At 58.7% G+C, this 57,671-nt stretch carries 48 protein-coding genes (1 of these 48 running past the window's edge); 15 read left to right on the forward strand and 33 right to left on the reverse strand.

Translation table 11 applies throughout. The features are described from left to right. Positions 1-90: 90 nt before the first annotated feature. The 8 genes from K5D32_RS14080 to K5D32_RS14115 all read right to left on the reverse strand — a co-directional run bounded on the left by K5D32_RS14080 (position 91) and on the right by K5D32_RS14115 (position 9,681). Positions 91-1,098, reverse strand: a complete 1,008-nt coding sequence (locus K5D32_RS14080; protein WP_221576731.1) for a PleD family two-component system response regulator — start codon at positions 1,096-1,098, stop codon at positions 91-93. A 45-nt stretch (positions 1,099-1,143) separates the two neighbouring features. Continuing rightward, entirely contained in the window at positions 1,144-2,154 is a 1,011-nt protein-coding gene (locus K5D32_RS14085; protein ID WP_198724855.1) for a chemotaxis response regulator protein-glutamate methylesterase, read from the reverse strand. Continuing rightward, complete coding sequence (locus tag K5D32_RS14090; RefSeq protein WP_221600668.1) at positions 2,151-4,553, reverse strand: hybrid sensor histidine kinase/response regulator; 2,403 nt, start codon at positions 4,551-4,553, stop codon at positions 2,151-2,153. Before K5D32_RS14090 ends, K5D32_RS14085 begins: the two co-directional genes overlap by 4 nt. After that, positions 4,550-5,239, reverse strand: coding sequence for a chemotaxis protein CheW (locus K5D32_RS14095; RefSeq protein ID WP_221593783.1), 690 nt, complete (start codon positions 5,237-5,239; stop codon positions 4,550-4,552). Before K5D32_RS14095 ends, K5D32_RS14090 begins: the two co-directional genes overlap by 4 nt. Continuing rightward, complete coding sequence (locus K5D32_RS14100) at positions 5,236-6,516, reverse strand: protein-glutamate O-methyltransferase CheR (RefSeq protein ID WP_221600670.1); 1,281 nt, start codon at positions 6,514-6,516, stop codon at positions 5,236-5,238. Before K5D32_RS14100 ends, K5D32_RS14095 begins: the two co-directional genes overlap by 4 nt. Beyond that, complete coding sequence (locus tag K5D32_RS14105; protein ID WP_221576728.1) at positions 6,513-7,049, reverse strand: chemotaxis protein CheW; 537 nt, start codon at positions 7,047-7,049, stop codon at positions 6,513-6,515. Before K5D32_RS14105 ends, K5D32_RS14100 begins: the two co-directional genes overlap by 4 nt. Before the next feature lie 9 nt (positions 7,050-7,058). Beyond that, entirely contained in the window at positions 7,059-8,681 is a 1,623-nt protein-coding gene (locus K5D32_RS14110) for a methyl-accepting chemotaxis protein (RefSeq protein ID WP_221576727.1), read from the reverse strand. A 259-nt stretch (positions 8,682-8,940) separates the two neighbouring features. Continuing rightward, entirely contained in the window at positions 8,941-9,681 is a 741-nt protein-coding gene (locus tag K5D32_RS14115) for a tellurite resistance TerB family protein (protein WP_200985819.1), read from the reverse strand. A gap of 284 nt (positions 9,682-9,965) precedes the next feature. Between K5D32_RS14115 and K5D32_RS14120 the strand changes: the two genes are divergently transcribed. Continuing rightward, positions 9,966-12,065 carry a PAS domain-containing sensor histidine kinase gene (locus tag K5D32_RS14120; RefSeq protein WP_221600673.1) on the forward strand — a complete coding sequence of 700 codons (2,100 nt, stop codon included), beginning with the start codon at positions 9,966-9,968 and terminating at the stop codon, positions 12,063-12,065. An 18-nt stretch (positions 12,066-12,083) separates the two neighbouring features. Here the strand turns inward: K5D32_RS14120 and K5D32_RS14125 are convergent, their stop codons facing one another. The 3 genes from K5D32_RS14125 to K5D32_RS14135 all read right to left on the reverse strand — a co-directional run bounded on the left by K5D32_RS14125 (position 12,084) and on the right by K5D32_RS14135 (position 15,600). After that, positions 12,084-13,190 carry an NADH:flavin oxidoreductase/NADH oxidase gene (locus tag K5D32_RS14125; protein WP_221600675.1) on the reverse strand — a complete coding sequence of 369 codons (1,107 nt, stop codon included), beginning with the start codon at positions 13,188-13,190 and terminating at the stop codon, positions 12,084-12,086. Positions 13,191-13,281: 91 nt separating this feature from the next. Continuing rightward, positions 13,282-14,997 carry a single-stranded-DNA-specific exonuclease RecJ gene (gene recJ / locus K5D32_RS14130; protein ID WP_221600677.1) on the reverse strand — a complete coding sequence of 572 codons (1,716 nt, stop codon included), beginning with the start codon at positions 14,995-14,997 and terminating at the stop codon, positions 13,282-13,284. Between the two features lie 60 nt (positions 14,998-15,057). Then, positions 15,058-15,600 (reverse strand): YaeQ family protein, encoded by a 543-nt coding sequence (locus K5D32_RS14135; protein ID WP_025258897.1) that lies wholly within the window; start codon positions 15,598-15,600, stop codon positions 15,058-15,060. 295 nt (positions 15,601-15,895) lie between these two features. Here K5D32_RS14135 and K5D32_RS14140 point away from each other — a divergent pair, with 295 nt between their 5' ends. Continuing rightward, positions 15,896-16,732, forward strand: coding sequence for a TIGR02285 family protein (locus K5D32_RS14140; protein WP_221576843.1), 837 nt, complete (start codon positions 15,896-15,898; stop codon positions 16,730-16,732). Positions 16,733-16,863: 131 nt separating this feature from the next. On the opposite strand, the gene K5D32_RS14145 is transcribed toward K5D32_RS14140, so the two are convergent. Continuing rightward, a complete protein-coding gene (locus K5D32_RS14145) occupies positions 16,864-17,142 on the reverse strand; it encodes a DUF3509 domain-containing protein (RefSeq protein ID WP_221600679.1) in 279 nt (92 codons plus the stop codon). Between the two features lie 283 nt (positions 17,143-17,425). Between K5D32_RS14145 and K5D32_RS14150 the strand changes: the two genes are divergently transcribed. After that, the gene (locus tag K5D32_RS14150; protein ID WP_221600682.1) at positions 17,426-18,088 is read left to right on the forward strand and encodes a response regulator transcription factor; all 663 of its coding nucleotides are present in this window, start codon (positions 17,426-17,428) and stop codon (positions 18,086-18,088) included. Here the strand turns inward: K5D32_RS14150 and K5D32_RS14155 are convergent. The 11 genes from K5D32_RS14155 to ffh all read right to left on the reverse strand — a co-directional run bounded on the left by K5D32_RS14155 (position 18,061) and on the right by ffh (position 31,570). Next, positions 18,061-19,338 (reverse strand): EAL domain-containing protein, encoded by a 1,278-nt coding sequence (locus K5D32_RS14155; RefSeq protein WP_221576721.1) that lies wholly within the window; start codon positions 19,336-19,338, stop codon positions 18,061-18,063. The two genes, K5D32_RS14150 and K5D32_RS14155, sit on opposite strands and share 28 nt — an antisense overlap. 85 nt (positions 19,339-19,423) lie before the next feature. Beyond that, positions 19,424-23,038, reverse strand: a complete 3,615-nt coding sequence (locus K5D32_RS14160) for an ATP-binding protein (protein ID WP_221600732.1) — start codon at positions 23,036-23,038, stop codon at positions 19,424-19,426. Positions 23,039-23,158: 120 nt separating this feature from the next. Further along, positions 23,159-24,568: a threonine synthase gene (gene thrC, locus K5D32_RS14165; protein ID WP_221576720.1), complete on the reverse strand. Its 1,410-nt coding sequence runs from the start codon at positions 24,566-24,568 to the stop codon at positions 23,159-23,161. Positions 24,569-24,675: 107 nt separating this feature from the next. Beyond that, positions 24,676-25,980 (reverse strand): homoserine dehydrogenase, encoded by a 1,305-nt coding sequence (locus tag K5D32_RS14170; protein ID WP_221593789.1) that lies wholly within the window; start codon positions 25,978-25,980, stop codon positions 24,676-24,678. A 137-nt stretch (positions 25,981-26,117) separates the two neighbouring features. After that, complete coding sequence (gene dsbC, locus K5D32_RS14175) at positions 26,118-26,858, reverse strand: bifunctional protein-disulfide isomerase/oxidoreductase DsbC (protein WP_221576718.1); 741 nt, start codon at positions 26,856-26,858, stop codon at positions 26,118-26,120. Positions 26,859-26,990: 132 nt separating this feature from the next. Then, positions 26,991-27,887: a site-specific tyrosine recombinase XerD gene (gene xerD, locus K5D32_RS14180; protein ID WP_221576717.1), complete on the reverse strand. Its 897-nt coding sequence runs from the start codon at positions 27,885-27,887 to the stop codon at positions 26,991-26,993. Positions 27,888-27,989: 102 nt separating this feature from the next. Continuing rightward, positions 27,990-28,340 carry a 50S ribosomal protein L19 gene (gene rplS / locus K5D32_RS14185; RefSeq protein ID WP_025258887.1) on the reverse strand — a complete coding sequence of 117 codons (351 nt, stop codon included), beginning with the start codon at positions 28,338-28,340 and terminating at the stop codon, positions 27,990-27,992. A gap of 44 nt (positions 28,341-28,384) precedes the next feature. Then, positions 28,385-29,137 (reverse strand): tRNA (guanosine(37)-N1)-methyltransferase TrmD, encoded by a 753-nt coding sequence (trmD, locus tag K5D32_RS14190; protein ID WP_025258886.1) that lies wholly within the window; start codon positions 29,135-29,137, stop codon positions 28,385-28,387. Between the two features lie 5 nt (positions 29,138-29,142). Continuing rightward, complete coding sequence (rimM, locus tag K5D32_RS14195) at positions 29,143-29,682, reverse strand: ribosome maturation factor RimM (protein ID WP_025258885.1); 540 nt, start codon at positions 29,680-29,682, stop codon at positions 29,143-29,145. Between the two features lie 5 nt (positions 29,683-29,687). Further along, entirely contained in the window at positions 29,688-29,945 is a 258-nt protein-coding gene (rpsP, locus tag K5D32_RS14200) for a 30S ribosomal protein S16 (protein WP_025258884.1), read from the reverse strand. 248 nt (positions 29,946-30,193) lie between these two features. Continuing rightward, positions 30,194-31,570 carry a signal recognition particle protein gene (gene ffh / locus K5D32_RS14205; RefSeq protein ID WP_198729009.1) on the reverse strand — a complete coding sequence of 459 codons (1,377 nt, stop codon included), beginning with the start codon at positions 31,568-31,570 and terminating at the stop codon, positions 30,194-30,196. Between the two features lie 209 nt (positions 31,571-31,779). On the opposite strand from ffh, the gene K5D32_RS14210 reads away from it, so the two are divergent. The 3 genes from K5D32_RS14210 to K5D32_RS14220 all read left to right on the forward strand — a co-directional run bounded on the left by K5D32_RS14210 (position 31,780) and on the right by K5D32_RS14220 (position 35,446). Continuing rightward, positions 31,780-32,592, forward strand: coding sequence for an inner membrane protein YpjD (locus K5D32_RS14210; RefSeq protein WP_025258882.1), 813 nt, complete (start codon positions 31,780-31,782; stop codon positions 32,590-32,592). A gap of 12 nt (positions 32,593-32,604) precedes the next feature. Next, on the forward strand, positions 32,605-33,849 hold the full coding sequence (locus K5D32_RS14215) for a transporter associated domain-containing protein (RefSeq protein WP_221576716.1): 1,245 nt from the start codon (positions 32,605-32,607) through the stop codon (positions 33,847-33,849). 286 nt (positions 33,850-34,135) lie between these two features. Beyond that, complete coding sequence (locus K5D32_RS14220; protein ID WP_221600684.1) at positions 34,136-35,446, forward strand: MFS transporter; 1,311 nt, start codon at positions 34,136-34,138, stop codon at positions 35,444-35,446. Positions 35,447-35,518: 72 nt separating this feature from the next. Here the strand turns inward: K5D32_RS14220 and purT are convergent, their stop codons facing one another. The 5 genes from purT to K5D32_RS14245 form a co-directional block, all read right to left on the reverse strand. Next, the gene (gene purT, locus K5D32_RS14225; RefSeq protein ID WP_221600686.1) at positions 35,519-36,700 is read right to left on the reverse strand and encodes a formate-dependent phosphoribosylglycinamide formyltransferase; all 1,182 of its coding nucleotides are present in this window, start codon (positions 36,698-36,700) and stop codon (positions 35,519-35,521) included. 102 nt (positions 36,701-36,802) lie between these two features. Further along, on the reverse strand, positions 36,803-37,270 hold the full coding sequence (locus K5D32_RS14230) for a VUT family protein (RefSeq protein ID WP_221576714.1): 468 nt from the start codon (positions 37,268-37,270) through the stop codon (positions 36,803-36,805). Positions 37,271-37,472: 202 nt separating this feature from the next. After that, on the reverse strand, positions 37,473-37,688 hold the full coding sequence (locus K5D32_RS14235; RefSeq protein WP_221576713.1) for a DUF1289 domain-containing protein: 216 nt from the start codon (positions 37,686-37,688) through the stop codon (positions 37,473-37,475). Next, on the reverse strand, positions 37,688-38,212 hold the full coding sequence (locus K5D32_RS14240; RefSeq protein WP_221576712.1) for a gamma carbonic anhydrase family protein: 525 nt from the start codon (positions 38,210-38,212) through the stop codon (positions 37,688-37,690). The genes K5D32_RS14235 and K5D32_RS14240 overlap by 1 nt, the downstream gene beginning before the upstream one ends. Positions 38,213-38,269: 57 nt before the next feature. Beyond that, positions 38,270-38,866 (reverse strand): CoA pyrophosphatase, encoded by a 597-nt coding sequence (locus K5D32_RS14245; protein WP_198729015.1) that lies wholly within the window; start codon positions 38,864-38,866, stop codon positions 38,270-38,272. A 150-nt stretch (positions 38,867-39,016) separates the two neighbouring features. Here K5D32_RS14245 and K5D32_RS14250 point away from each other — a divergent pair, with 150 nt between their 5' ends. Further along, positions 39,017-39,568 carry an NUDIX hydrolase gene (locus K5D32_RS14250; protein ID WP_221576711.1) on the forward strand — a complete coding sequence of 184 codons (552 nt, stop codon included), beginning with the start codon at positions 39,017-39,019 and terminating at the stop codon, positions 39,566-39,568. Positions 39,569-39,604: 36 nt separating this feature from the next. Further along, entirely contained in the window at positions 39,605-40,168 is a 564-nt protein-coding gene (locus K5D32_RS14255; RefSeq protein WP_025258873.1) for a murein L,D-transpeptidase family protein, read from the forward strand. A 130-nt stretch (positions 40,169-40,298) separates the two neighbouring features. Here K5D32_RS14255 and K5D32_RS14260 read toward each other — a convergent pair whose 3' ends face one another. Beyond that, positions 40,299-40,610, reverse strand: coding sequence for a YqfO family protein (locus K5D32_RS14260; RefSeq protein ID WP_221600688.1), 312 nt, complete (start codon positions 40,608-40,610; stop codon positions 40,299-40,301). Positions 40,611-40,616: 6 nt separating this feature from the next. After that, a complete protein-coding gene (gene purL, locus K5D32_RS14265) occupies positions 40,617-44,513 on the reverse strand; it encodes a phosphoribosylformylglycinamidine synthase (RefSeq protein ID WP_221600690.1) in 3,897 nt (1,298 codons plus the stop codon). A gap of 213 nt (positions 44,514-44,726) precedes the next feature. Between purL and mltF the strand changes: the two genes are divergently transcribed. Then, on the forward strand, positions 44,727-46,211 hold the full coding sequence (gene mltF, locus K5D32_RS14270) for a membrane-bound lytic murein transglycosylase MltF (RefSeq protein ID WP_221600692.1): 1,485 nt from the start codon (positions 44,727-44,729) through the stop codon (positions 46,209-46,211). Between the two features lie 6 nt (positions 46,212-46,217). On the opposite strand, the gene tadA is transcribed toward mltF, so the two are convergent. Both tadA and K5D32_RS14280 read right to left on the reverse strand, forming a co-directional pair. Continuing rightward, positions 46,218-46,706: a tRNA adenosine(34) deaminase TadA gene (gene tadA / locus K5D32_RS14275; RefSeq protein ID WP_221600694.1), complete on the reverse strand. Its 489-nt coding sequence runs from the start codon at positions 46,704-46,706 to the stop codon at positions 46,218-46,220. Beyond that, on the reverse strand, positions 46,706-48,079 hold the full coding sequence (locus tag K5D32_RS14280) for a multicopper oxidase family protein (protein WP_025258868.1): 1,374 nt from the start codon (positions 48,077-48,079) through the stop codon (positions 46,706-46,708). Before K5D32_RS14280 ends, tadA begins: the two co-directional genes overlap by 1 nt. Before the next feature lie 177 nt (positions 48,080-48,256). Between K5D32_RS14280 and K5D32_RS14285 the strand changes: the two genes are divergently transcribed. The 4 genes from K5D32_RS14285 to K5D32_RS14300 all read left to right on the forward strand — a co-directional run bounded on the left by K5D32_RS14285 (position 48,257) and on the right by K5D32_RS14300 (position 55,396). Beyond that, positions 48,257-51,151 carry a membrane-targeted effector domain-containing toxin gene (locus tag K5D32_RS14285; RefSeq protein WP_221600696.1) on the forward strand — a complete coding sequence of 965 codons (2,895 nt, stop codon included), beginning with the start codon at positions 48,257-48,259 and terminating at the stop codon, positions 51,149-51,151. A 201-nt stretch (positions 51,152-51,352) separates the two neighbouring features. Further along, entirely contained in the window at positions 51,353-51,850 is a 498-nt protein-coding gene (locus K5D32_RS14290; protein ID WP_221527115.1) for an RNA polymerase sigma factor, read from the forward strand. 47 nt (positions 51,851-51,897) lie between these two features. Next, entirely contained in the window at positions 51,898-52,863 is a 966-nt protein-coding gene (locus K5D32_RS14295) for a FecR domain-containing protein (protein ID WP_221600698.1), read from the forward strand. A gap of 112 nt (positions 52,864-52,975) precedes the next feature. Further along, positions 52,976-55,396 carry a TonB-dependent receptor gene (locus K5D32_RS14300; protein ID WP_221600700.1) on the forward strand — a complete coding sequence of 807 codons (2,421 nt, stop codon included), beginning with the start codon at positions 52,976-52,978 and terminating at the stop codon, positions 55,394-55,396. A gap of 122 nt (positions 55,397-55,518) precedes the next feature. On the opposite strand, the gene K5D32_RS14305 is transcribed toward K5D32_RS14300, so the two are convergent. After that, positions 55,519-56,643: an NADH:flavin oxidoreductase gene (locus tag K5D32_RS14305; protein ID WP_221527118.1), complete on the reverse strand. Its 1,125-nt coding sequence runs from the start codon at positions 56,641-56,643 to the stop codon at positions 55,519-55,521. A gap of 101 nt (positions 56,644-56,744) precedes the next feature. On the opposite strand from K5D32_RS14305, the gene K5D32_RS14310 reads away from it, so the two are divergent. Next, complete coding sequence (locus K5D32_RS14310; protein ID WP_221576702.1) at positions 56,745-57,122, forward strand: helix-turn-helix domain-containing protein; 378 nt, start codon at positions 56,745-56,747, stop codon at positions 57,120-57,122. A 353-nt stretch (positions 57,123-57,475) separates the two neighbouring features. Next, positions 57,476-57,671: the 5' end (the start) of a bifunctional diguanylate cyclase/phosphodiesterase gene (locus tag K5D32_RS14315; protein WP_216705063.1), read on the forward strand. Its footprint extends 1,751 nt past the window's final position; the window shows 196 of its 1,947 coding nt (coding positions 1-196); it begins with the start codon at positions 57,476-57,478; the stop codon falls past the right edge of the window.

Here is a 57,671-nt window from a genome sequence, read left to right on the forward strand (position 1 = left end):
TGGCGGTGAGCTTGAATGATTCTGTGTACTTACTCATAACGTCCCCCAAGGGTTGGATGGGTGTCCAACTTTTTGGGGGCAGTTCAAGTCTTAACCGCCCACCGCCACCTGATTACGACCACTGTGCTTGGCCAGGTACAGGCCCTTGTCGGCATCGAGGATCAGTTGCCGGCTGTTGAGGCCGTTCTGCGGAATCACGGTCGCCACGCCGATGCTCACGGTCAGCGTCGAGCCCGGCGCCGGGGCGATGTGCGGGATATTCATGCCCGCCACGCTCTGACGAAGCTTTTCGGCCAGCAACCGTACGCCACCGGGGGTGGTATTGGGCAGGACCATGGCGAACTCTTCACCGCCATAACGGGCCGGCAAATCGGACGGACGGCTGCAACTGGCGCGAATCGCCTTGGCCACCTGACGCAAGGCTTCGTCGCCTTCGAGGTGACCGAAGTTGTCGTTGTAGGCCTTGAAGTAGTCCACATCGATCATCATCAGCGACAGCTGACTCTGCTCACGGGTCGCCCGGCGCCATTCCAGCTCCAGGTATTCATCGAAATGACGACGATTGGACAGGCCGGTCAAGCCATCGGAGTTCATCAGGCGTTGCAGCACCAGATTGGTGTCGAGCAGTTGCTGCTGGCTGACCCGCAAGGCGCGGTAGGCTTCATCGCGCTGCAACAGGGTCATGTAGGAACGGGAGTGGTAACGGATGCGCGCCACCAGTTCGATGGTGTCAGGCAGCTTGACCAGATAGTCGTTGGCCCCCGCCGCAAACGCCGCACTCTTGATCAGCGGGTCTTCCTTGGTGGAAAGCACGATGATCGGAATGTCCCGGGTCATGGGGTTGTTGCGGTATTCGCGCACCAGTGTCAGCCCGTCCAGCCCCGGCATGACCAGATCCTGCAGGATGACCGTCGGCTTGATCTGCATGGCCTGGGCAATGGCCTGATGGGGGTCGGCGCAGAAGTGGAAGTCGATGGACTCTTCGTTGGCCAGACCACGACGCACGGCTTCACCGATCATCGCCTGATCGTCCACCAGCAGCACCATCGCCGAGTTTTCATCGGCAGTCTTCAATTCTTCGGGCTGCACGTCATGCATGATGCATCTCCTGGTCACCGGCGGCGGGTGAATTCACCTGGACAGTCATTGGGCGAATACCTCGGTCAGGCGAGGCGCGATAGTCTGCAATGGCCGGATTTCAACGGCAGCATCAATTGCAGCGGCAGCCTTGGGCATGCCGTAGACAGCAGAACTGGCCTGATCCTGAGCGATGGTCAGAAAGCCCTGCTCGCGCATCAATTTAAGCCCTTGAGCTCCATCTCGACCCATGCCGGTCAATAAAACACCCACTGCATCACCATTCCAGTAGCGGGCCACACTCTCGAAGAAAACATCGATAGAAGGCCTGTAGATTTCGTTTACAGGTTCAGCCGTATAAGCCAGCGTACCATCCTTCAACAAGCGGATATGGTGGTTGGTCCCTGCCAGAAGCACCTGACCGCGTTGCGGCGGCTCTCCCTCCCGGGCCAGACGCACCGGCAACCCCGACGCTGTACACAGCCAGTCGGCCATACCCGCAGCAAATACCTGGTCCACATGCTGCACCAGGACGATAGCCGCCGGAAAACTCGCCGGCAGCCCTTTCAATAGAATTTCCAGCGCCGCCGGGCCTCCGGCCGACGAGCCGATGGCAACCAGCCCCTGGCGCATGGCAGCCTGACGCAGCGACGGTGGCGCCGTTCGCTCGCGAGGGGCGCGCTGGCCGATCAGCCAGCCGATATTCAATATCTTGCGCAGCAGTGGCGCGGCTGCCTCCCGCGGGTTGCCTGCACCGATAGCAGGAGTATCCACCACATCCAGTGCGCCATGGCCCATGGCCTCGAACACACGGTGGACGTTCTGCTCACGGTCAACAGTCACAAGAACGATAGCGCATGGTGTTTCGGCCATGATCTGGCGGGTGGCCTCGACCCCGTCCATGACCGGCATGATCAGGTCCATCAGGATCAGGTCCGGCGTCTGCTCGGCGCAAAGCCGGACCGCTTCGGCACCATTGCCGGCCACCCAGACAATCTGATGCTCAGGTTCGAATGCCAACGCACGACGCAAGGCTTCTACAGCCATAGGCATGTCATTGACGATGGCGATCTTCATTCTTGCGCCTCCCCTATCAATTCAGCGACGGCATCAAGCAAGGCATCGTCGTGGAAGCTGGCCTTGGCCAGATAATAGTCGGCGCCCGCATCCAGGCCACGGCGCCGGTCTTCTTCACGATCCTTGTAGGAAACCACCATCACTGGCAGAGATTGCAACCGGGTATCCCGACGCACCAGAGTCACCAGTTCGATGCCGTCCATGCGCGGCATATCGATATCAGTGATCAGCAGGTCAAAGTCCTCGGAACGCAAGGCATTCCAACCATCCATGCCATCAACGGCAACGGCCACTTCATAACCACGGCCGACCAGCAACTTGCGCTCCAGCTCACGAACCGTCAACGAGTCATCGACCACCAGTACGCGCTTGCGCGCCACATGGTCAACCTGACGGTTACGCCGGTCTATGCGCTCCAGGCGCCCGGTATTGAGCAGTTTCTCTACCGAACGCAGCAAGTCTTCGACATCGACGATCAGCACCACAGAGCCATCGTCGAGCAAAGCGCCAGCGGACACATCCTGAACCTTGCCCAGGCGGGCATCAAGCGGTATGACCACCAGCGTGCGCTCGCCAATGAACCGCTCCACCGCGACACCGTACACGGCATCACGCTCGCGAATCACCACCACCTTGAGCGCTTCATCGTTGCGCTGTGACTGGGGGCGATTCAGTAACTGGCTGGCAGAAACCAGGCCGACATGACGATCTTCATGCCAGAAATGCTGGCGCCCTTCCAGTTGCACGATATCTTCGGGCTGCAGATCACGCATGCGCTCGATATGCGCCAGCGGGAAGGCATAGGCTTCGCCGCCCACCTCCACCACCAGACTGCGCACGACCGAAAGCGTCAGCGGCATTTCGATGCGGAAGCAACTGCCTTCACCGGCCCACTGCTGCAATTCGACACTGCCGTGCATCTGGCGAACCATATGCTGCACGGCGTCAAGGCCTACGCCGCGACCGGAGATTTGAGTGACCTTGTCCCGCATGCTGAAACCCGGCAGGAACAGAAAACTCAGAAGCTCCTCTTCGCTCAACTGCGCAGCGGTTTCGGCAGGCGACAGTTTGCGCTCGATGATGTTGCTGCGCAGACGTTCGAGATCCACGCCATTGCCATCGTCGCTGAGCTGCACCACCAGCAGGCCAGCTTCATGAGAGGCGCGCAGAAGAATCTGCCCTTCCGGGTCCTTGCCCAGCTCCTTGCGTCGCTCGGGAGACTCGATGCCGTGGTCCACGGCATTACGCAGCAGATGGGTCAGAGGCGCTTCCAGCTTTTCAAGCACATCGCGGTCGACCTGAGTCTTGTCACCCTCGATTTTCAGACGAACCTGCTTGCCAAGCTCACGCCCCAGATCGCGAACCATGCGCGCCTGACCAGTGAGCACGTCGGCAAACGGGCGCATCCGGCAGGCCAGTGCGGTGTCATACAGCAACTGCGCTCGCTGCCCCGACTGCCAGCCGAACTCATCCAGCTCGGCAGCCTGCTGGATCAGCATCTGTTGAGCCTGGGACAGAAAATCGCGGGCATCATCCAGAGCTTTCTGTGCGTCAGGTTCCAGACCCGCATCGCCAAAACATGCCCCAAGCACTTCCAGCGCCCTGTCGCTGCTGACCTGCAGGCGCTTGAGGCGCTGCATGCCGGCCTGCAAGGGTTTCAGGCGCTGGGTTTCCACCAGCGCCTTGCTCGACAGATCCAGCAAGCCATTGAGACGTTCGGCGGTCACCCGCAAGACTCGTTCGCCACCATCGGACACCCGGCGCTCGCGTGTCGCGGCGGGCGCAGGTTCCGGTTCGGCCACCAGAGGCTCGGGGGGCGTCGGCGGCTCAAGACGCAAAGCGGCAGCCAGCGCATCAAGGGAGGCCTGATTGCTGCCAGGCACAGGCACCAGCAGCGGCTCGATCAGGGGTAAATCGCTGGCTGTCAGCAGATCGGATAACGACTCTGACGATGAATCTGGCAACAGGTCAGGCAACGTAACGCTGACCGGGCGCGCAGCGCCGGCTCCGGAAGCCAGCAATGTATTCACGCGCTCGACATAGCTGTCGATATCGCTCTGCCCGATGCTGCTGTCAGTCGGCGTGGCAATGCGCATCAACAGGTCGGTGCCCGAGAGCAAGGCGTCGATGTGTTCGGCCTGGAGCAGCAATCGCCCTTCCTGGGCGCTGACCAGACAATCCTCCATGACATGGGCCACGCTGACGCCGTAATTGACCCCGACAATCCGCGCCGCACCCTTGAGGGAGTGAGCGGCGCGCATGCAGGCTTCCAGCTGATCGGCCAGGGTCGGATTGCGTTCCAGTTCCAGCAGGCCGGCACTCAACACCTGGGTCTGGGCTTCGGCTTCCAGGGTGAACAGCTCGAACAGTGAGGCGTCGCGCATTTGATCGGGGGTCATGTCAGGCTCCGGTTGATCGCCGCCAACAACTCATCTTCATCGAGCAAACGCAGACTGCGACCCTTCCATTGCAGGACACCACGAGTAAATCGTGCATTGGCATGCGTGCCGGAGGCCGACGCCGCATTCAAATGGCGCTCTTCCATGGCGTGAATGCCATCGACTTCATCCACCGGCACCACCACCGGCCCGCCTTGTGCGGCGATGATCAACATGCGCGGCACCACACGCCCGCTGGTGGCCAGCACTGATCCGCTGTCGAGCCCCAGCAGTTCGACCAGAGAAATGCATGCCACCAGGGCGCCACGAACATTGGCCACACCGAGCAGCGCACGGGAACGCTGATGGGGCAACGAATGGATGGCCTGATCGGGCGCGACTTCCGCCAGGCTACGGGTCGCCAGCCCGAGCCACTCATCACCCAGGCGGAAAACCAGGATCGAGCGGGTCTGGACATCACCCTGCAACTGACTGCCCTGAAACTGGTCGCGATGCTCCTGGAGCAGGGAATAGCGATCGAGCAGGCGAGTGGCTGCAGCGGAGTACACCGCACAGTTGCGGCAATGGATGTGCTCCGGCAATACCGGGCAGGAACGGTCACCGTGAATGCCGATGCGGTTCCAGCAATCATCGATGGCCTGGGCGTCGTCGTGAGTCAGACTCGCAAGAGTGGACAGCCCCGTCATCGATTGCTTCCTTGTTTATTGGCGCCACGGGTAGCGCGATCCTGCAGGCGACGGGCACCGGCACTGTCCCCTTGCGAGGCCAGCAAGGCAGCCAGTTGCGCCAGGGATTCAGGATGCTGCGGCTGCAAGTACAGCGCCTTGCGATAGAAACCCTGAGCCTGCGCCACATTACCCTCCACTTCGCTGAGCAGCCCCAGCCAGTAGAACACCTGCGCCACCGGCTCGTGCCGCTGCAGATAACGTTCGCAAGCCGCACGCGCTTCCACGCTTTTGCCCTCGTTGGCCAGGCTGGCGATGGTCGCCAGTTGAGTCGCGATATCATCGCCGCCTGTGGCAGCGGGCGCGGGCCGGGAAGGAACAGGCGCACTGACCGATGCAGGCGCGAAAGGCCGTGGCGCTGGCCGGGCAGGCTCGCGAACCGGTGGCGCAACGCTGCGGGCAATCGGTACAGGCTCCACAGGTACAGACCCACCCGTGTCCTGCCCCGGCGCATGCCTGAAGGCGAACGATTGGGCGATACCGGCAGAACGCATGCCGACCCGGCTCAACAGATTGCCTTCGGCAGGGCCGATAAACAGCACGCCATCTTCACGGGTCAGGCGCTTGAGTACCTTGAATACATGGCGTTGCGTGGCCTGATCGAAATAGATCACCAGATTGCGGCAGAACACGAAGTCGTAAGGTTCCTGAGTCGCCAGAGCCGGGTCCAGCAGATTGCCGGCCTGGAAATTGACCCGCACCCTCACCCTGTCTTCAATCTGATAGCCATCACCCACCGGCTTGAAATGCCGATCACGAAAGCCCAGATCAGTGCCCCGGAACGAGTTCTTGCCATAGATGCCGCGAACGGCCTTTTGAATCGACAAGGGACTGATGTCGATGGCATCGATCTTGAAATGCTGCGCGCCGATATTGGCGTCGAACAGCGCCATGGCAATGGAATAAGGCTCTTCGCCTGTGGAGCACGGCAGGCTGAGAATGCGTAATGGCCTGGCGTCGTTAAGCGTTATCAGGCGCTCCGATGCCAGCTTGCTCAATGTCAGGAAGGACTCGGGGTAACGGAAAAACCAGGTTTCCGGGACGATCACCGCTTCGATCAGCGCTTGCTGCTCTTCGGGCGAACTCAGCAGCAACTGCCAATAGGCCTCGTCATCCACCGAGTGGGTGTTCTGAGAGCGCTGGCGCAACGCACGCACAATAATGGCCTCGCCCACGGAGGTGACATCCAGGCCAATGCGATCCTTGAGAAAACTGAAAAAGCGCGAGTCATCGCTCATGGCGCATCCTCAAGAAGCTCCAGATCAAGCGGAGGAATGGGGTATAGCAGCTCACGCACGGGTTCGGTCAGCAGCTCCTGAACGTGAATCCATTGCAACAGCCCCTGCTCGTCCTCTCGAACCGGCCCCAGATAAGGCGCCAGGCGGTTTTCCAGGCCGTACTCCTTGAACTCCGAAACCGGGCAACGCAAGGTTTCGGTGGCCTGCTCCAGGATAAGCCCGAGCAACTGCGCCGGGTGCGCCGCATCATGACGATAATGCACCAGCACCATGCGGGTACTGGTACGCGCTGGTGCTGACTGCCCGGTGCTCAGGGCGCTGATATCGATGACTGGCACGATTTCACCACGATGGGCGAAGATCCCTGCAACCCAATGGGGCACATGAGCGATGGCCTTGAGTTTCACGCGCGGCAGGATTTCGGAGATCTCGATGGCCTCCAGCGCGTAACGCTCCTCGCCGATACGGAACAACAGAAACAGCTTGTTCGCGACAGGCACAGGGCCCTGGCGTTTGGGTGAGAGATCCATCATGGCCCGGACTCAGACTTTGAATCGCGAGACGCCACTGCGCAGCCCTACCGCGACCTGACTCAACTCGTCGATGGCGAAACTGGCTTGACGCAATGACTCGACAGTCTGGCTGCTGGCATCGGCCAACTGGACCAATGCCTGATTGATCTGCTCGGCGCCCGTGGCCTGGGCCTGCATCCCCTCGTTGACCATCAGCACCCGCGGTGCCAGAGCCTGGACCTGATGAATGATCTGCGAAAGCTGCTCGCCCACCTGGGTGACCTCGAACATGCCACGTCGCACTTCTTCGGAGAATTTGTCCATCCCCATCACGCCAGCGGACACCGCTGACTGGATTTCACGCACCATCTGCTCGATGTCATAAGTGGCGACGGCGGTCTGATCGGCCAGACGACGCACTTCCGTGGCAACCACCGCAAAACCGCGCCCGTATTCACCGGCTTTCTCGGCCTCGATGGCGGCATTGAGCGACAACAGGTTGGTCTGGTCCGCGACCTTGACGATAGTCACCACCACCTGATTGATATTACCGGCCTTCTCGTTGAGGATCGCCAGCTTGGAGTTGACCAGATTGGCCGCGCCCATCACCTGATGCATGGTGTCTTCCATGCGCGCCAGCCCTTGCTGACCGGAACCGGCCAGGACCGAAGCCTGATCGGCAGCAGAGGTTACTTCAGTCATGGTGCGGACCAGATCACGGGAGGTGGCAGCGATTTCACGCGAGGTCGCACCGATTTCAGTGGTCGTGGCGGCAGTTTCAGTGGCGGTGGCCTGCTGCTGACGCGAAGTGGCCGCAATTTCGGTGACGGACGTGGTGACCTGGACCGAGGAACGCTGAGCCTGGGCAACCAGTGCGGTCAGCTCGGTCATCATGTCGTTGAAGCCGGTTTCCACGGCGTTGAACTCATCCTTGCGCGCCAGATTCAGGCGCGAACTCAGATCGCCGGTACGCATGACGTCGAGGATTTTCACGATGAGCTGCATGGGTGCAGTGATAGAGCGCATCAACAGCAGACCGCAGGTACCAGCGGCCATGAGCGCGATCAACAGGGAAAAGACCATGCTGATCTTGGCACCCAAAACGGCAGTCACAATGCTCTCGGTCGCCTTGTCGGCCAGTAGCTTGTTGGCGACGATGATATCGTTGAGCTGTTTGCGGCCCTCACTCCAGACCGGATTCACCTGCTCATAGAATTCGGCACGCGCCTTGGCATAATCGCCCGCGCCATAGGAAGCATGGACTTCCTTGAGCAAGCGGCTATAGCTTTCGCGCCGTTTCTCGAACAGGGCAAAGTTGGCTCTTTCAGCCTCGTCGAAAATGGACTTCTTGTAACCATCTATCTGGGTCTGGAGATAATCGTCGAACCCTTCGAACTGATCCTGCTCCTGCTTGGTCAGCGGTCGCGCCCGGCCTTCGCCGATCAGCTCCAGAGTGCGAATGTAACTCTCGCCCCAGGAGCTGCGCACCAGAGTGCTGTAATAGACGCCTGGAAGCGCATCGAGGCGAACCTGTTCCTCGCTGGACTCAATCGACAACAAGCGCGAGTAAGACACAACCACCATCAACAGCATGATCGCGATGATGACGGCAAAACTCGCCAAAATCCTTTGGCGCAGAGTCCAGTTCTTCACAGTCAGTCCTCAAGAGTTCAACAACGGCATCTGGCCGTGTTCAAGAAGCGGACCGACAGACGGTCCAAGCGGCCTGAGTATAGCCCAGCCTTTTGTGTATTAGCGTTTTGCAGGAAAAGGAAATTGAAAGTGTCGATATTGGCGGGTTAGTTCAGAAAACAGAACGGGCGGGAGATGTGAAGGGTATTGCCGGGACAAGTAAGCGTTGTAATCCGGAGGGCTATCGACAATGACATAGCCCTCGCCTCTGTTCAGCCATTTACTGGGCCTGACGCACCTGCTCTTCCAGCTCGGACTTGAGGCCCGGAGCCAGCTTCAACTGACGCGCCAGTTCGTCAAGGTAGGCCCTTTCCATGAAGTGTTCCTGATCCACCAGAATCACGCTGGCGATATACATCTCGGCCGCCATTTCCGGTGTTTTCGCAGCACGTGCCACTTCCGAAGGATCAAGCGGTTTGTGCAGTTCGGCGTGCAGCCAGTGTTGCAGTTCATGGTCGTTGCTCAGCTTGCTGAACTCGCCCTCGATCAGTTCGCGCTCACGCTCGTCGACATGACCGTCAGCCTTGGCTGCCGCCACCAGAGCCCGCAGGATGGCCTGGCTGTGTTCTTCAGCCTGAGACTCGGGCAAGCGGTCGATGGTCTGGGGCTCACGCTGAGCCGTAATACCCTGGCTGGCCTGCCAGTTGTTGTAAGCCTTGTAAGCCAGCACGCCCAGCGCGGCCAGACCGCCATAGGTCAACACTTTGCCGCCCATCCCGGAGCGCTTGCCCTTGAGCAGGCTCATAGCCCCGGCCGCCAGCGCACCGCCGCCCGCACCGGACAGCAAACTCCCCAGTCCACCGCTCTTGCCGCCGGATTTCGAACCGGAAAGCAGACTACCCAGGCCATTTACCAGCGCGTCGCTGCCGGATGAACGCTTGCCGGATTTGCCGCTTACCTTGTCTTGCAACATGTTTTGTCCAGACTTGAGCAACTGGTCAAGCAAACCACGCGTATTCATGAGAAACCTCCACAGGTCTAGTCAGATGATTCATTGACACGCAGGTTAATGGGAAGTCTCACAAGGATGATTTATGGTGTGCATCTGAATGTTGCAGATGATGCGTCCCGGGCAATCACTTCATGCCCGAAAAAGTTAACCCGCAACCTGTGCAACCCTGACCCGTTTCAAAGGTCAATTCCCCCAGAGACATCACGCGCCCATCCGGGTGCATCGATAATAGATTTCAGACACCTCATGAATACGCCATCCCATCCGTGCTGCTTTACCGGAGCTTGCCTGAAGTGACGTCAAGCATTGGTTTTCCAGCGGGCATGAGCGAAACGGCCCGGACGATAAGAAACAAGGACTGGAGCCAGACGTCTCTGGGGCCGGTAGAACAGTGGCCTGCCTCACTGAAAACCGCGCTGAATCTGATCCTGAACTCACCGGAGTCGATGTATCTGCTCTGGGGACCGGAGTTGGTCTTCTTCCATAACGACACCTACACACCCATTCTCGGACCGCGCAAGGACAATGCCATCGGTGCTCTGGCCCCCGAGTTATGGGCCGATGTATGGGATCAGGTGTTGCCCATGGTTGAAGGCGCACTGGCCGGCAAACCTTACCAGTGCAAAGACATGCCACTGACCATGGCTCGCTATGGCGAGAACGAACAGACCTGGTGGTCGTTTTCCTTTTCTCCGCTGATCGATGAGCATGGCGTCACCGTCGGCATGTTCTGCATCACCAAGGAAACCACCCGTTATGTCCTGGACAAACAGGCACTGGAATCCAGCGAGCAGAAACGACAGCAACTGATCAGCGACTTGATCGAACTGGAAAAGCAGCAGACGGCCAAGCTGGAACAGAGGACCGCCGAGCTGAATACCTTCTGGGATATTTCCCCGGACCTGCTGGCGATGGTCGATTTCAAGGGACATTTCCTGCGCGTGAACCCGGCGTGGTGTGCAGTGCTGGGACGGGAGGCAGGGGAACTGATCGGGAACTCGATTCTGGATCTGGTTCATCCTGACGACATATCCAGAACCCAGGACGCCCTGCGGCACGCCATCGGCAACGTGCTGCCATTGTTTGAAAACCGCTACATGCACAAGGACGGCAGTTATCGCTGGATCGGCTGGACCTCTGCGCCGGGCGGCGGCCTGGTTTTCGCGCTGGGCAAGCACATTACCCATGAGAAACTGCACTCCGAAGCCCTGCGCATTGCCGAAGAGGCCCTGCGCCAGTCACAGAAGATGGAGGCTGTCGGGCAACTTACCGGAGGCCTGGCCCATGACTTCAATAACCTGTTGATGGGCATCACCGGCAATATAGAACTGCTCCAGTCACGGGTGAATCAGGGCCGCACAGACCTGGGCCGCTATATCTCCAGCGCCCTTGAAGGTTCGAGACGGGCCGCAGCCCTCACCCATCGGCTGCTGGCATTCTCACGCCGCCAGACCCTGGCGCCGAAAGCCACCCATATCGATCAACTGGTCGCGGGCATGGAAGAACTGATCAACCGCACCGTCGGGCCGGCCATCGACATGCAGGTCCTGCGCACCCACGACCTGTGGTCGACCATGGTCGACCCCCATCAACTGGAAAACTCGCTGCTCAACCTGTGCATCAATGCCAGGGATGCCATGCCGGATGGCGGCACCCTGAAGATCGAAACTGCCAATCGCTATCTGGATGATGCGACAGCAGCCAGGTACGAGATGGTCGCCGGGCATTACGTGGCGCTCTGTGTCAGCGATAACGGTACCGGGATGACTGAAGAAGTGGTCGCCAGGGCATTCGATCCGTTCTTTACAACCAAGCCCATCGGCATGGGCACAGGTCTTGGCCTGTCGATGATCTATGGTTTTGCCCGGCAATCCGGCGGCGGCGTCAGCATCGATTCCCGGCCCGGGAAAGGCTCGAAGATCTGCATTCTTCTGCCGCAGTTCCTTGGCGACAGCGAGCCGTTCGAACATGACAGCAGCCTCGATATTCCACTCATACAGAGCGCAGGCGGCGAAACCATCCTGGTGGTGGACGACGAACCGGCCGTGCGTGCGCTGATGAGCGAAGTACTCGAAGAACAGGGCTACAAAGTCCTGGAAGCCGAGCATGGAGCTGCGGCCCTGGTGATTCTGCAATCCAGGACAACCATTGATTTACTGATCACCGATGTCGGCTTGCCCGGCGGTATGAATGGCCGCCAGGTGGCCGATGCGGCCAGAACGGTGCGTCCGGATCTGAAAGTGCTGTTCGTGACCGGTTACGCCGAGAACGCCGCCCTGGAGCAGGACACTCTTGAACCGGGAATGCATGTGCTGACCAAGCCGTTTGCAATCACCACACTGAGCAAACGTATCACTGAACTGCTGGATGGAACGGCACAGGAGCCTGACTGAGCCCCTGTGCCTGAGTGATCAGTCCCGCAGATCGGACTCGTGGATCGGCTGGTCACGGTGGGTCGCACGCTGATATTGCGCAGGCCAGACCGCCTTGCGTCCGCCAAGATCGTCATCGGCATGCAACGGCCAGTACGGGTCGCGCAACAATTCACGCGCCAGCAGGATGATGTCGGCCTGTCCGGTGCGCAGGATATGTTCGGCCTGTGCAGGCTCGGTAATCAGGCCCACCGTACCGGTGGCAATCTGCGACTCCTTGCGCACGCGCTCGGCAAAGCGCGTCTGGTAACCGGGGCCGACCGGGATTTCAGCATTGGCCGAAGTGCCACCCGATGAAACGTCGATCAGGTCTACACCCAGAGTTTTCAGGCGACGCGCCAGCTCAACCGTTTCGTCAGGGTTCCAGCCGTCTTCCACCCAGTCGGTGGCCGATACGCGGACAAACAGCGGCAACTCTTGCGGCCAGACATCCCTCACGGCTTCCGTCACTTGCAGCGTCAGGCGAATACGGTTTTCAAACGAACCGCCATACTGGTCAGTGCGCTGATTGCTCAATGGCGACAGGAACTGATGCAGCAGATAGCCATGGGCGGCGTGAATCTCGACCACCTTGAAGCCCGCGATCAGGGAACGACGGGCGGCGTCGACAAAAGACTGGATCAGGCCCTGGATCTGGCTTTCGCTCAGTTGCACCGGAGCCGTGTGTTGCGGATCGAAGGCAATGGCCGATGGCCCCCAGGGTTTCCACCCGCCCTCACTCTCGGGCACGCTGCCATGCTTGCCCAGCCAGGGACGCCAGGTACTGGCCTTGCGTCCGGCGTGGGCCAGTTGAATACCTGCCACCGAGCCCTGGGACTCGATGAAACGGGTGATGCGTTGCAGGGGCTCGATCTGCTCATCGTTCCACAGGCCAAGATCCTGGGCCGTGATGCGGCCATCTTCGGTCACAGCAACGGCTTCACTGAACACCAGCCCCGCACCGCCCACGGCACGACTGCCCAGGTGGACCAGATGCCAGTCGTTGGCCAGGCCATCGAGACTGGAATACTGGCACATGGGGGAAACAGCGATGCGGTTGGGTAGTTTGAGCTGGCGAAGGGTGTAGGGTTCAAGCAGCAGGCTCATGGCGACCTCTCAGGTTGAAAATCAGGCGCTGGACTGTTTTGTGTCTACAGAGCCTAGTCGACAACGTGAAAGGTGGCCGGGTTCCGGCTGATTAGCGGGGCGCTATATGGGTCACCATCAACTGCACCGTTTCATTGCCGCGAAACTCGTTAAGGTCCAGTTTGTAAGCCAGTTCGACCCAACGGATGTTGGGATTGGGCCAGATGTCGCGATCAACGCCGAAAGCGATGCCATCCAGCTTTACCGAGCCGCACTCGGTCCTGAGCACCATTTTCAAGTGCCGCTCACCGACCACGCGCTGCTCGACCAGCTGGAAGACACCATGAAACAGCGGCTCGGGAAAGTGCTGTCCCCATGGGCCGGCATTGCGCAGCGCACGCGCCAGTTCCAGATGAAACTCCTGGACTGCCAGCGTACCGTCCGAGAGCAACCGCCCGGTAAGGTCTTCTTCACTGAGCTGACGCCGTACCTCCAGGTCGAAGGCTTCAGCAAACATCGGGAAGTTTTCTTCCGGCAATGACAAGCCAGCGGCCATGGCGTGACCGCCAAACTTGCTGATCAGTTGCGGATGACGAGCGGCCACCGCGTCCAGTGCATCGCGGATGTGAAAGCCGGGCACCGAACGGGCCGAACCCTTGAGCACACCCTCCCCTGCACTGGCGAAGGCAATGGTCGGGCGGTGATAACGCTCTTTCAGGCGCGAGGCGAGGATACCGATGACACCCTGGTGCCAATCGGGCTCGAACAGGCATAACCCGAACGGCATGGACTCCACCGGCAAGTCCTTGAGCTGTGCCAGCGCCTCGCGCTGCATGCCTTGCTCGATGGATTTGCGGTCCTGGTTCAGCTCATCCAGCTGCACCGCCATTTCCCGGGCCAGGACCGGGTCATCGCACAGCAGGCATTCGATCCCCAGGCTCATGTCGTCCAGGCGACCCGCCGCATTCAGCCGTGGGCCAAGGATGAAGCCCAGGTCGGTGGAGGTGATGCGCGAAGGCTCGCGACGCGCCACTTCAAGGATGGCCCGCAACCCGGGCCGGGCACGACCGGCGCGAATCCGCATCAGGCCCTGATGGACCAGAATGCGGTTATTGGCGTCCAGCGGCACCACGTCGGCCACGCTGCCCAAAGCCACAAGATCAAGCAGATCGCCCAGATTGGGCTCGGCACGTTGCTGGCTGTTGAACCAGTCGATGGCCCGCAAACGGGCGCGCAAGGCCATCAGTACGTAGAAGATCACCCCGACGCCTGCCAGTGACTTGCTCGGGAACGTGCAGCCGGGCTGGTTCGGGTTGACGATGGCGTCAGCTTGCGGCAGTTCATGGCCCGGCAAGTGGTGGTCGGTCACCAGCACGCTCAGCCCTGCCGCCTTGGCCGCCGCCACGCCTTCGACGCTGGAAATGCCGTTATCCACAGTGACCAGCAATTGAGGGGCGCGTTGCAAGGCCACATCGACGATTTCCGGGGTCAGGCCGTAGCCGTACTCGAAGCGATTGGGAACCAGATAATCCACATGCGCAGCACCAAACAGGCGCAGCCCCAGCACCCCGACGGTACTGGCCGTCGCACCGTCGGCATCGAAGTCACCGACAATCAGAATACGCTGGCGCTCCTGCAGCGCCGTCACCAGCAGCTCTACCGCCGCATCGATCCCCTTGAGCTGCTGATACGGGATCAACCGCGCCAGCCCTTTGTCCAGTTCAGCCTCGGACATCACGCCCCGTGCGGCATACAGCCGGGTGAGCAAGGGCGGCAGGTCGCCAAGAAAAGGCAGTGTATCGGGCAACAGACGGGGTTCGATGCGCATGCGGTTCAGCTGATTCTCTGTGTATTCAACAATCGGGTCGGGTCGTTCAAGGCCGGGCTGTCAGCCGCGCTCACCTGCCAGCCACTGCAACTGCACTTCGTGCTGGCCACGATCATCGGTCACGAACACAGTGCCTTCGCTGATCATCACATCCCACTTGATGACCCGTGGCATGTCCTTGGCCAGTTGCTCCAGGACTTCCTGCGGCACGGCCGCGATGTTGACGTTCTTCAGGTTCTTGACCGCCGGAACCACCTTGCCTTCCCACACACGCAGGCTGCCATAGGCCAGCAGGCTGGTGCGCTCGGTACGACGCGAGCACCAGGTCAGGCGATCGGCGTCAGGCTGGCCGACCTCGATCCAGTGCAGGACACGGTCATCGAGACTTTTTTCCCAGAGCGCCGGTTCGTCTACTTCAGACAGGCCACGACCGAAAGATAATTGCTCGTTGTACCAGAAGGCATAGGCAAGCAGACGCACGGTCATGCGTTCTTCAGTCTCGGACGGATGACGGGCGATTGTCTGCTTGACGCTTTCATAGACCCCACGATCAAGATCGGTGAGGTTCAGTTCGAATTTGTAGGTCGTGGACGGCTGGGCCATGAACGGGCTTCTAGAGTCGGGGAAAAGGCGCAAGTCTAACCGATACAGGCCCGTGGAACGACCTCATTGCCCCGGCAAGCAAAATACACTGGCCTGCTGGCAGACATTGATGCAATTTAAGGCTGCGAAAAGGCAACCATGTTGACCCTGATGTCAGGATTTGAATCACTTGTGACGCCGTCGTCACTGCAACGATCCAATCACGGTCCGTTCACTTGAATACTATTTTTCGGGATGAAACCAGAGAATGTCTTTTCTCGCCTCGCCGTCTGCAGCATTGCGTCTGACCGGGTTGCTGCTGGCACTGGCATTATCCGGGTCCCCAGGCATCAGCCAGGCCAAGGACAGATTGATCTGGCTCCTGCGCGATATGCCACCGGCGACGATATTTTCCGGCCCTTATCAGGGGCAAGGCGCTATCGATCAATTCATGCCGGTCCTGACGGCCCGCATGCCCGAGTATGAGCATGTGCTGATGAGGGTCAATCGAGCCCGCAGCACACAGATGCTCAACGACCCGACGTTGACCTGCGATCCGACCTTGCTGTGGACCGCGACACGGGCAAAGACCATCGTCTTTTCGATTCCGACCTATATCGTGTTCAGCAACGGGCTGGTGGTGCGCAAGAATGACATGGCACTGTTCACCCCGTTCATCGCCGACGGGCATATCGACCTGCGGGCGCTGATGGACAGCAAGACCATCAAGCTGGGGGTCGTTGCAGAGCGCAGTTACGGAAGCGTGATCGATGAAACGCTCAGTCATACCCCAAGACAGGAGTTGAACGAGCACTACGGCAATGACGCCGTCGGCAGCCTGTTGCAAATGGAACGGCTGGGACGCCTGCAAGCCTTGATCAGCTATTGGCCCGAAGCCCGCGCCCACGCCCTGTTGCAGGGGATAAGCCCCGAGGAACTGACATTCCTGCCGGTCAAGAACACACCCAAATACCAGTTCACCCACATTGGCTGCTCTGACACCCCGCAAGGCAGGCAGGCCATGGAAATCATCAACCGGGAAATGCGCACCCTGCGCGAAACCAGCCTGTTGAATTTCTATGCGAACTGGCTGGAGCCGGAATCGCGTACGCAGTACATACTGGATGCCAAAGCGTTTTTCGAGACAAATTAAAAAAGAAACCCCGGGCAGAGGGGAGAACTGCCCGGGGCAAACACCTGGGAGGTTTTCGATCACCGGAGCACAATGATCGAACCTGCCACAATTTATGTGAACGCTCGCAAGGAGGAAGGTTCCTGGCTCGTTCAGGCAAAAGCCGGCGCGGTGAACCCACGGCTCAGTTCGGCGTGGCGCATCGCGGCGATCATGCAAGGTTCGATACGGCCTTCGGCAACCATCAAATCCCGGTGCAGACCATCCACGACATCTGTGAGCTGGCGTTTATCGCCCAGTTGATCGGCGCTGAAACGACGCTCGATCACAATGGCACCTGCCGCATCCCTCAGTGTTACCAGACCTTCCGGGCTGAGGCTGACCTGGTAGGGAGCCAGCGCTTCGTTTAGCAGTAAGCTGATATTTTCCATCTGGATCACCACTCAACAGTTTGAATGCAAAGGTGCTTATCACTGACCATCGGCAAGCGCGGAAAGTTCTTTCGCCTGCGAGGTTCATTGGATGGCTCAGATGACCGAGCATGCCTGTGGAATATGACAGGGAAAAAACCGGAGTTCAGATCGGCTCAACAGCTATAGGAAAATTCAACATAACTTACGTCAAAAATCCTACGGAACGCCTGTAGATCAAGGCGATACCCAAACCGCAACATCGTATGCAATGACCCTGGCTGCCATCCGATGGAGCAATACCTTGAGCACTTCCGCTGATCACCCCCTGCGCATCATCCTGGCCGATGACCATCCGATATTTCTGATCGGTCTGCGCGTGGTGATCGAGCAGGAAAACACCGCCCATGTCGTGGCACAGGCCTGCACCCCGAACGAACTGCTGCTGATGCTCAAGAACCATGAATGCGATGTGCTGGTCACGGACTTCATGATGCCTGCCGAACGGCAGAACGATGGTTTACGCCTGCTGCAGCGCATTCATCGCGACTTCCCGCAACTGCCGGTTATCGTAGTGACAACATTGAGCAACCCGGGACTGTTCCAGGCGATGCTGGCACTCAATGTCAAAGGGTTACTGAGCAAGGCCAGCGTGGCGAGCGAGTTGCCTGCTGCCATCAGGAGCACCCGCCGACAGGAAGTGTTCATCGCCGACTCGGTACACCGGGTTCTGCTGAAGGCAGGGGATCATGGAACTGACAGACCGAAGCCGCTTGAACAGTTGTCACCCAGGGAACTGGAAGTCGTTCGCCTGCTCGCAGCCGGAAACACCGTCGGTGAAATCGCCACACAACTGAACCGCAGCAAGCAAACCGTCAGCGCCCAGAAAGTCAGCGCCATGCGCAAGCTCGGCCTGGGCAACGAGGCAGCACTGTTCATTTACCTGCAGGAACATGGGCTGTCCTGACCCGCCGTCTTGCGGGATGCCGCCTGCGGTTTGTTCCTCTTGCGCTCGGCAAGCCAGACCAGCAGGTCTGCCGCACTCAATGGCCGAGAAATGAAATAGCCCTGAATGGCAGGGGTTTCCAGCACCATCAGGCTGTGAAAGTCATCGATGGTTTCCACACCTTCCACCACCACGTCCATCGACAGGCGGCGAGCCATGAACATCGCCCCGGCCACGACAGCCGACTTGCGAGCGTCGTCCGCCATACCTCGCACGAACTCGGTCGGGATTTTCAGTTCGCAGAACGGCAGCTGTAACAGCCGCTGGATGTTCGATGCTCCCATCCCGAAGTCATCGATGGACAACTTGCAGCCCAGCATGCGCAAACGCAGCAGCGCCTCAAGTTGCCAGGCCTGAGGCTCCAGGGCGTCATGTTCGAGCACTTCCAGGGTCAGGATGCTTGCCGGGAGTTCATACAGGGCCAGAAGCCCCGTGATTCGCGTAGCAAAATCCGTCTGTTCAAGCACCTGCGGTGCAATATTCACGGCCACAGGCAACGCCTCGCCCTGCCGGAACCTGACGTCGGCAGACAATTGCAGAGCCAGCTCAAGCACTCGCCAGGTCAACGGCACGACCAGTCCTTCGCTTTCAATCACCGACATGAAACTGCCGGGTGCCAACAGGCCATGCACGGGATGCTGCCAGCGGACCAGCGCCTCGACGCCAAGCACCTCACCGTCGACACTGACCTTGGGTTGAAAGTGGGCGATCCATTGCTCGGCCAGTGACAACGCATTCAGGCCGTTTTCACCGGCTTGTGGACCAAGCAGTTGCCCGGCACAGAAAACATGTTGAGGCTTCGATACGCTTTTAGCCGGAGTCTGGGGCAAGTGCCCATATGCCTGGAGCAAATCGTACAACCGGGCTGCCGAAGCCGGCTTCTGCAAGCCCCCCAATACCTCAAGCCCCTGACTGCGAGCCAGTTGAACCACGCCATCGAGCACCGACTTCGAAGCACTGCTGAGAATGATCAGCGCCCGGGCCTGGCCACTTCGAGCCAGATGAGCGATCAAATCCAGGCCATCCGCGCCCTCCATCTGCAGATCACATATGGCGATATCGACCCCTCCCCGATTGAGCAACGATTGCCGGGCGGCTTCGACGCTGTCTGCGGCCAACACCTGAAACACCTGATTGGCGTTGAGCATCTGGTGCAGGGCCATCAATTGAAAAGGGTTGTCTTCAAGGATCAGAACTTTGAGAGCGCGCATGGTCATTTTCCAGATCACATCGAGGTGAAAGTGACCTTACTCTAGAGGGGTGATCGGGCATGCCCCATAAGACAAGTCCTAAAAATCAGGGCACCTGCACCAACTGCAATTCAATATCCGCTCGCAGGTTTTCGATGGAAGCATCCAGCACCGGCCAGTGTTCGCTCAAGGTCGAACCGGACTCACTCTTCACACTGACGTCGAGCGAGGCGCAAGCCTTGGCCAGCGGTACGGCATCCACAAGGCAGGCGGCGCCCTTCAGGCGATGCAGGGAAGCACTCAGGGTCTTCCAGTCATGGGCACCGACCGCAGGCTGCATGACCTCACGCTCATGCCTCAGGTTTTTCCATAACTCTCCCAACAGGCGCTGTATCTGCTCATCATTGGCCTGGGTCATGCGCCGCAAGGTATGGATATCGAATGTCTGCTCGCGGACAACCTCTGCCAGCTTCATCGACAATCGCTCCAGAGACAGCGGCTTGACCAGCAACCCATCCATGCCAATGCGCTTGCAGCGCTCACCTTCATCCGTCATTGCATTGGCCGTACAGCCAATGACCGGACAACGTGCACGCTTTTCCTGCACTTCGATAGTGCGGATAGCCTCAGTCAGTGCGTAGCCGGTGATGCCCGGCATGTTGCAGTCCGTGATGACCGCATCGAATGTGCCCTCGCGCCACAGAGTCAGGGCCTGGGCACCGCCTTCGGCGGGTACGACCTGATGGCCGAGAAACTCCAGTTGCTGGGTCAGCACCAGGCGATTGGCTGACATATCGTCCACCACCAGCAGATGCAGACTCCGCTCCCCCAAACTGCGGCCTTGCGGGTGGGGTTCACTCTGCACCCTCGTCAGGCGTTTCACTCTGGCAAGTGGCACATTGACGGTCACCCGAGTGCCTTGCCCCGGCTCACTGCACAGGCTGATGTCGCCATTCATCAGTTCCACAAGCCGTCGGCAGATGCTCAAACCCAGCCCGGTGCCGCCGTAGCGGGCTGCAATATCGTCACTGGCCTGAATGAATGGCTGGAAGATCTGTTCCTGGCGATGGGGATCGATACCTGTCCCGCTATCCTGGACGCTGATGTGTACTCGCGACGACTCGCCGTGTTCTTCAAGCACGCCGACGGTAATCACCACCGAACCCTGCTGTGTGAATTTCAGGGCATTGCCGAGTACGTTATGCATCACCTGGCGCAGACGTAAAGGGTCGAGCCAGTAGTCGCCATGGGCCTGCTCTGCAAACTCCAGTTTCAGCGCTATTCCTTTCTGCGCAGCCTGGGCCGAGAACAGTTGAACAATGCCTTCGAAAAACGAGTAAAGCCCGGTCACGGACTGCGACAGTTGCATCCCGCCCGCCTCTATCCTCGCCAGATCAAGGCTGTCGCCAATCAGGGCGACAAGCTCTCTGGCCGAGCGACACGCCACCTGCACCCCTTGCGAAGGCGTTTCATCCCGGCGCAATGCCTGTTCGCACTCAAGCTCCAGCAGACCGATGATGGCGCCCATGGGCGTACGGATCTCGTGACTCATGCTGGCCAGAAAAGCACTCTTGGCTTCACTGGCCTGATCCGCGTGGCGCAGCGCTTCCTCCAGCCTCGCCTCCAGCCGTTTGCGTTCGGTGATATCGACCCAGCCACCCAGCAGTCCCTGCAACTGGCCATCGGCACCAAAGAAAGGAACGGTCCAGTGCCATGCATCGACATGTCTGCCAGACAGCTCCATGGTTCTGTCGGCGAATATCGGGCACCTGGTTTCCAGAAGCCTGAGATAGTCAGCATGCATCTGCTCGGACACCGAGCGTGGAATCAGGTCGATATCGATCAGACGGCGACCGTTCATTTGCTCGAAGCTGATCCCGAAGCTTTCTTCATAACTGCGGTTGCAGGAGATAAGCCGCCCCTTGAGGTCGCGGACATAAATGGGATTGGGGATGCCATCGAACAGCGCATGCTTGAAGGCCAACTGGTCGTTGAGCTGCCGCTCGGCCTTGAGCCTCTGACGAATCTGTACCTTGAGGCGGCTGCTCCACGCCAGAGAAACCACACCGAGCAACAAGGCAAGCATCACCCACCAGAATACCCATTGCGGAATCCGGCTCCAGATCGACGGCTGAGGCAGGACAGAGCCCAGCCACTTCATGCGGATGGAGCGCATCTCGGCCACCGGAAACGCCTCCAGTGCCTTGTTCAGGATGCTGAGCAGTTCGGGTTGCGACTTGATCACCGAAAACTGATCGGGAGACCATTTGCCGTCGACACCGCGCGCCACTTTCAAACTGCCGGGCGGAAAGAGATAGGCACCCGCTTCGTTCTGGATCGTGGCATCGGCCTGCCCGGTTTCCACCAGCTTGCGTGCATCGGCATAAGTGGGGACCAGTCGAAGCTGGATGTCCGGGAAGTTGCGCTGGATCTCCTCCTCCAGCGCATGCCTGGCAGGCAATGCCAGTACTCGTCCGGACAGGCTGCTGAGGGACACTTGCGAAGAGCTGTCGGAGCGCACGACAAAGACCCAGCTATTGCCACCGAACGAATAGGTGAAATCCAGAAACTGCCTGCGCTCGGCATTTTCGGCCAGAGTTGTATTCATCTCTGCCTCTGCGGCCTTCAACACCTCGATGCTGTCCTGGGTTGATGACACTTCCTTGTAAACGAACTGCAGACCGGTCATGCGCGAGATCCGCGCCAGCACATCGACATTGAGGCCGACCCAATTGCCGTTGTTGTCCTTGTAGATATAGGGTGGATGCTGGGTGGTCGAGACCGTTACGCTGGGGTGCTTGGCAACCCAGCTTCTTTCGGCTCCAGAGAGCGTAATACGTTGCCCGACCACATCGGCTCCCAGCCCCTGGGTCCAGCGCCCCAGCACTTCACGCCCCACGGAAGGCTCGAGACTGCTCAATACCCGGTTTATCAGACTCAACAGCCGCTGTTCGTCCTGGCGTACGGCAAACGCAAAACCCACTGACGGCAATGCGCTTTCAAACTTGACCTGCAGGCCCAGGTAAGGCCGCAAGGCATTGTAGGAACGCACGATCACTTCATTACCGATAAAGGCGTCGACCTCACCCTGGCTCAAGGCCTCGAGGGCGCTGTAGAGGTTGGGAGCGATAATGATTTCGCTGTCGGGATAGGTGGCATGAACGGTTTTCGAGTCGGCATATCCGTCGAGCAATACGACTTTTTTACCTTCCAGCCTGCGCGACGGGGCCGGATCACTGCCTCGTGTGACCACTACCGAATGATCGGGCATGTAGACGCTGGAGAATTCCAGGCCCTTCACCCCGCGCTCGAAACCGTTGGCGCTGGTAACAATATCAATGGCGCCGCTGCGCAGTGCGGCAATGGCATGATCGCGCTCGGCAAAACCGGTCACCTGGATCGGCATGTTCAGCTTGTCGCCAATCAGGCTGAGGTAATCGGCGCTGATGCCTTGATAGCGATTACGGTCGCTGGTGATATCGACCGGCTCGTAGTCGGCAATCGCAATACCTACCCGCAAAACCTTGCGCTGGTCCAGCCACTGGCGATCCGCATCCTCCAGATGCAGATCTTCCAGCGCCACAAAAGGCGCGCTCAGCGCAAAAGGCAGACTCTGTGCTGCACCCGCCAACTGGCCGAGACCCAGCAACAGCAGGAATAAAATCGTGCGCCCTGCACGTTCAATGATCAGGTTGCCGGTCACCCTGACCCGACTTTGCATACTTGCCTGTTTCACAACAACTGACTCATCCGTAGAGACTTGAAAACCTCCAAAGTTTGGCACGGGAAAACGAGAAGGCCCGCCAAGTGGCGGGCCCTAAGTTGTTACACAACGATTCGGTTATAACGGTTTTCCGCGGTTACCGTGCTGGCTGACAAAGGCCTGCATGGCTTTGAGGTCATTTGGCAAAACAGTGCAGCGCTCGTCGCGCTCGAATAAATCAGACAAATGTGCAGGCAGCTCAAGCGCTTTTCCTACGCCTGCCTTCTCCACTGCCTCAGGGAATTTGACCGGATGGGCAGTGCCCAGGATCACCATTGGCGTGTCGAGGCTACGACGGCACTCGCGTGCGGCCTTGACGCCGATTGCAGTATGCGGATCCAGCACTTCACCGGTGCGTGCGAACACTTCGGCGATGGTTTCGCAGGTCTGCTCGTCGCTGACCGCCAGCGAGTCGAACAGCTTGCGTGTTTCGGTCCAGCGATCTTCATCGACACTGAAACCGCCACCCTGCTTGAAGGTGTCCATCAGACCGGCAATGGCTGCACCACTGCGACCATGCATATCGAACAACAGACGCTCGAAGTTCGACGACACCATGATGTCCATCGAAGGCGACAGCGTGGCGTGCAGGGTTTCCTTGACGTACTGATTGCCGCTCATGAAGCGGTGCAGGATGTCGTTGCGGTTGGTGGCGACGATCAGTTGATTGACCGGCAGCCCCATGTTGCGTGCCAGGTAACCGGCGAAGATGTCACCGAAGTTGCCGGTAGGCACCGAGAACGATACCGAACGAGCCGGGCCGCCCAGCTGCAGGGCCGCGTGGAAGTAGTAGACGATCTGGGCCATGATCCGTGCCCAGTTGATCGAGTTGACCGCTACCAGACGGGTGCCCTTGAGGAAGCCCTGGTCAGCGAAGCTGGCCTTGACCATTTCCTGGCAGTCGTCGAAGTTGCCTTCGATGGCGATGTTGTGGATGTTGTCGCCGAAGATGGTGGTCATCTGGCGGCGCTGAACGTCCGAAACACGCTTGTTGGGGTGCAGGATGAAGATATCGACGTTGTCGCAACGACGGCAGCCTTCAATCGCCGCAGAACCGGTATCGCCGGAAGTCGCGCCGATGATGACCACTCGCTCGCCACGCTTGGCCAGCACGTAATCCAGCAGACGACCGAGCAATTGCAGGGCGAAGTCCTTGAACGCCAGGGTCGGGCCATGGAACAGCTCAAGCACCCACTCGTTGCCGCCCAGCTGGCGCAGCGGCGCAACCGAACTGTGGGCGAATACGCCGTAGGTTTCTTCAAGGATCTTCTTGAAGTCTGCATCCGGGATGCTGCCATCCACGAACGGACGCATCACCCGGAAAGCCAGTTCGTGATACGGCAGGCCAGCCCAGGAGGCGATTTCTTCCTGAGTGAAACGTGGCAGGTTTTCAGGCACGTACAGGCCGCCATCGCTGGCGAGGCCTGCAAGCAACACATCTTCAAAATTCAACGCTGGCGCCTGGCCGCGGGTACTGATGTAGCGCATTTTTTTCAAACCTTTGGTTTGAGCTGCAAGTTTCAAGCTTCAAGCTACAAGCAGATGCGCATTGCCTCTGACTTGCAGCTTGCCGCTTACAACTTGCAGCTAATCAATTAACTGAGATGTTCGACACGAATCCGCACAACAGGCCCCACCACATCCTGCAAGGCTTCAAGCGCCGTGATCGCATCGTTCATGCGCTGCTCGCGTACGCGGTGCGTCAGCAGAATCATTGGCACCAGGCCGTCCTGCTCTTCGACTTCTTTCTGCATGATCGATTCAATATTGATGCCGCGCTCGGACAGTATGCTTGCAACCTGCGCCAGGACGCCCGGATGATCCTTGGCCTGGATGCGCAGGTAATAAGCACTCTCGCACTCTTCGATCGGCAGGATCGGGTGAGCGGACAGCGAATCGGGCTGGAACGCCAGGTGAGGTACGCGATTTTCAGGGTCGGACGTCATGGCACGCACGACGTCCACCAGATCCGCCACCACGGAAGAAGCCGTTGGCTCCATGCCGGCGCCAGCACCGTAGAACAGGGTCGAACCCGAAGCATCGCCATTGACCATGACTGCGTTCATCACACCATTGACGTTGGCAATCAGACGATCGGCCGGGATCAGCGTCGGGTGTACACGCAACTCGATACCCTGATCCGTACTGCGGGCAACGCCCAGGTGCTTGATGCGATAGCCCAGGGCTTCGGCGTAGTTCACGTCGGCAGTGGTCAGTCTGGTGATGCCTTCGGTGTAGGCCTTGTCGAACTGCAACGGGATACCGAAGGCAATGGAAGCCAGAATCGTCAGCTTGTGGGCTGCGTCGATGCCTTCCACGTCGAAGGTCGGATCGGCTTCGGCGTAACCCAGTGCCTGGGCTTCAGCCAGGACGTCCGGGAAAGTACGGCCTTTCTCGCGCATTTCGGTGAGGATGAAGTTACCGGTGCCGTTGATGATCCCGGCAACCCAGTTGATACGGTTTGCCGACAGGCCTTCACGGATGGCCTTGATGACCGGAATACCGCCCGCAACAGCGGCTTCGAAGGCCACGATCACACCCTTTTCACGAGCCTTGGCGAAGATTTCATTGCCATGTACCGCGATGAGCGCCTTGTTGGCAGTAACCACGTGTTTGCCGTTTGCGATGGCTTTGAGCACCAGCTCACGGGCGACGGTGTAGCCACCGATCAGCTCGACGACGATATCGATTTCAGGATTTTCCGCCACGGCGAATACGTCGCTGGTGGTGGGTGTACCGGTAATCTGGCAGTTGGGGTTTGGTGTACGAACCGCAATTTGCGCAACTTCGATTCCACGCCCGGCACGGCGGGCAATCTCCTCGGCGTTACGCTGAAGTACGTTAAAGGTACCGCCACCGACAGTACCCAGCCCACAGATGCCTACTTTGACCGGTTTCACTGATGAACTCCCCGAAAAACGGCCGCCCCGAAGTCGGCCGTGGAAAACAGCCGCATGTCACCATGCGACTCCAATTTTTTAGCGGGGTGACGCCAAGGCGTCACCCCATGCCCATTGGGCATCCTGACGATGCAGGATTATTTGGCGCCCAGCGCCAGCTTGGCGACCTGAGCAGCGGGCTGATAGCCCGGAATCAACTGACCGTCTGCCAGAACAATGGCCGGTGTACCGTTCACACCAATCGACTGACCCATTGCAAACTGTTTGCTCACCGGGTTCTCGCACTTCGGCGCCTTGATGTCCTTGCCATCGACCATGCGGTCCATGGCTTCCTTACGATCCCTGGAGCACCAGACCGCCTGCAGTTGCTGGTCGCCCGGCGAGCCCAGACCCTGACGCGGGAAAGCCAGGTAGCGAACCTCGATTCCCATCTTGTTCAACTGACCCACTTCCTCATGCAGCTTGTGGCAATAAGGGCAGGTGGTGTCGGTGAAAACGGTGATGTGCGACTTGGTTTCGCCAATGGCCGGATAAACCACCATCTCGGCGGCTGGAACGCCATTGATGGTCTTCGAGATCGCCTGACGCTCGGTCTTCTCGGTCAGGTTGACCGGCTTGCCGTCCTGGATCTGGAACAGGTAACCCTGCACCACGAACTGGCCGTCGGCACTGGCATAAAGAACGCGGCCGCCCTTGAGCTTGACTTCATAGAGGCCATTGAGCGGGCTGGCTGCAATGCTTTCTACAGGCAGCTCCAGTTGAAGCGAGTCCAGCGTCTTGCGAATGGCTTGATCGGGTACTGCATCAGCCACGGCAAAGGCACTGAAAGAGCCGGCCAGGGCAACAATGGCGGCAGCAAAAATATGAGGCAAGCGCATGAAAACTCCTATAACGGCGGACAGACCGGCGGCGCTGAAAAACACTGACGCCGACTTCAGTCTGTGAAACCGCCAAAGCCTATCACATAAGGCCTGTAACACCGACCCGGACAAACACAACTTAACTCAGGATCAGCCCCGTGGATGGTGCCTGGCATGCATCTCTTGCAAACGAGCCCGGGCAACATGGGTATAAATCTGTGTCGTGGACAGATCACTGTGCCCCAGCAACATCTGGACGACCCGCAAGTCGGCACCATGATTGAGCAAATGAGTGGCAAAGGCATGACGCAAGGTATGGGGCGACAGTGACTTGCTGATACCCGCGACCGCTGCCTGATGCTTGATGCGATGCCAGAAGGTCTGCCGCGTCATTTGCTCACCACGCAGGCTGGGAAACAGGACATCACTGGGACGTCCGCCCAGCAGTTCGTCACGAGCACCGCGCATGTACCGCTCGACCCAGACAATAGCCTCTTCTCCCATGGGCACCAACCTTTCCTTACTGCCCTTGCCCATGATTCTCAGGACACCCTGACGCAGATTGACCTGCTCCAGAGTCAGACTGATGAGTTCAGTGACCCGCAGGCCACAGGCATAAAGCACCTCCAGCATCGCCCGGTCACGCTCACCGATCGGCTCGCTCAGATCAGGCGCCGCCAGCAGGGCTTCCACATCGGCTTCGGACAGGGATTTGGGCAGTGGCTTGCCCAGTTGCGGCATATCGATCAGCAAGGTCGGATCGACAGCGATCAGCCGCTCGCGCAGCAGGTAGCGATAGAAACCACGGGCTCCGGACAGAAAGCGGGCCGTCGAACGGGGCTTGTAACCCTGATCCATTCGCCAGGACAGGTGATCGAGAATCACATCACGTCCGGCTTCGATCAGATCAACGCTGCGCTCCTGCAGCCAGCCATTGAACAGGGCCAGATCACTGCGATAAGAGTCACGGGTATTATCGGACAAACCTTTTTCCAGCCAGAGCGCATCCAGAAAACGGTCGATCAGTGGGTGGTCGATAGCAGACATTTTCACTCGTAAGCCGTGTGGCGACAGATGAGTTGCATGATTAAACGACAGACAACAAAAAAGCAGCCCGAAGGCTGCTTTTTTATGCATCGAAAGACTGTATCAGGACAGTTTTTCTTTGATGCGAGCTGCTTTACCGGACAGGTCACGCAGGTAGTACAGTTTGGCCTTGCGAACGTCGCCGCGACGTTTCACAGCCAGGCTGTCGATTTGCGGGCTGTAGGTCTGGAAAGTACGCTCAACGCCAACACCGTTGGAGATTTTACGAACAGTGAAAGCACTGTTCACGCCACGGTTACGCTTGGCAATTACAACGCCTTCGAACGCTTGCAGACGTGCGCGGTCGCCTTCCTTCACTTTCACCTGAACGACAATAGTGTCGCCTGGGGCAAAGGTAGGGATCTCTTTGGTCATCTGCTCTGCTTCGAGGGCAAGAATGATTTTGTTAGTCATGCTGGTGCTCCTAAGGTAATCCGTCTGGATCGACCATCGATACGTTAACTATCGTCCCGCTCGCGGATGTATTCCGCCAGCAGCTTCTTCTCTTCTCCAGAAAGCGAGCGGCTTTCCAGAAGATCGGCGCGTCGTTCATAGGTCCGCCCAAGGGACTGCTGTAAACGCCAACGCCGGATGTGCGCGTGATTGCCACTTAGCAACACGTCGGGAACACGCTGATCCGCATACACCTCAGGTCGGGTGTAATGCGGGCAATCCAGCAGACCGTCCGTGAAGGAATCTTCCTCCGCGGAGTCCACATGCCCTAAAGCTCCAGGCAGCAGTCGCGTAACCGCGTCGATCAGCACCATTGCCGGTAGCTCGCCACCGGACAATACATAGTCGCCAATCGACCACTCTTCATCGACATGAGCATCAATAAAACGCTCGTCAATGCCTTCATAACGACCGGCGATGAGGATAATCGCTTCCTCCTGCGCCAGTTCGCGCACCGCAGACTGATTCAGCTTGCGGCCTTGTGGCGACAGGTAAATTACCTTCGCCGCATCCCCTGCAGCCTGCCTGGCCTGAACCAGAGCATCCTCAAGAGGCTTGATCTTCATCACCATGCCCGGACCACCGCCAAATGGGCGATCATCCACAGTGTGATGACGATCAGTGGTGTAGTCCCGCGGATTCCAACAAGTGAGCTGCAAGAGCCCCTGTTTCACCGCACGGCTGGTAATGCCGTATTCGCTGATGGCGGAAAACATCTCCGGGAACAAACTGATGACTTCTATGCGTAGGCTAGCCATGGCATTCAGAAGTCCGCATCCCAATCCACCTTCATCTCGCCGGCGTCAAGGTCGATTGCCAGCACGCATTGCTCCGTATAGGGCAACAGACGCTCGCGATCATCCAGACTGCCCGCGCAGGGCTTGACCACCATTACATCGTTCGAGCCGGTTTCAAGCAGGTGATCGATCTTGCCGAGCAATTGCCCGAGCGTGTCGATGACCTTCAGGCCTTCAAGCTGGTACCAGTAGTACTCGCCATCGTCCAGATCAGGGAACAGGCTACGCTGCACGCAGATTTCGCAACCGGACAGAAGACGAGCTTCGTCGCGATCATCGAGACCCTTGAGCTTTGCGACCAGGAACTTGCCTTGCAAGCGTCCGCTGACCAGCTCGACCTGTTTTTCCACCCGCCCTTCGCGCCGCAGCGTCCAGGTCGTGTAGTCCAGCAGGTTATCAATCGGATCCGTAAAGGAATAAACCTTCACTTCGCCGCGAACGCCATGAACCGAGAAAATCTTGCCTATGACGATCAGATCGTCGGCAGATGCAGGCGTCGCATTCATAGGTTTCAGGCCGCGGCCTTGGCCTTGTTGTGCTCTTTGATCAACTGGGCAACGCGCTCGGAAGTCTGAGCGCCAACGCCCAGCCAGTAGTTCAGGCGTTCTTCGTTGACGGACAGACGAACTTCCTGACCACGAGCAATCGGGTTGAAGAAACCGATTTGTTCTTTGTGGGAACCGTCACGAGCGTTGCGGCTGTCGGTTACGGTCAGGTGGTAAAACGGGCGCTTTTTGGAGCCGCCAAGGGCAAGACGGATGGTTAGCATTGAACATCGTTCCTGTAGTCGGTGCTGCAAATCTAAGATGCACAGCGGGCATGGGTGCCCGAAAGGCCGCATATTCTAAGGAATATCCCGACTTTTGCAAATGACTTTTTCCGGCGCAGGCCGGCGTGCCATCCAGATTTGCAATGAAACTGTCGTGAGACAGCAGGTTGAGTCCCGCATGACGCGGGATTGCTGGAGGCCAGGCCTCCAGAATTGAATGCGCGCAAAGCCTCTTGCGCGCGACGCAATCACATTTTTGGCATGCCGCCGCCAGGGAACATTCCACCCATGCCGCGCATCATTTTTGCCATACCGCCCTTGGCGGAGAATTTCTTCATCATCTTCTGCATCTGCTTGTGCTGCTTGATCAGACGCCCGATGTCCTGAACCTGAGTACCCGAACCGATGGCGATACGGCGCTTGCGCGAACCGCTGATCAGGTCCGGGTCACGACGCTCGGCCGGCGTCATCGAGTTGATGATGGCTTCCATCTGCTTGAACTGCTTCTCGGCCACGCCCTGGGCATTGCCCATCTGAGAAATGTTCATGCCACCGATGCTGGGCAGTTTGTCCATGAGGCCGCCGAGGCCGCCCATGTTCTTCATCTGTTGCAGCTGATCGCGGAAGTCTTCGAGGTCGAAGCCCTTGCCCTTCTTGAGCTTCTTGGCCAGCTTGTCGGCTTTCTCTTTATCCAGAGTCTGCTCGGCCTGCTCGATAAGGCTGAGGACGTCGCCCATGCCGAGAATTCGCGACGCGATACGATCCGGGTGGAACGGCTCCAGAGCTTCGCTCTTCTCGCCCATACCGATGAACTTGATCGGCTTGCCGGTAATCGCACGCACCGACAATGCAGCACCGCCACGAGCATCGCCATCGACCTTGGTGAGAACCACACCGGTCAGCGGCAGCGCATCGCCGAACGCCTTGGCGGTGTTGGCCGCATCCTGACCGGTCATGGCATCGACCACGAACAGGGTTTCTGCCGGTTTTACCTCGGCATGCAACGCCTGGATCTCGGTCATCATCTCGGCATCGACGTGCAGTCGACCGGCGGTGTCGACGATCACGACATCGATGAACTTGAGCTTGGCTTCGCGAATGGCAGCCTGGGCAATGTCCACAGGCTTCTGGCTGATATCGGAAGCGAAGAAGGTCACGCCGATATCGTTGGCCAGTGTTTCAAGCTGCTTGATGGCCGCAGGACGATAGACGTCCACCGACACGACCATCACGGTTTTCTTCTTGCGCTCTTTAAGGAAGCGAGCAAGTTTGCCAGCAGTGGTGGTTTTACCCGCACCCTGCAGACCGGCCATCAACACGACCGCCGGAGGCGTTACGTTGAGCACCAGGTCTTCGTTGGCCGCGCCCATCAGGCTTTCGAGTTCGGCCTGAACGATCTTCACGAACGCCTGACCCGGTGTCAGGCTGCGCGACACCTCGGTGCCGACGGCACGTTCCTTGACACTATTGACGAAGTCCTTGACCACCGGCAGGGCGACATCGGCTTCGAGCAAAGCCATGCGCACTTCGCGCAGGGTATCTTTGATGTTGTCCTCGGTCAGCTTGGCCTTGCCAGTTACGTGGCGCAGCGTCTGCGAGAGGCGGTCGGTAAGGTTTTCAAACATGCGCGATCCTTTCAGGCTCTGGTCGAACCCCGGTTGATGCGGCCCGGCCCGCAATGAAATGGCGCTCGGCGAGCCTTCGGCTTGAGCAGGTCGCGGATTATAGCGAAGACTCTGCGGAACTGACACCACGCAGACTGCTTATGTAGTCTTTCGTGAAATGTCGGTTCTATGCCAAACTCAGCGTCTTTCGGGCTCGTCCTTCAGGATCTATGTTCCCTCTAACACCCAGTCTGCTTTCAAGCCTCGCCGCCGCAAGCCTCTATGCCGCTGCGACCGTCTATCAGGGCGTACGCCTGAATCAGACCGCCAAACCCGACAAGCGGCTGCTTGTACTGCTCGGCACCCTGGCCGTCATTGCCCATGCCATCGGCCTTTATTCCCAACTGATGCGCCCGGCAGGCCTGGGTCTGGACTTCTTCAACTCCGCCAGTCTGATCGCCGTGTCAGTCATCGCCCTGACCCTGATCGCCACCACGCGAATTCCCGTGGAAAACCTGCTGGTGCTGCTGTTCCCGCTGGGCATGATCACCGCCCTGCTGGCCCAATACGCCCCGAGCGGCACCGTGCAGCCGATCATTGAAGAGCCGGGCATTCTCAGCCACATCCTGCTTTCCATCCTGGCGTACGGCATGTTCACCATCGCAGTCTTCCAGGCGCTGCTGTTGCTGCTGCAGGATCACCAGCTCAAGAACAAGCATCCTTCAGGGCTGATCAAGAACTTCCCGCCACTGCAAACCATGGAAAGCCTGCTGTTCGGCTTCCTCTGGGCCGGCTGGACCCTGCTGTCGCTGTCGCTGATTTCCGGCTGGGTGTTCGTCGAGAACCTGTTTGCCCAGCATCTGGTACACAAGACCCTGCTCGCCTGTCTGGCCTGGGTGGTGTTCAGCGTTCTGCTGTGGGGCCGCAACCGTCTCGGCTGGCGCGGGCACAAAGCCATTCGCTGGACTCTGGGCGGCTTCTGCCTGCTGATGCTGGCCTACTTCGGCAGCAAGCTGGTACGCGAATTCATTCTGCATATCTGACGGGCGTCGATCATGGATAATCTGCCCCTCGGCCCACTTCTGGGTGTGCTGACCCTGTTGATGCTCTGGTCCGGTCTGCTGACCGCAGTCGAGACCGCTCATCATCTGCTCAAGACCTTGCGCGTCGGCAAGCGCCCCAACGAAGCCGCGGCCTTCCCCGAACTGGCTTTCGAGCTCAACAGCCTGATCCTGAGCAATACGCTGATCAAGACCCTGATCACCGTCATCGCCACACTGGTTGCCGTCAATAGCTGGCTATATAACGGCCCGACTATCGCGTGGCTCGTCACCGCCGCAGCCATGCTGGTCTTTGCCGAACTGATCCCGCGTCGTCTTGCTGCCCGCTACCCTGTCGCCACGCTGTTGCTGGGCAACGGGACACTGCGCATTCCGATGAAGATCGTCTGGCCGCTGGCCTGCGTTTTCAGCGCGGTTGCCAAATACCTGTTGCGCATTTTCGGCGTTCGCAAGGTGGCAGGCCTGGATCATGACCTGGATGATACCTCCCAGAAATCCGGTCATGACGGTGTACAGGAACATCATCCACGGGCCAATGTGCTGTCGGGAATCCACGCCCTGGACAGCATCACGGTCAATGACATTCTGATACCACGCAACGAAGTGGACGGCGTCAACCTCGACGACCCCATCGAGCAGATCATCGAACGCCTGATCATTTCCCGACACACCCGCCTGCCGGTCTATCACAACGACATCAATCAGGTTCAGGGTGTCCTCAACACCCGCCAGATCAGCCACCTGCTGCCCAGGGCCGAGCTGACCAAGGAACAATTACTGGCTGTCTGCTACGAACCTTACTTCGTGCCCGAAAGCACGCCACTGCAGTTGCAACTGCTGAACTTCCACAAGCAACAGCGTCGGCTCGGCGTGGTGGTGGACGAATATGGCGAAGTGCTCGGCATCGTCAGCCTGGAAGACATTCTCGAAGAGATCGTCGGCGAATTCGAGAACGAGCAGAGCCTCAACAATCCCCACGTCACCCGGCAGGCGGACGGCCGCCTTGAAGTGGAAGGCGCGGCCTCGATTCGCGACCTGAACAAGAGCCTCGGCTGGCACCTGCCTTCAGACGGCCCCAAGACCCTGAACGGTCTGGTCACCGAAGCCTTGGAAACCATCCCCGAAGGCCCGGTCTGCCTGAAAATCGGCCCTTACCGGCTGGAAATCCTGGAAACCGAGGACAATCGCGTGAAGCGGGTCCTGATGTGGCAGAACGCTCCGACTCTGGTTTTCAAGTAAACATCCAACTAGATGTTGCTACTTGTTTCGAGAGTAAAGCCCTTCCTATAATCGCTTCGCTTACCCAGCCAGCCGTCACGCGTGCTACCCGCACCCAGCGCAGACGGCCAGTCATTCAGCCTGAACGACTCGTACCTTTCATGACACGCTCCCATCCACGAGCGCTGCCATTGCCCTCCAGCCCAACCGGGCCAATCTGCTCAGCGCTGCGCCCACAATCACAAGAATGAACATTTGCCGCTGCGAGCCACGCGTCGCAGGCAAGATGACTGTCAGGGATATCCGCATGACCAGCACCGCTACCCTCAGCGAAAACGACGACACCCAAACACCTCCCACCAACTCGCCAACCCGCGTTGCCACTGCCAGCTTCATTGGCACCGCCATCGAGTTCTACGACTTTTACGTCTACGCCACAGCTGCGGCCCTGGTGATCGGCCCGGTGTTCTTTCCGCAGACCTCCGGCACCGCACAGATGCTGTCGTCATTTCTGACCTTCGGCATCGCCTTCCTCGCCCGCCCGCTGGGATCGGCACTGTTCGGCCATTTCGGTGACCGTATCGGACGCAAGTCGACGCTGGTCGCCTCATTGCTGCTGATGGGTGTCTGCACCACCTTGATTGGCGTGCTGCCCGGCTACGCGACCATCGGAGCATGGGCACCGATCATTCTCTGCCTGCTGCGCTTCGGCCAGGGCCTGGGGCTTGGCGGCGAATGGGGTGGCGCCGCGCTGCTGGCGACTGAAAATGCGCCCAAAGGCAAACGAGCCTGGTTCGGCATGTTCCCGCAACTAGGCCCATCCATTGGTTTTCTGGCAGCCAACGGCCTGTTTCTGGCATTGGCGCTGACACTCAGCGACGAGCAATTCCGCTCGTGGGGTTGGCGGATTCCCTTTCTGCTCAGCGCCGCGCTGGTCATGGTCGGTTTGTATGTGCGCCTGAAACTGGAAGAAACGCCGGTCTTCGCCAAAGCCATTGCACGCCATGAACGGGTCAGGATGCCGATCGTGGAAACCTTCAGCCAGCACTGGAAACCGATGCTGCTGGGTGCCGCCTCAATGGTCGTGTGCTATGCACTGTTTTATATCTCGACGGTCTTCTCCCTGAGTTATGGGGTGTCGACACTGGGCTATAGCCGGGAAACCTTTCTGGGCCTGCTGTGCTTTGCAGTGCTGTTCATGGCGGCGGCCACGCCTCTGTCGGCCTGGGCAAGCGATCGCTTCGGGCGCAAGCCGGTGCTGATTGTCGGTGGCGTACTGGCGATTATCTCGGGCTTTCTCATGGAACCGCTGCTCACCCACGGCACAACCTGGGGCGTTGCGCTGTTCCTGTGTATCGAGCTGTTCCTGATGGGCGTGACCTTCGCCCCCATGGGCGCACTGTTGCCGGAACTGTTCCCGACCCAGGTGCGTTACACCGGCGCATCGGCAGCCTATAACCTGGGCGGCATCGTCGGCGCATCCGTTGCACCGTTCTTTGCACAGAAACTGGTGGCAATGGGCGGTTTGAGCTGGGTTGGCGGGTATGTGTCGGCAGCAGCATTGATCAGCCTGCTGGCTGTGCTGTGCCTGAAAGAGACGAGAGACAGAGAACTCTGAAGATCGCCGGTAGGAGCGAATTCATTCGCGAAAAATGGCTTCGCGAATGAGTTCGCTCCTACGCGGGGCTACTTACAAAATGACGTTTACCGCCGCCGAAGCACGGGTCGCCTTGGCGCGTGCGGCTTCGATGGACTCATCACGGGCCAGGGCTACGCCCATGCGGCGCTGGCCGTTGACTTCAGGCTTGCCGAACAGACGCAGTGCGGTATCTGGCTCAGCCAGTGCAGCACCCAGGTTGGCGAAAGCGGTTTGCGTGGACTGGCCTTCAACCAGAATCACCGACGAGGCCGATGGCCCGAACTGACGGATCAACGGTACAGGCAGGCCCAGAATGGCGCGGGCATGCAGTGCGAACTGGGACAGGTCCTGGGAAATCAGGGTTACCAGACCAGTGTCATGCGGGCGCGGCGACACTTCGCTGAACCACACCTGATCGCCCTTGATGAACAGCTCGACACCAAAGATGCCACGCCCACCCAACGCCTCGGTCACCGCCTTGGCAACACGCTCGGACTCAGCCAGTGCAACCGGGCTCATGGCCTGTGGCTGCCAGGATTCCTGATAGTCGCCCTTCTCCTGGCGATGACCAACCGGCGCACAGAACGTGGTGCCGCCCACATGACGCACGGTCAGCAGCGTGATTTCGTAGTCGAAATCGATAAAGCCTTCAACGATCACGCGACCCTTGCCGGCACGACCGCCTTCCTGCGCGTAGTCCCAGGCTTTCTGAATGTCATCGGCAGTCTTGAGCAGGCTCTGCCCCTTGCCCGACGAACTCATGACCGGCTTGACCACACAGGGGAAACCCAGGTCCAGGACCGCCTTGCTGTAGTCCTCGAAGGTATCGGCAAAGTGATACGGCGACGTCGGCAGCTTGAGTTCTTCGGCAGCCAGGCGACGAATGCCTTCACGGTTCATGGTCAGCTGTGCAGCACGGGCTGTCGGGATGACGGTAAAACCTTCGGACTCCAGCTCGACCAGCGTGGACGTGGCGATGGCTTCGATTTCCGGAACGATGAAGTGCGGCTTCTCGGCCTCGACCACTGCACGCAGTGCGGCACCGTCCAGCATATTGATCACGTGGCTGCGATGAGCGACCTGCATGGCTGGCGCATCGGCATAACGGTCAACAGCGATCACTTCGACGCCCAGGCGTTGCAGCTCGATCACTACTTCCTTACCCAGCTCGCCACTGCCGCAGAACAATACGCGAGTCGCGGTAGGCGACAGTGGAGTTCCGATTTGAGTCATCTCAGGTCCTCGTGAAGCAGATATCGATGGCAGCCCGCCGTATGCGAGCGACCGCTTTGAAGAAAGGCGCGCAATTTACCACGAAGCCCTGCAAATAGGGGCTCAACCCGGACAAGCGTTCTTGCGGATACGCCAAGCCATGATCAGCCAGACAGCCGTCACGCCCGCGAACTTGGAGCCCAGTGCTGTCAGCAATACTGGCGCTGTCAGAGCGTCGATCATGCCGAAGAAGATAAAGGTGTCCAGCGGAATACTCAGCGCAGAGCTGATCCACAGACGGTCATGCAACGGGCGCTTGGTGATGCTGAACACCAGCCAGTCGATGCACTCGGAAATGGCAAAGGCCGTGGCGCTGGCCAGTGCAATGGCAGGCTCGCTAGTCACGTAAGACAGCAGCAGCGCCACCAGCATGGCGAGAATCGCGCCATGGCCGAAACGGGTCTGCACCATATCGCGCAGCACAAACACCAGCCCGCCCCAGGCCGACCAGATGATGTCCAGATGCGGAGCGGTGGAAAAGGCGAAGTTGATCAGCACGACACTGCTGATGTACGCGATCAGGAAAAGCATGGAAAAAGATGTCTTGGGAAAAACGGGAAGCAATGGTAGCAGAATGAGAGATTCTGATTGGCGACCGGTAGGAGCGAATTCATTCGCGAGAGGCCCGTACGCTCAAAGAAAATCTATCGCCTTCAATGACGTCTCGCGACTGAAGTCGCTCCTACGAAGTAATGCCGATCGGTTCAGGTCCCACAAAGTGAGGGATTTTTATTCAGTCGCGAACAACAGACCAAAGCACCCCACTCGCCTTGGCCCGCTCATGGCACAACCCCAGCACCGCACGCCGCTCGTCATTGCTCATGCGGCTCCAGCCGGTGATCTCGGCAACCGTTCGCTGGCAGCCGGTACAGATATCGTCTTCGTCCAGCGCACAGATGCTGACGCAGGGCGAACGGACGGGTTTTTCTGTAATCGGTTCAGTGCTCATCAATCTTCCTGCACAGCCAGGTCGCGGGCGTAACGCTGGGCATTGTGGACATAATGCGCAGCGCCGGCTTCAAGCATTTTCTTCTGCACGTCGGTGAGCTCGCGTACCACCTTGCCCGGCGAGCCCATCACCAGAGAGCCATCGGGGATGACCTTGCCTTCGCCGATCAGCGAATTGGCGCCGATGATGCAGTATTTGCCGATCTTTGCACCGTTGAGAATCACGGAGTTGATGCCGATCAGGCTGTAATCGTCGACGCTGCAACCATGCAGCATGACGTTGTGGCCAATGGTGACGCCTTTGCCGATGTTCAGCGGCGACCCCATATCGGTGTGCATCACCGTGCCATCCTGCACGTTGCTGTTCTCGCCGATATGAATCAGTTCGTTATCGCCACGCAGCACGGCGTTGAACCAGACGCTCGCCCCGGCCTCCAGCTTGACCTTGCCGATCAGGACCGCATTGGGCGCGACCCAGCTTTGTGGATCGGTCTGGACACGGGAGTCTCCCAGGCGATATTTCATGGTGTTTCCTCAGGCTGATGACCGCACTCACGGGTGCAGTTCGTTATGAATGACGGCTCAGGTGGTGGAACGCTCGGGCGGATGGTGCAGGCTGATTTTCGCGTCATACAACACATTCACCAGCTCGACGATCATGATCGCCGTGAGCCCCCAGATCTTGTATCCGCCATAACGATAGCTGGGTACGTACCAACTGCGACCGTCATAATCGATCCGGTGCGTGTGCTCCCGCGTGTCCTGGCGGAAGAACTCCAGCGGTACGCTGAACACAGCAGCGATTTCGGCATCATTGGGGCGGTATTCGACAAAATCGGGGATCACGCCGACATAAGGTGTGACCTTGATGCCATGTTTGGAGATCAGCGGGCTCAGAGGGCCAACAATCTCGACAAGACCGGGCGGCAGGCCGATTTCTTCCTCCGCCTCGCGCAGGGCCGTGAATACCAGATCGGGATCTTCCGGATCGCGTCGCCCGCCCGGAAACGCCACCTCCCCGCCGTGGGTGGAAAGCCCGCTGGCACGCAAGGTCAGGATCAACTCGGGCTCGTCACTGCGGGTGACCGGCACCAACACCGCCGCCTCGGGGAAACGTCGATCCGACTCAAGAATATCTGGCGTATGACTGCTGACACGCAGAAGTAGCTCATCCAGCATGGGAAATCTCGATCTGTTGCACTCTTGGCATCATGCACCAAAGCGACGAACTGCCCAACCCCTTGCAGGACGGTCATACAATCGCGAAACTTGCAGATCCGCCCTGCCGCAAGCCAGGATAGCATCTGCTTTAACGGATCGAACGAACCCATGAAATTCTGCAGCCAGTGCGGTAACCCGGTCATCTTGCGCATTCCCGAAGGCGATAGCCGCCTGCGCCATGTATGCGAGCATTGCCACACCATCCATTATCAGAACCCGAATATCGTGGCCGGCTGCCTTGTGACACAAGGTGAAAAGGTCTTGCTGTGCCGCCGCGCCATCGAACCGCGCCTGGGTTTCTGGACCTTGCCTGCCGGTTTCATGGAGAACGGCGAAACCATCGAGCAGGCGGCGCGACGCGAAACCATCGAGGAAGCCTGCGCCACGCTGACCGACCTGCATCTGTATGCGCTGATCGACGTGCCGCACATCAATCAGGTGCATGTGTTCTACCGCGCCGAACTGGCCACTCCAGAATTCGCCGCCGGAGTCGAAAGCCTTGAGGTGCAATTATTCGACGAAGCCGACATTCCATGGCAGGACCTGGCTTTCATGACAGTCAGCCGTACCCTAGAATACTTCTTCGCGGACAGACGCCAGCAGGTTTACCCGGTACACACCAGCGCCCTGCCAGCTTCGCGCCCGATCCAGGACACATAAACAATCCGGCACTCAGGTGCCTTCAGGGATACCGCAATGCGTTGGCTGTTCGCTTTCTTCTGCATGTCGTTCGTTCCGCTGTCGCAGGCGGCCTTTACCCAGACCATCGTGCCCAAGGGCAGCGAACAGAAAATCATCGACCACAAGGTCATCAATACCCAAAGCCTGGCTGACAAGAAAATCGACAAGGTGCTGGTACTCAAATCCGCACGTCAGTTGCAACTGATCAGCGGCGGCGAAGCGTTGAAGACTTACCGGATTTCCCTGGGCAGAAACCCCAAGGGCACCAAGCTGCAGGAAGGCGACCAGCGCACACCGGAAGGTTTCTACTGGATCGACTGGCGCAAGCCCAGTAACAACTACAACCTGTCGATGCACATTTCCTACCCGAACATTTCAGATGCGGCACGCGCACGCCGTGAAGGCGTCAAGCCGGGCAGCATGATCATGTTGCATGGCACGCCTGTGGATGAAGAGTATCCGGAGTGGTATTTCCATACCCTGGACTGGACCAATGGCTGCATCGCGTTGAAGAACAACGATATGCGCGAGGTCTGGGATCTGGTGAAGGACGGCACGATGATTGAAATTCGGCCGTAACCCTACAGGTCAGGTAGGAGCGAATTCATTCGCGAAGCGGTATTAACCGGCAATTTATGTGTTGTTTGAAATACCGCTTCGCGAATGAATTCGCTCCCACAGCATTTTAAAAATCTTTTTACAGGTATTTCTAGAACGCTTCCAGCCGCCACACTTCATAAGCGGGCGTTTCGTACGGATGGCTCTGCTTGAGAGCCATCACTGCCTGATGAATAGACTCATCGGCCACGACCATCTCGACTTTCCATTCCTCGACCGTCTCGACCACGCCACCCTGCCCGATAAATGGCTGACTGCCATCCAGCGGGCGGAACTGGCCCTGGCCAAGCACTTGCCATGAGCAGTGATCGTAAGCACCGATTCGCCCTGCATCAGCGGCGAATACGGCGTTCTTGACCTGCTCCACATGGCTTGCGGGCACGAAGAAGGCAAGCTTGTACATCGGGGTTTAGTTAACCCAGACGCGAGCGTTGCGGAACATACGCATCCAGGCGCCGTCTTCGTTCCACTCTTCCGGACGCCAGGAGTTCTGCACGGCACGGAATACACGCTCAGGGTGCGGCATCATGATGGTGACGCGACCGTCGCGGGTGGTCATGCCGCCAATACCGCGCGGCGAGCCGTTCGGGTTGGCCGGATAGGTTTCGGTCACCTTGCCATGGTTGTCCACATAACGCAGCGCAACGGTGCCGGAGATATCGGCTTCGAGCAGGGCGTCATCGTGGGCGAACTCGGCATGACCTTCACCGTGAGCGATGGCGATCGGCATACGCGAACCGGCCATGCCTTGCAGGAAGATCGATGGCGACTCCTGGATCTGAACCATGGCGACACGCGCTTCGAACTGCTCGGAACGGTTACGCACGAAGTGCGGCCAGAACTCGCTGCCCGGAATCAGCTCGTGCAGGTTGGACAACATCTGGCAACCGTTGCACACACCCAGGGTGAAGCTGTCGGTACGTTCGAAGAAGCCCTGGAACGCATCGCGGGCACGGCTGTTGAACAGCGCCGACTTGGCCCAGCCTTCACCGGCACCCAGTACGTCGCCGTAGGAGAAGCCGCCGCAGGCAACCATGCCTTTGAAGTCGTTCAGGTCGACACGACCGGCCAGGATGTCGCTCATGTGCACGTCGATGGCATTGAAACCGGCGCGATCGAACGCAGCCGCCATTTCGACCTGACCGTTGACGCCCTGCTCGCGCAGAACCGCAACCTGAGGACGAACGCCTTTCTTGATGTAGGGCGCAGCGATGTCATCGTTGACGTCGAAGCCCAGCTTCACGGTCAGGCCAGGGTTGTCTTCTTCCAGCAGTGCATCGAATTCCTGATCGGCGCATTCGGCGTTATCACGCAGACGCTGGATCTGGTAGCTGGTTTCGGACCACTGACGTTGCAGCAGACGGCGCTGGCCGGTGAATACCGACTCGCCCGCGAAGCTGATGACCACTTCATCGTTGTTCACCGGCTTGCCGATGACCGATACGCAGTCTTCCAGACCGGCAGCGCTGAACTGAGCCAGCACCAGCGGCGTTGCATCCTGACGAACCTGGATGACAGCACCCAGCTCTTCGTTGAACAGGATCGCAGCCAGTTCGGCCGAGGTTTCAGCCAGGCTGTCGAGGTACAGGTTCAGACCGCAATGACCGGCGAACGCCATTTCCAGCACGGTGGTCAGCAGGCCACCATCGGAACGGTCGTGGTAAGCCAGCAGGTGGCCATCAGCATTCAGACCCTGGATAACAGCGAAGAAGGCCTTGAGGTCTTCAGCGTCATCGACGTCCGGCGCCGAGCTGCCGAGCTTGCCGTAAACCTGGGCAAGAATCGAAGCGCCCATGCGGTTCTGGCCACGACCCAGGTCGATCAGGATCAGGTCGGTTTCGCCCTTGTCCATGCGCAGCTCTGGAGTGAGGGTCTTGCGGATATCGCTGACAGGCGCGAAACCGGTCACGATCAGCGACAGCGGCGAGGTCACGCTCTTCTCAGTGCCCTCATCGCTCCAGCGGGTTTTCATGGACATGGAGTCCTTGCCCACCGGAATGGTCAGGCCTAGCTCAGGGCACAGTTCCATGCCCACAGCCTTGACGGTGTCGTACAGACGCGCGTCTTCACCCGGGTGGCCGGCAGCCGACATCCAGTTGGCCGACAGTTTGATGTCGGACAGCTTTTCAATACGCGAAGCGGCAATGTTGGTGAGGGTTTCACCAATGGCCATGCGACCGGAAGCCGGGGCGTCCAGCAGCGCCAGCGGAGTACGCTCGCCCATTGCCATGGCTTCGCCAGTGTTGACGTCGAAGCTGGTGGCCGTCACGGCGCAGTCAGCCACTGGCACTTGCCATGGACCGACCATCTGATCGCGAGCGACCAGACCGGTGATGCTGCGATCGCCAATGGTGATCAGGAAATTCTTGCTGGCTACCGCCGGGTGACGCAGAACACGCTCCACGCTCTCGTCGATGCTCAGCGTGCCCGGATCGAAATCGTCGCCCAGTTCAGCTTCACGCGCTACTGAACGGTGCATACGCGGGGCCTTGCCCAGCAGCACTTCCAGCGGCATGTCCACCGGGTTGTTGCCGAAATGGCTGTCGGTAACGGTCAGTTGAGGCTCGGCAGTGGCTTCGCCAACGACTGCGAACGGACAACGCTCACGCTCGCAGATCGCCTTGAAACGCTCGAAATCTTCGGCGGAAACAGCCAGAACGTAACGTTCCTGAGACTCGTTGCTCCAGATTTCCAGCGGGGCCATGCCCGGCTCGTCGTTAGGCACGTTACGAAGCTCGAAACGACCGCCACGGCCGCCATCGTTGACCAGCTCCGGGAAGGCGTTGGACAGACCGCCCGCACCTACGTCGTGGATGAAGCTGATCGGGTTCTTGTCACCCAGTTGCCAGCAACGGTCGATGACTTCCTGGCAACGACGCTCCATTTCAGGGTTTTCACGCTGAACGGAAGCGAAATCCAGATCGGCGGAACTGGTGCCGGTAGCCATGGAGGAAGCGGCGCCGCCGCCCAGACCGATCAGCATGGCCGGGCCACCCAACACGATCAGTTTGGCGCCGACCGTGATTTCGCCCTTCTGGACGTGATCTTCGCGGATGTTGCCCATACCGCCAGCCAGCATGATCGGCTTGTGGTAACCGCGAACTTCGTCACCGTGAGGCGTGGTGATCGACTGCTCGAAGGTACGGAAGTAACCGGTCAGGGCCGGACGACCGAATTCGTTGTTGAACGCCGCGCCACCCAGCGGGCCTTCAATCATGATGTCCAGCGCGGTCACGATGCGCTCGGGCTTGCCGTAAGGCACTTCCCATGGCTGCACGAAACCGGGGATCTGCAGGTTCGATACGGTGAAACCGGTCAGGCCGGCCTTTGGCTTGGCACCACGACCGGTTGCACCTTCGTCGCGAATCTCGCCGCCGGAACCGGTGGATGCGCCGGGGAACGGAGCAATCGCAGTCGGGTGGTTGTGAGTCTCGACCTTCATCAGGATGTGAACAGGCTCCTGCACCGCGCCGTACTGGCGGGTTTCAGGGTCCGGGAAGAAACGACCGGCAACATTACCGACGATCACCGAAGCGTTGTCCTTGTAAGCGGACAGAACGCCTTCGCTGTGCATCTGGTAGGTGTTCTTGATCATGCCGAACAGGCTTTTTTCCTGGCTTTCGCCGTCGATATCCCAACTGGCGTTGAAGATCTTGTGACGGCAGTGCTCGGAGTTGGCCTGGGCGAACATCATCAGTTCGATGTCGTGAGGGTTGCGCCCCAGACCATTGAAGCTGGTGACCAGATAATCGATTTCGTCTTCAGCCAGGGCCAGGCCCAGGTCGACGTTGGCTTTTTCCAGTGCTGCGCGACCGCCACCGAGGATATCCACGGCAGTCAGCGGCTTGGGTTCGGCATGGCTGAACAGACCGGCGGCCTGCTCGTGGTTGCCCAGAACCAGTTGGGTCATGCGGTCATGCAGGCTGTCGGCAATGGCCTGAGCCTCGATATCGCTGAACTGGCCTTCTACATAGAAGGCGATACCGCGCTCCAGGCGCTGGATCTTTGCCAGGCCACAGTTACGGGCAATATCGCTGGCCTTGCTCGACCACGGCGAAATCGTGCCGAAACGTGGCAGCACCAGGAACAGACGACCGTTCGGCTCTTGAACCGGCACACTCGGGCCGTATTTCAGAAGGCGGTCGAGAACCTGCTGCTCTTCACTGGACAGAGCGCCAGTGATTTCAGCGAAGTGAGCGAATTCAGCGTACAAGCCACTGACAGCTGAAACTTTTTGTTTCAGTTGTTCTAGTAATTTGCTGTGGCGGAAGGCAGAAAGGGCAGGAGCACCGCGCAGGATCAACATCTTCGGGACAGCCTCGGGAAGGGGGTGTGCTTTGAGGCCACGCATTCTAGCCTAAACCGACCCTTTGAGCACCCAAAACGGCGACAAGGAATACGCCCGAATGTCGTTTCTTTGCAGAAAACACCTTCTTTTTTGCCAAAAAGCCATCGCCTATCAGACGCGAGCCTTGCTGTCGAGATATGGCGGCACCGGTGCTTTGCGTATACTGCACCGATGTTCTCCCTAGCAGATTTCCGCCCTCGTTGCGCCAAATGGCTCGTCGCAACCGGACTCTTCCTGATGCTCAGCGCCTGTGTGGATAAACCCAGCACACTGGAGCGAGTCAAGGAGGATGGCGTCCTGCGCGTTGTAACCCGTAACAGCCCCGCCACTTATTTCCAGGATCGTAACGGTGAAACCGGCTTCGAGTACGAGCTGGTCAAGCGTTTTGCCGAGGATCTGGGGGTAGAACTCAAGATCGAAACGGCCGATAACCTCGACGATCTGTTCGAGCAGATCAACAAGCCAGGCGGCCCGGTTCTGGCGGCTGCCGGCCTGATCGACACCCAGGAGCGCAAGCAGCAGGCGCGCTTCTCTCATCCGTACCTTGAAGTCACACCCCAGGTGGTCTACCGCAACGGCCAGTCACGACCGACCGACGCCGGCGATCTGACGGGCAAGCGCATCATGGTGCTCAAGGGCAGCAGCCATGCCGAACAACTGGCAGCCCTCAAGGCCCAGAACCCCGGCCTTGAATATGAAGAATCGGATGCAGTGGAAGTGGTCGACCTGCTTCGCATGGTCGATGAAGGCCAGATCGACCTGACGCTGGTGGACTCCAACGAACTGGCCATGAACCAGGTCTACTTCCCCAACGTGCGCGTAGCCTTTGATCTGGGCGAAGCCCGGGAACAGCGCTGGGCCGTGGCGCCGGGTGAAGACAACAGCCTGCTGAACGAAATCAACGCCTACCTGGACAAGGTTGAAAAGAACGGCACCCTGCAACGACTCAAGGACCGCTACTACGGCCACGTCGATGTATTGGGCTATGTGGGTGCCTACACCTTTGCCCAGCACCTGCAGGAACGCCTGCCCAAATACGAAAAACACTTCCAGGCCTCGGCCAGGAAGGAACAGGTCGACTGGAGGCTGCTGGCCGCCATTGGTTATCAGGAATCCCTGTGGCAGCCCACCGTCACCTCCAAGACCGGGGTTCGTGGCCTGATGATGCTGACCCAGAACACCGCGCAAGCCATGGGCGTTACCAACCGGCTCGATGCCAAGCAAAGCATTCAGGGCGGAGCCAAGTACTTTGCCTACGTAAAGGATCAACTGGACGAGCAGATACAAGAGCCAGATCGCACCTGGCTGGCGCTCGCATCCTACAACGTTGGCAGCGGCCATCTGGAAGATGCCCGCAAACTGGCCGAAAACGAGGGGCTGGACCCCAACAAGTGGCTGGACGTCAAAAAGATGCTGCCCCGCCTCTCCCAGAAGAAGTGGTACAGCAAGACCCGCTATGGCTATGCCCGAGGCGGTGAGCCGGTGCATTTCGTCGCCAACATTCGTCGTTATTACGACATTCTGACGTGGGTGACGCAACCACAGCTGGAAGGCAATCAGGTGGCTGAAGGCAATCTGCACGTCCCTGCCGTAGACAAGACCAAACCCGCCTCAACGCCACAACCGGATGCCCCCCAGGAAAACCCGGCACTCTGAACAGGCTCAAGCCTTGCTGGCAGCCCGACGCATCCTGAAAAACTCGCTCAACATCGTCCCGCACTCCTCCCCCAGCACTCCCCCCTCGAACAGCACGCGATGGTTGAGAAACCCCTGAGTGAAAAACTGCCCCTGGCTCTGCACAATCCCGGCCTTGGGCTCCAGCGCGCCAAAAACCACGCGCGCCACACGAGAATGCACGATCAGGCCCGCGCACATGCTGCAGGGCTCCAGCGTCACGTACAGCGTACTGCCCGGCAGACGATAGTTGCTCACCGCCCTGGCCGCATCGCGAATGGCGACCATTTCGGCATGGGCACTGGGATCGCTGCCACTGATCGGGCAGTTGTAACCGCGTCCGATGATCTGGCCATCCTGCACCAGCACAGCGCCCACCGGCACTTCGCCCAGTAGCGCGCCCTGTGCGGCCAGTGCCAGCGCTTCGCGCATGAAGTCCTGATCGCGACTGCGATCGATGATTTGCGGCTGACGCATCAAGAAACCTCTATTGCTGCCATGAGCCCGGTTTCCATGTGATCGATCACATGGCAGTGGAACATCCACACGCCGGGATTATCCGCGACCAAAGCCACCCGCGCCCGCTCATTTCGGCCCAGCAGAAAGGTATCGGTGAAATACGGAATGATCTTGCGCCGATTGGAGCCGATCACCTTGAAACTCATGCCATGCAAATGGATCGGGTGCTGGTACTGAGTCATGTTCTTCAGCTCGAAGATGTAACTCTTGCCCAACTGCAATTTGGCGATGGGCCGGTCTGCACAGGTCTTGTCGGTGATATCCCAAGCCTCGCCATTGATCTGCCAGAGGCTTGGCGGCTTGCCATTGTCGGTGTTGACCGACATGGAGCCGACCCACTCGAAGTTGAAATTGATCTTTTCGGCATTCTCCAGATCCGGTTCAGGGATCGGATTGGGCGGCAAGGCGGCTGGCCATTGGCCCGGCGCGTCGTTATTGGCCACAGAACGGAAAGTACCCAGACGCACCGGCCCATTGCGCAGCGAGATTTCCTCACCGGCAGGCGGCGCCTTGATTGCCAGACAGATGCGCATTCCCGGCCCGAGCCAGTAATCTTCGCCCATCGGACGCGGTTCTATCGGGTTGCCATCCAGTGCATAGATCATCGCCTCGGCATCGGGCAGGTTGAGGCGGTATGTCCAGGTGTTGTCCAGATTGAGCAAACGCACCCGCGTGATCTGCCCGGCAGGCAAATCGATCACGCCCAAGGGAACGCCATTGATGGTCTGCAAGCGCCCGGCCGTCCCTTCACGGGCCGCCTCGCGGGTCACGCTGAAATCAGTGAATGCGCCCTGCTCGTCCACATGCCAGCTTTTCAGGCTGACCGTACGTTCATGCAGGAAACCCGTGGGCTCACGCTCTTCGACAATCAGCGGCCCCACCAGCCCGCGCCCCAGTTCTTCACTGCTGCTTACATGGGGGTGATACCAGAAACTGCCCGCGTCGGTGACCCGAAACTTGTAGTCGAAATACTCGCCCGGCTTGACCGGCAGTTGCGAAACGTAAGGCACGCCGTCCATTTCCAGCGGCAAACGGATGCCATGCCAGTGAATGGTGGTTTCCACCGGCAACTGATTGATAAAGCGCAACCGCAGCCATTCACCCTGACGCACCCGCAACTCGGTGCCCGGCGCAGAGCCGCCGAACGCCCAGGCCGGTGTCTTGTAACCGGGCACCAGTTCGACATCCAGCGGCGCAGCAATCAGTTCGAAGTCATGCCCTTCGCCCGGCCCGCTGCGCCCCAGCCAGTAACGCGATGCACCACCTGCGCCCAGACCCACTACGGCAAGACCGGCCAGACCTCCGAGAATTTGTCGACGGGTAAAGGACATAAGGGCAAACACCTCAAGAACGACTGCGGGATGCACCTGAGAGCAGATGCGAGGGGCGAATACGATACACCTGCATTTGGGGAAAGATAAGGGCGGCAATACTGCACTAACTATTTAGCGCTCCTGCTGTGACGATTGGCGAGACGCTTGGAGGATTCCATATACGAGGTGAATCCTGTGAGCCTGAACAACAATTCAACAACCGCACCGCCCTTTTCCCAAGACCAGATGGAACTGAAAACCATCGCTCGGCGGGTGGCCGAAAGCTGTCCGGACATGCGCCAGCAGGCCCTGGAAACAGCCAGGAATATCCTGCGCAAACATACCGGCCTGACGATTTCTCCAGACACCGTCTACTGGCACCGCTTCACCACAGCGGTGAGCAGCCATGTCACCTTCAGTGGCTGGCAGCATTACGGTTCGCCAATCGAGTCAATGACCCTGCCCCAACTGATCCTGCATCGATTCAATGCAGAGGATCAGGACTATGCAGATGAACTGCAGACCATGAGCGGCTTTTACACAGCAGGGCCGCAGGCCGACACCTACGATGAACACACTGAAGTGAAAATGCTTGTTTCAGATGTCATGAGCGATTTGTGGGCTATGGATTTCAGCTCGCAGTACAAGGCAAGACTTGCCAGTTTCTGGCAAAACTGCGCAGAGGACTTTCGTACCCTCAGCAAAGCCAACTTCCTGTCCAAGGCTCTGGAAGATCGACACAACGGCCATCTCTCTGCTCAGGACTTCCAGTGGATCACTCAAGCGGTCGCGGGCAATGTTCATGCGCCGATTCAGTTGTCGATGCTGAGCGCTACAACCCGTGCGCCTGCCGGAGTACGCGTCACGGCCTTTGATATCGGCGGTCATGAAGCCAGCGATATCCTGCGCATCGTGACGCCCCGAGGCCGACAAATTATCTATATCCCCGGGGAAATCACCCCCTTTCATGTTTTTGATACAGAGCCGCAATTGAAAGCCTGGCTGGTCAGAGAAACAACCAACGTCGGCGACCGGGCGCGATTGCTCTCGCATTTCCCGCTTTCAATGCGCAGCGAAATCAACAGCGACGTGGGCCTCAACCATCTGATGGATCTACTGCCCGCTGGCAGCCCTGCATTGATCAATCAAAATGACCGCGATCTGGGCATGGATGCATTCACCTGGCTTCGGGACAGCGCACATAACCGCATGAACGCCGATGCCAATCTGTCCATGCGCTCCAATGCGGACCTGCGAAAGCAGATGTGGATCGGCTATCTCAATGCGTTTTCCCATGTCCTGGGCCCACTGGCGGCCATTGACTGGCCTGTTGCACTGGCTGTGGTGGGTGCAGGGCTGGCGGATATGGGCCTGAATATCGATCAGGCGGTCAACGGCCATACCACCGCCGAGCGCAAGGCAGGCGTCATCGGGGCAATCACCAGTGGAGTGGACGTGCTGTTCAATAGCCTCTTCCTGATCAGCGGCTTTCCAGAAGCAGAACCCCCGGTTATCGAACACGAAGCAACGCTGCCAGTTGCGTCTGACGTCGAGCCCGGTATCGGTCCTGCGATCACTGAAGCTTCAGAAGTCATACCGCAAGAGACTTCGCAACTGCTCGAGCACTTCAAGACCACCGTAAAACTCGTCGGTGCTCCCGTGGCACCAAGTGGCCGGATGCAGGGTATTTATCAATTGATTGACGGCAGCACCTACGTTTCGATCAAGGGCGAGGCTTACCGCGTTCGCTTCGTCAACGAGATGAACGGCTGGGCCATTATCGATCCGAACAATCCTTTCTCGTTCTACCGTAACGTCCCGATACGCATCAATGCCGCCGGCCAGTGGGAAACCGTCGATGCCCAAGGCCTCAGAGGTGGCGGACCAGTGGCATCAAGCCTGAAACTCTCACACATCAATTATCCACTCAGAGCCAGCCCCTACGACGTACCCGAAAGCATGAAGCCGGACCTCCTGATTGCGGCCAATGGCGGAGAACGCAGGGTCTTGCAAGGCGACTGGGTCAGAAGTCATTCATTTACAGACCCTTATATTGATTTCAGGGCAATCAGAGAACGATTACGTACGGATGCATTCCAGTTCTTCAAGCAGACAAGATTGCCCGCAAGGCCTGAGATGCCACCCCTTGAAGCCACCGACACCTGTAAATCCACACTGCAGAAGATCTTTGCCAATGCTCCCGGCCTGGTGATCGGGGAAAGCCACGCCGAGTCAGGCAGCAAGAAATTCCTGATCGACAACATGCGCCTGTTGAGCAAACTCAATGTCAGAACGCTGTATATGGAGCATCTGCTTAACGACTTCCATTTGCAGGACCTGAAAACCTTTGCCAGATCGGGCCGCATGCCGAGCAATCTGAAAACCTACCTGAAGAGCCTCGACGCAGGCCACCATACCGATCCCATGGGGCAGTACACCTTTCTCGAAGTGGTGAATGCCGCCAATGCAAACAACATCCGGATTCAGCCCATAGACTGCATGGCCAGCTATCGAATTGTCGGCATGAATGACCCCGATGGGCTGTTGCGTATCAAAATGATGAACTACTTCGCCCACACCACCCTCCAGGCCGATGCACCGAGCCTTGGCCCTAAAGGCAAATGGCTGGCGCTGGTCGGCAATGCCCACACCAATACTTATGAAGGCGTCCCCGGCCTCAGTGAACTGGAAGGTGCCATAGGCCTGAGAGCCGAGGACGTCAGCCTGGGTCAACCTGAAGGCTTTTCGATTGACCCCGGACAAATCATGAATGGCGAAATCGGCAGACTCCCCACTTTCGTCAAAAGCGACTTCAGACTGCAGACGGCCATCAACAAGGTGTATCCACGGCCGACGATAGAAAATCGTCTGATAATGCCCGGAATGTTCGTCATCAATAAAAGTGCAGCCAGTCCGCTATTGATTCACCGCTCCTCGGACGGCGCTATCGTGCGAACCACCATCAAGACCAGCCGCGGCAAATTCTTCATCGAACGCCCCAGATGGCAGGCAATCAGTGGCCGCCGCTTTGACAACCTGGGGCAACTGATCAATGCGCTGAAATTGATGGGGATGAAGGATGTGACCTGAAAGACCCTGAGGTAAATGCACAAAGGGCGGATAGAACGCTGAGGGTTACATCCGCTCTTTTGGAGCTGCCATGACTCAATCCTGATCGCCATCCATCATCTCTGTCGGCTGGAAATGCACTTTGACACCGAGCCTCAACACAAACGATTCTCGTTTGTGATATTTTCCCGCGCTCGCTTGTATGCCAGCCAAGGTGGCTTTATGTCCGGTTCAGATCTCAAGGCGCTTTATCTCGCCCATCGCGCAGAAATCCAGGAATACCTGGATCGCCGCTTGCGTTGCAAAGAGACCGCGGCTGACCTGACACAGGACACGTTCATTCGCCTCTCAGAACAGATGGGCCGTACGCGCATAGAAAACTTCCGCGCCTATCTGTTTTCCAGTGCCCGCAACCTGTTCATCGATCACACCCGTCGCCAGGAACACCGCAAAGGCGAGCCGCTGGAAAGCCAGGAAATGGCCAGCGTCGGGCAAAGCACGCCCACCCTTGAGCAGGCAGCCATCGCCAACCAGCAACTGGCCACTTTGAACGAGGTGATTCAGAACATGCCCGAACCTTGCCGCGAGGTTTTCCTGATGGTGCGGGTCGAGGGCATGACCTATGCCGAGATTGGCGAACGCCTCGGCATCTCTCCGAAGACCGCCTACAGCCGCATGGTCAAGGCTCTGGATTTATTGAAGCTCGGCATGTCCCGGTGAATGTACAATCGCCCGCCAGTACTCATTCCAGCCGAATCGATTACCCCATGAATCCCGAACCGCCGATCCACGACTCGCCAGTACATCAGGATGATGACATCAGTCATCAGGCCAGCGCCTGGTTTGCCTTGGTACAGGGAGGATCGCCGACCGAGGCTGAGCGCGAGGATCTGGTCAGATGGATCGCGGCTGACCCTCGGCATGCACAGGCCTATGCCGAGCTGGAAAGTCTGTGGGACGCTTCGGCACTCCTGCTGCAACCTGCGCGCCCCGCCGCTCGCCCTCAACTATCGCGACGCCGCTTTGTCGGGCTCGGAATCGCCGCCAGCGCCGTGGCGGTCACGGCGGGCGCAACGTCCTTCTGGCTCAAGGGCTCAGGATCACCGTTTGCCGACGAACGCACTGCCGTGGGCGAGCGGCGCAAGGTGAGCCTGCCGGATGGATCGACAGTCGACCTCGCCGGCAACACCGCCCTGAACCTGGACTTCTCCGCTACCCGACGCTCAGTGACGCTGCTTCAAGGCGAAGCGTTTTTCAACGTGGTGCCTGCCGCTGCCGGCGAGTTCCGGGTCAGCACTGAAGAAGGCGTGGTGATCGCCAATGACAGCGAATTCTGCCTGACATGCGATCAGGCAACCACACGTGTGGCTGTCAGTCGCAAAACCGTGCGCGTCGTCACCGCCACTCAGCAGACGGACCTTGAAGAAGGCCTTTCCCTACGCTTCAGCGCCAACCAGACCGGTGCCATTCAACACGCGGAACTGGAGCAGATTCTCGCCTGGCGCAATGGCCGCCTGGCCTTTTTCGATACGCCGCTGCTGACGGTTGTCGATGAGTTGCAGCGCTGGCGAGAAGGGAAAATCTTCATCATGGACAAGCAACTCGCAGCACGACGAGTCAGCCTGATCCTCAACCTCAACAGGCCCGAGCAGATGCTGGATGTCCTGTCCAAAGCCCTGTCCGTGCGCACGGCTCGCTATACCGATCTGGTCACGCTGATCTACCCCGCCTGAAACTTGCGCATAAATAATTCAAGACACCGTCAGGAATCGCAATTGCTCATCCGTCTTAACGGGACTGATTGCTACTCGCATATCCGCGCATACTTCACAGGAAGCGACCTGAATGGCCAAAAAATCCACCCCGAGCCTGAAAAACGATACCCGCTGGCAGCGTAATGCCCTGAGTGCAGCGCTCGCCTGCACCTTACTCGTCGGAACCGTTCAGGCTCATGGAGCTCCAGGTCAGGCCGCTGCAAGCACGGTAGAAAAACTGTCGCTCAATATCCCGGCGCAACCACTGCGCCAGGCACTGCTGAGCTTCAGTCGGCAATCCGGGCAGAACGTGCTGCTCGATGGAGACCTGGATGCCAGCCTGCGCAGCAGTGCAGTCATCGGCAGTTACTCAGCCGAAGAAGCCTTGGTGAAGTTACTGCAAGGCAGTGGCTACAGCTTCTCTCGCACTGACGCAGTCACGGTTTACCTTGTCCCGACAGACCGCAACAGCGCTGGCAACGAAGTCATCCTTGGCCCGACCCGGATTCAGTATCAGGCCATGCAAGACGGTGGCCTGAGCCAAGGCTACCAAGGCAGGCCGGTTTCCAGCACCACACGCCTGGGCCTGAGCGACAAGGACACGCCACAGGCGATCACTGTGATCACCCGCGAGCAAATGGATGACTTCAAACTCAACAGCGTGAAAGAGGCGCTGCGTAATGCGCCGTCCGTCACCGTCGAACAGTTTGAAACGGATCGCACGGCCTTTACCTCCCGTGGCTTCAAGATCGAAAACTTCGAATACGATGGCATGAGCCTGCCCTTTTCGGGCGGCGTGCTGGTGGGCGATCAGGACATGACCGAGTTCGAGCAGGTTGACGTGCTGCATGGCGCCAACGGACTCATGAGCGGCACGGGAGATCCGTCGGCCACGGTCAACCTCGTGCGCAAACGGCCTACCGACACCTTCCAGGCCAGGGTCGACAGCAGCATCGGCTCATGGGACAACCGCCGACTGGGCGTGGATCTGTCCGGCCCGCTGACCGACAGCGGCAAGGTTCGCGGACGCTTCATCACCTCCCACGACAAAGGCAACTCCTACCTCGACCAGTACAGCCACGAAGTCAACGTGGCAGCGGGCTTGCTGGCCTTTGATCTGTCCGATGCCGACACCCTGACCGTAGGCTTTACCCAACAGAACAGCTACTCCAATGGCAGCACCTGGGGAGCCTTGCCGATCGCCGATTACGCGGGCAACCGTATTCACTACAGCAGCCGCAGCTCCAGCGTCGGTCAACCCTGGACCTACTGGGACGTCCATACCCAACGTGCCTTCGTCGAACTGACCCACGCCTTCGACAACGGCTGGGAAAGCACCCTGACTCTGGCCGGGATGAGCCAGGACTCCGATACCAAAATGCTGTACGCCATCCCGGCAACCGCCACCGATGCCTACGCCTATATCAACCGCACCACCAGCACGGAACATCAGGTGACGGGTGAAGCGCGGCTGTCAGGCCCGTTCAGACTCCTGGGACGGGAGCATGAATTGACCGTGGGTGCCAACTACGGGCGTACCCATCATGACGAGCGCGGGCACTACAGAGACGCATCGGGCAACCAGCTTGTCAGCCTCTCCGATGCACTGGCCGGCAACGTGGTGCAACCGGCACTGAACTACACCGACGACCTCAATACCCAACGGTTCACCGATCGCCAGAAAAGCCTGTTCGCCGGGGCGCGTTTCAGCCTTGCAGACGACCTGCACTGGATCGCCGGGGCACGCATGCTCAGCGCCGACGGCGAAGGTGCTGGCTATGGCTCGCCGCACAACACCCGGGTACACGGCAAGGTCACACCCTACACCGGCCTGGTTTATGACCTGACGCCGCAATGGAGCCTTTACACCAGCTGGACAGAAATCTTCAAACCCCAATATGTACGCAGCACCAGTGGCGGAGTCATCCTGCCACTGGAAGGCAAAAGCATGGAAGCCGGTGTGAAAGGTCGTCTGCTTGATGAACGACTGACCGTGACCGCCGCGGTATTCAAGACAGACCAGCAAAACGTCGCCGAACTCACCGGGGAAATCGTGGGGGGTCAATACGTGTATCGCGGAACCAACGTCAAAAGCCGCGGCATCGAACTGGGCGCTTCCGGCGAAGTGTTGACAGGCCTTGAACTGGCGGGCGGCTATACCTTTGTACAGATCGAAGACGACGATGGCGAAGAGGCTCGCAAGTACATCCCCACTCATACCTTACGCGGCAACCTGACCTATCGCCTGCCCGGCCTGCCCAAGGCCAAAGTCGGCACCCGCTTTCAGTGGCAAAGCGCAACCGAGCTGGACACCAACAGCAATGTCAGTCAGGAGGCCTACGCCCTGGTGGACCTGATGGCCAGCTACGACATCGACGAACACTGGAGCACATCGCTCAATATGAACAACGTCACCGACCGCAAATACTTGCTGTCGCTGTACCAATCGGCAGGTTCCACCAACTATGGTGCGCCACGGAATCTGACGGCTTCGGTGACTTGGAAGTATTGATTTAGAGGGGGGTTGGGCGGATGCGAGAAAGCCCCTGGGTTCAAGGGCTTTCTCTTATAGTCGCTCGGTTGTGGTTCGGCCCGCAGCAACTCCCGTAACACGGGAGCTGCATCACGAGACGCTTAAACCAACTCGGCTAAAGAGGCGGGGTTAAATCCGCCCAGCTTTTCAAGTTCTCCAGTTTCAACCTTCGATGCCCAATCCGGGTCACTCAGCAGCACGCGACCTACAGCGATCAGGTCAAATTCGTCGCGCTCCATGCGCTCGACAAGCCGGTCCAGACTCGCAAGCGCAGGGGCCGAACCCTTGCCGGCAAAGGCATTGGTTACATCGTTGTCCAGACCAACCGAACCCACACTGATGCTCGCGGCCCCGGTCACCTTCTTGGCCCAGCCCGCGCAATTCAATCCGTTTTCGCCATCAATCTCGGGGAACTCAGGCTCCCAGAAGCGGCGTTGCGAACAGTGCAGCACGTCGACACCGGCCTCGACCAGCGGAAGCAGCCAGTCTTCCATCAACGCTGGAGTCTCGGCGACACGCACGCCAAAATCCTGCTGCTTCCACTGGCTGACACGCATGATGATCGGGAATTCGGGGCCGACCGCATCACGAACGGCAGCAACGATCTCGCTGGCAAAGCGTGAACGCTCTTTGATGGTCGGGCCGCCATAACGGTCGGTGCGCTGATTGGTGCCCGCCCAGAAGAACTGATCGATCAGGTAACCATGAGCCCCATGAATCTCAACGGTGTCGAAGCCCAGGTGTTTGGCATTTGCAGCGGCCTTGGCATATGCAGCCACCGTATCGGCAATATCCTCTTCGCTCATCGCCACACCGCGCGGGTCACTTGGCGTATTGAGGCCAGACGGGCTTTCAACGGGCGCATCGGGTTCCCAGCCTCTGTCGCTACGTACTGCACCGGTGTGCCAGAGTTGCGGCCCCATGCGGCCACCCGAGTTTTTAACTGAATCGATCACGTTCTTCCACCCGGCCAGCGCCGCGTCACCATGGAAAAAAGGAATACTGGCCTCATTACGCGACGCCGGGCGATCAATGACCGTGCCTTCCGACAGAACCAACCCAACGCCACCCTCCACCCGGCGGCGATAATAGGCAGCACTCGCCTCACCCGGTATGCCCTCCGGAGCGAAGAGGCGCGTCATCGGAGCCATGACAATCCTGTTTTTCAATTCCAGAGAGCCGATGGAAAAAGGACGGAATAAAACGCTGGTATCAAGGTTTGACATCGAAGTTGAATCCATTGATTTCGGAAGGCATATAAGTATATTTTGTAGACTTAATGTCAATTAGGCACCTTGAATCGCCTAGGTATACCTGAGGAAACCTGATGCTCGAAATACAGCCACAATGTTTTTCGTCGGACTGCCCCAGCCGCGCACTGTTTGATCAGATCGCAGACAAGTGGTCCATGATGGTTCTGGCTGTTCTGGATGAAGAGCCACACCGCTTCAATGCCATCAAACGCCGACTGGAAGGCGTGACCCAAAAGGCACTGACACAATGCCTGAGACGACTGGAACGCAATGGACTGGTTTCCCGACAGGTCATCTCGCTGTCGCCTGTGGCAGTGCAATACGAAATCACCCCGCTGGGCCAAAGCCTGCAACAGCCATTTCGTGAGCTGCACAAATGGACACTGCTGAAATTGCCAGAGGTTGAAGAGGCAAGGTTGCAGTTTGATAGTGCAGTTGGGAGGGGGGTTTAGGGGGGTCATGTATTGTTGAGATTGAAGTTCTTGACCTCCAAACTAAAACCCCCACCAGCACCGTCTTAAGACAAAAATTAAAACCGTCTCACCTCCGGAAAAGCGCCAATCGTCGCAGATGACAGCCCATTGGCCGTTAATTATCGGTGCCGTTCGACGGCGCTTGCCTCGCTTACAACTATTACGACCGGTCGGCGGAACGAAATCAAAGTGCCATTAGTCGTAAAGATTGTAGAAACCAGAGGATTGGCCGACACGATCCCATGAGAGCAGTTTCTAACCCTGCTCGATCCGGTCTGGAAAGGATAATCCGTTCGGTTATTTATCTGGTTGTATTTTCAGAGCGTCGTCTGATGAAGAAAACACTGCTCGGCGTACGAGCGTTGATGTCTGTGCCCAAGGACAATCCTGGTCTGGTCAAGGCGCAATACATCGCGCTGTCTCGCCAATTGCCCATGATGTATTTCATCCTGCTGATCAACACCCTGATGCTGGCGGGCACCCACTTTGCGGTCGCGCCGCGCTGGCTGGTGGTGTATTGCCCGTTGA

It is taken from the genome of Pseudomonas cichorii, from assembly GCF_019719005.1.
GTDB classification, from domain to species: Bacteria; Pseudomonadota; Gammaproteobacteria; order Pseudomonadales; family Pseudomonadaceae; genus Aquipseudomonas; species Aquipseudomonas cichorii_E.

Excerpts from the sequence above, each read along its gene's own strand:
- K5D32_RS14080 (WP_221576731.1), bottom strand. The coding sequence starts at position 1,098 with ATGCATGACGTGCAGCCCGAAGAATTGAAGACTGCCGATGAAAACTCG.
- K5D32_RS14085 (WP_198724855.1), bottom strand. The coding sequence starts at position 2,154 with ATGAAGATCGCCATCGTCAATGACATGCCTATGGCTGTAGAAGCCTTG.
- K5D32_RS14090 (WP_221600668.1), bottom strand. The coding sequence starts at position 4,553 with ATGACCCCCGATCAAATGCGCGACGCCTCACTGTTCGAGCTGTTCACC.
- K5D32_RS14095 (WP_221593783.1), bottom strand. The coding sequence starts at position 5,239 with ATGACGGGGCTGTCCACTCTTGCGAGTCTGACTCACGACGACGCCCAG.
- K5D32_RS14100 (WP_221600670.1), bottom strand. The coding sequence starts at position 6,516 with ATGAGCGATGACTCGCGCTTTTTCAGTTTTCTCAAGGATCGCATTGGC.
- K5D32_RS14105 (WP_221576728.1), bottom strand. The coding sequence starts at position 7,049 with ATGATGGATCTCTCACCCAAACGCCAGGGCCCTGTGCCTGTCGCGAAC.
- K5D32_RS14115 (WP_200985819.1), bottom strand. The coding sequence starts at position 9,681 with ATGAATACGCGTGGTTTGCTTGACCAGTTGCTCAAGTCTGGACAAAAC.
- K5D32_RS14125 (WP_221600675.1), bottom strand. The coding sequence starts at position 13,190 with ATGAGCCTGCTGCTTGAACCCTACACCCTTCGCCAGCTCAAACTACCC.
- recJ (WP_221600677.1), bottom strand. The coding sequence starts at position 14,997 with ATGCGCATCGAACCCCGTCTGTTGCCCGATACACTGCCTTTTCTTGGC.
- K5D32_RS14135 (WP_025258897.1), bottom strand. The coding sequence starts at position 15,600 with ATGGCCCAGCCGTCCACGACCTACAAATTCGAACTGAACCTCACCGAT.
- K5D32_RS14145 (WP_221600679.1), bottom strand. The coding sequence starts at position 17,142 with ATGGAAAATATCAGCTTACTGCTAAACGAAGCGCTGGCTCCCTACCAG.
- K5D32_RS14155 (WP_221576721.1), bottom strand. The coding sequence starts at position 19,338 with ATGCGCGCTCTCAAAGTTCTGATCCTTGAAGACAACCCTTTTCAATTG.
- K5D32_RS14160 (WP_221600732.1), bottom strand. The coding sequence starts at position 23,038 with ATGCAAAGTCGGGTCAGGGTGACCGGCAACCTGATCATTGAACGTGCA.
- thrC (WP_221576720.1), bottom strand. The coding sequence starts at position 24,568 with ATGCGCTACATCAGTACCCGCGGCCAGGCGCCAGCGTTGAATTTTGAA.
- dsbC (WP_221576718.1), bottom strand. The coding sequence starts at position 26,858 with ATGCGCTTGCCTCATATTTTTGCTGCCGCCATTGTTGCCCTGGCCGGC.
- xerD (WP_221576717.1), bottom strand. The coding sequence starts at position 27,887 with ATGTCTGCTATCGACCACCCACTGATCGACCGTTTTCTGGATGCGCTC.
- rplS (WP_025258887.1), bottom strand. The coding sequence starts at position 28,340 with ATGACTAACAAAATCATTCTTGCCCTCGAAGCAGAGCAGATGACCAAA.
- trmD (WP_025258886.1), bottom strand. The coding sequence starts at position 29,137 with ATGGCTAGCCTACGCATAGAAGTCATCAGTTTGTTCCCGGAGATGTTT.
- rimM (WP_025258885.1), bottom strand. The coding sequence starts at position 29,682 with ATGAATGCGACGCCTGCATCTGCCGACGATCTGATCGTCATAGGCAAG.
- rpsP (WP_025258884.1), bottom strand. The coding sequence starts at position 29,945 with ATGCTAACCATCCGTCTTGCCCTTGGCGGCTCCAAAAAGCGCCCGTTT.
- ffh (WP_198729009.1), bottom strand. The coding sequence starts at position 31,570 with ATGTTTGAAAACCTTACCGACCGCCTCTCGCAGACGCTGCGCCACGTA.
- K5D32_RS14210 (WP_025258882.1), top strand. The coding sequence starts at position 31,780 with ATGTTCCCTCTAACACCCAGTCTGCTTTCAAGCCTCGCCGCCGCAAGC.
- K5D32_RS14215 (WP_221576716.1), top strand. The coding sequence starts at position 32,605 with ATGGATAATCTGCCCCTCGGCCCACTTCTGGGTGTGCTGACCCTGTTG.
- K5D32_RS14220 (WP_221600684.1), top strand. The coding sequence starts at position 34,136 with ATGACCAGCACCGCTACCCTCAGCGAAAACGACGACACCCAAACACCT.
- purT (WP_221600686.1), bottom strand. The coding sequence starts at position 36,700 with ATGACTCAAATCGGAACTCCACTGTCGCCTACCGCGACTCGCGTATTG.
- K5D32_RS14230 (WP_221576714.1), bottom strand. The coding sequence starts at position 37,270 with ATGCTTTTCCTGATCGCGTACATCAGCAGTGTCGTGCTGATCAACTTC.
- K5D32_RS14235 (WP_221576713.1), bottom strand. The coding sequence starts at position 37,688 with ATGAGCACTGAACCGATTACAGAAAAACCCGTCCGTTCGCCCTGCGTC.
- K5D32_RS14240 (WP_221576712.1), bottom strand. The coding sequence starts at position 38,212 with ATGAAATATCGCCTGGGAGACTCCCGTGTCCAGACCGATCCACAAAGC.
- K5D32_RS14245 (WP_198729015.1), bottom strand. The coding sequence starts at position 38,866 with ATGCTGGATGAGCTACTTCTGCGTGTCAGCAGTCATACGCCAGATATT.
- K5D32_RS14250 (WP_221576711.1), top strand. The coding sequence starts at position 39,017 with ATGAAATTCTGCAGCCAGTGCGGTAACCCGGTCATCTTGCGCATTCCC.
- K5D32_RS14255 (WP_025258873.1), top strand. The coding sequence starts at position 39,605 with ATGCGTTGGCTGTTCGCTTTCTTCTGCATGTCGTTCGTTCCGCTGTCG.
- K5D32_RS14260 (WP_221600688.1), bottom strand. The coding sequence starts at position 40,610 with ATGTACAAGCTTGCCTTCTTCGTGCCCGCAAGCCATGTGGAGCAGGTC.
- purL (WP_221600690.1), bottom strand. The coding sequence starts at position 44,513 with ATGTTGATCCTGCGCGGTGCTCCTGCCCTTTCTGCCTTCCGCCACAGC.
- mltF (WP_221600692.1), top strand. The coding sequence starts at position 44,727 with ATGTTCTCCCTAGCAGATTTCCGCCCTCGTTGCGCCAAATGGCTCGTC.
- tadA (WP_221600694.1), bottom strand. The coding sequence starts at position 46,706 with ATGCGTCAGCCGCAAATCATCGATCGCAGTCGCGATCAGGACTTCATG.
- K5D32_RS14280 (WP_025258868.1), bottom strand. The coding sequence starts at position 48,079 with ATGTCCTTTACCCGTCGACAAATTCTCGGAGGTCTGGCCGGTCTTGCC.
- K5D32_RS14290 (WP_221527115.1), top strand. The coding sequence starts at position 51,353 with ATGTCCGGTTCAGATCTCAAGGCGCTTTATCTCGCCCATCGCGCAGAA.
- K5D32_RS14295 (WP_221600698.1), top strand. The coding sequence starts at position 51,898 with ATGAATCCCGAACCGCCGATCCACGACTCGCCAGTACATCAGGATGAT.
- K5D32_RS14300 (WP_221600700.1), top strand. The coding sequence starts at position 52,976 with ATGGCCAAAAAATCCACCCCGAGCCTGAAAAACGATACCCGCTGGCAG.
- K5D32_RS14305 (WP_221527118.1), bottom strand. The coding sequence starts at position 56,643 with ATGTCAAACCTTGATACCAGCGTTTTATTCCGTCCTTTTTCCATCGGC.
- K5D32_RS14310 (WP_221576702.1), top strand. The coding sequence starts at position 56,745 with ATGCTCGAAATACAGCCACAATGTTTTTCGTCGGACTGCCCCAGCCGC.